At 58.5% G+C, this 57,671-nt stretch carries 49 protein-coding genes (1 of these 49 running past the window's edge); 26 read left to right on the plus strand and 23 right to left on the minus strand.

All coding sequences use genetic code 11. The annotated features are described in order from the left end of the window. Positions 1-501: 501 nt before the first annotated feature. Complete coding sequence (locus tag AC07ED_RS11555; RefSeq protein ID WP_105234363.1) at positions 502-1,680, plus strand: cytochrome b/b6 domain-containing protein; 1,179 nt, start codon at positions 502-504, stop codon at positions 1,678-1,680. 53 nt (positions 1,681-1,733) lie between these two features. Here the strand turns inward: AC07ED_RS11555 and AC07ED_RS11560 are convergent, their stop codons facing one another. Next, on the minus strand, positions 1,734-2,312 hold the full coding sequence (locus AC07ED_RS11560) for a YceI family protein (RefSeq protein WP_105234362.1): 579 nt from the start codon (positions 2,310-2,312) through the stop codon (positions 1,734-1,736). 304 nt (positions 2,313-2,616) lie between these two features. On the opposite strand from AC07ED_RS11560, the gene deoC reads away from it, so the two are divergent. The 3 genes from deoC to rsgA all read left to right on the plus strand — a co-directional run bounded on the left by deoC (position 2,617) and on the right by rsgA (position 7,094). Further along, a complete protein-coding gene (gene deoC / locus AC07ED_RS11565; RefSeq protein WP_105236279.1) occupies positions 2,617-3,612 on the plus strand; it encodes a deoxyribose-phosphate aldolase in 996 nt (331 codons plus the stop codon). 10 nt (positions 3,613-3,622) lie between these two features. Continuing rightward, complete coding sequence (locus tag AC07ED_RS11570) at positions 3,623-5,980, plus strand: aldehyde dehydrogenase family protein (RefSeq protein ID WP_105234361.1); 2,358 nt, start codon at positions 3,623-3,625, stop codon at positions 5,978-5,980. Between the two features lie 79 nt (positions 5,981-6,059). Continuing rightward, complete coding sequence (gene rsgA, locus AC07ED_RS11575; RefSeq protein ID WP_245918113.1) at positions 6,060-7,094, plus strand: ribosome small subunit-dependent GTPase A; 1,035 nt, start codon at positions 6,060-6,062, stop codon at positions 7,092-7,094. A gap of 62 nt (positions 7,095-7,156) precedes the next feature. Here rsgA and AC07ED_RS11580 read toward each other — a convergent pair whose 3' ends face one another. Then, on the minus strand, positions 7,157-9,439 hold the full coding sequence (locus AC07ED_RS11580) for an adenosylcobalamin-dependent ribonucleoside-diphosphate reductase (RefSeq protein WP_105234359.1): 2,283 nt from the start codon (positions 9,437-9,439) through the stop codon (positions 7,157-7,159). Positions 9,440-9,576: 137 nt separating this feature from the next. On the opposite strand from AC07ED_RS11580, the gene AC07ED_RS11585 reads away from it, so the two are divergent. Beyond that, entirely contained in the window at positions 9,577-10,008 is a 432-nt protein-coding gene (locus AC07ED_RS11585; RefSeq protein ID WP_105234358.1) for a DUF1489 family protein, read from the plus strand. A 6-nt stretch (positions 10,009-10,014) separates the two neighbouring features. Here the strand turns inward: AC07ED_RS11585 and hisG are convergent, their stop codons facing one another. The 3 genes from hisG to hisS are packed head-to-tail and all read right to left on the minus strand — an operon-like array spanning position 10,015 to position 13,282. Then, positions 10,015-10,707 carry an ATP phosphoribosyltransferase gene (hisG, locus tag AC07ED_RS11590; RefSeq protein WP_105234357.1) on the minus strand — a complete coding sequence of 231 codons (693 nt, stop codon included), beginning with the start codon at positions 10,705-10,707 and terminating at the stop codon, positions 10,015-10,017. Then, positions 10,704-11,789, minus strand: a complete 1,086-nt coding sequence (locus AC07ED_RS11595; protein WP_105234356.1) for an ATP phosphoribosyltransferase regulatory subunit — start codon at positions 11,787-11,789, stop codon at positions 10,704-10,706. The genes hisG and AC07ED_RS11595 overlap by 4 nt, the downstream gene beginning before the upstream one ends. After that, a complete protein-coding gene (hisS, locus tag AC07ED_RS11600) occupies positions 11,786-13,282 on the minus strand; it encodes a histidine--tRNA ligase (RefSeq protein ID WP_105234355.1) in 1,497 nt (498 codons plus the stop codon). Before hisS ends, AC07ED_RS11595 begins: the two co-directional genes overlap by 4 nt. 114 nt (positions 13,283-13,396) lie before the next feature. Here hisS and AC07ED_RS11605 point away from each other — a divergent pair, with 114 nt between their 5' ends. After that, on the plus strand, positions 13,397-13,600 hold the full coding sequence (locus AC07ED_RS11605) for a SlyX family protein (RefSeq protein ID WP_105234354.1): 204 nt from the start codon (positions 13,397-13,399) through the stop codon (positions 13,598-13,600). On the opposite strand, the gene AC07ED_RS11610 is transcribed toward AC07ED_RS11605, so the two are convergent. Next, positions 13,601-14,455 carry a hypothetical protein gene (locus AC07ED_RS11610; protein ID WP_105234353.1) on the minus strand — a complete coding sequence of 285 codons (855 nt, stop codon included), beginning with the start codon at positions 14,453-14,455 and terminating at the stop codon, positions 13,601-13,603. 85 nt (positions 14,456-14,540) lie between these two features. Further along, on the minus strand, positions 14,541-18,041 hold the full coding sequence (gene dnaE / locus AC07ED_RS11615; RefSeq protein WP_105234352.1) for a DNA polymerase III subunit alpha: 3,501 nt from the start codon (positions 18,039-18,041) through the stop codon (positions 14,541-14,543). Positions 18,042-18,270: 229 nt separating this feature from the next. Here dnaE and xdhA point away from each other — a divergent pair, with 229 nt between their 5' ends. The 8 genes from xdhA (at position 18,271) to AC07ED_RS11655 (ending at position 28,683) form a co-directional block, all read left to right on the plus strand. After that, entirely contained in the window at positions 18,271-19,629 is a 1,359-nt protein-coding gene (gene xdhA / locus AC07ED_RS11620; protein WP_105236278.1) for a xanthine dehydrogenase small subunit, read from the plus strand. Continuing rightward, complete coding sequence (xdhB, locus tag AC07ED_RS11625; RefSeq protein ID WP_105234351.1) at positions 19,626-21,962, plus strand: xanthine dehydrogenase molybdopterin binding subunit; 2,337 nt, start codon at positions 19,626-19,628, stop codon at positions 21,960-21,962. Before xdhA ends, xdhB begins: the two co-directional genes overlap by 4 nt. After that, positions 21,959-22,885: a xanthine dehydrogenase accessory protein XdhC gene (gene xdhC / locus AC07ED_RS11630; protein ID WP_105234350.1), complete on the plus strand. Its 927-nt coding sequence runs from the start codon at positions 21,959-21,961 to the stop codon at positions 22,883-22,885. The genes xdhB and xdhC overlap by 4 nt, the downstream gene beginning before the upstream one ends. Next, positions 22,882-24,399, plus strand: a complete 1,518-nt coding sequence (locus AC07ED_RS11635; protein WP_105234349.1) for an ABC transporter ATP-binding protein — start codon at positions 22,882-22,884, stop codon at positions 24,397-24,399. The genes xdhC and AC07ED_RS11635 overlap by 4 nt, the downstream gene beginning before the upstream one ends. Then, positions 24,386-25,471 (plus strand): ABC transporter permease, encoded by a 1,086-nt coding sequence (locus tag AC07ED_RS11640; protein WP_105234348.1) that lies wholly within the window; start codon positions 24,386-24,388, stop codon positions 25,469-25,471. The genes AC07ED_RS11635 and AC07ED_RS11640 overlap by 14 nt, the downstream gene beginning before the upstream one ends. Next, positions 25,471-26,376, plus strand: a complete 906-nt coding sequence (locus AC07ED_RS11645) for an ABC transporter permease (protein ID WP_105234347.1) — start codon at positions 25,471-25,473, stop codon at positions 26,374-26,376. Before AC07ED_RS11640 ends, AC07ED_RS11645 begins: the two co-directional genes overlap by 1 nt. Before the next feature lie 55 nt (positions 26,377-26,431). Beyond that, a complete protein-coding gene (locus tag AC07ED_RS11650) occupies positions 26,432-27,514 on the plus strand; it encodes a BMP family ABC transporter substrate-binding protein (protein ID WP_105234346.1) in 1,083 nt (360 codons plus the stop codon). Between the two features lie 98 nt (positions 27,515-27,612). Further along, positions 27,613-28,683 carry an NAD(P)/FAD-dependent oxidoreductase gene (locus AC07ED_RS11655; protein ID WP_105234345.1) on the plus strand — a complete coding sequence of 357 codons (1,071 nt, stop codon included), beginning with the start codon at positions 27,613-27,615 and terminating at the stop codon, positions 28,681-28,683. Between the two features lie 57 nt (positions 28,684-28,740). Here AC07ED_RS11655 and AC07ED_RS11660 read toward each other — a convergent pair whose 3' ends face one another. Both AC07ED_RS11660 and AC07ED_RS11665 read right to left on the minus strand, forming a co-directional pair. Further along, positions 28,741-31,245 carry a GcvT family protein gene (locus AC07ED_RS11660; protein WP_067550638.1) on the minus strand — a complete coding sequence of 835 codons (2,505 nt, stop codon included), beginning with the start codon at positions 31,243-31,245 and terminating at the stop codon, positions 28,741-28,743. A 158-nt stretch (positions 31,246-31,403) separates the two neighbouring features. After that, positions 31,404-31,856 (minus strand): EF-hand domain-containing protein, encoded by a 453-nt coding sequence (locus AC07ED_RS11665; protein ID WP_105234344.1) that lies wholly within the window; start codon positions 31,854-31,856, stop codon positions 31,404-31,406. Between the two features lie 200 nt (positions 31,857-32,056). Here AC07ED_RS11665 and panC point away from each other — a divergent pair, with 200 nt between their 5' ends. Continuing rightward, a complete protein-coding gene (gene panC, locus AC07ED_RS11670) occupies positions 32,057-32,914 on the plus strand; it encodes a pantoate--beta-alanine ligase (RefSeq protein ID WP_105234343.1) in 858 nt (285 codons plus the stop codon). Then, positions 32,911-33,723 carry a 3-methyl-2-oxobutanoate hydroxymethyltransferase gene (panB, locus tag AC07ED_RS11675; RefSeq protein ID WP_105234342.1) on the plus strand — a complete coding sequence of 271 codons (813 nt, stop codon included), beginning with the start codon at positions 32,911-32,913 and terminating at the stop codon, positions 33,721-33,723. The genes panC and panB overlap by 4 nt, the downstream gene beginning before the upstream one ends. Here the strand turns inward: panB and AC07ED_RS11680 are convergent. Both AC07ED_RS11680 and AC07ED_RS11685 read right to left on the minus strand, forming a co-directional pair. After that, entirely contained in the window at positions 33,720-34,181 is a 462-nt protein-coding gene (locus tag AC07ED_RS11680; RefSeq protein ID WP_105234341.1) for a pyridoxamine 5'-phosphate oxidase family protein, read from the minus strand. The two genes, panB and AC07ED_RS11680, sit on opposite strands and share 4 nt — an antisense overlap. Positions 34,182-34,248: 67 nt before the next feature. Further along, on the minus strand, positions 34,249-35,235 hold the full coding sequence (locus tag AC07ED_RS11685; protein ID WP_105234340.1) for a 2-hydroxyacid dehydrogenase: 987 nt from the start codon (positions 35,233-35,235) through the stop codon (positions 34,249-34,251). Positions 35,236-35,351: 116 nt separating this feature from the next. Here AC07ED_RS11685 and AC07ED_RS11690 point away from each other — a divergent pair, with 116 nt between their 5' ends. Both AC07ED_RS11690 and AC07ED_RS11695 read left to right on the plus strand, forming a co-directional pair. After that, positions 35,352-35,885: an SH3 domain-containing protein gene (locus tag AC07ED_RS11690; protein ID WP_105234339.1), complete on the plus strand. Its 534-nt coding sequence runs from the start codon at positions 35,352-35,354 to the stop codon at positions 35,883-35,885. A 29-nt stretch (positions 35,886-35,914) separates the two neighbouring features. Beyond that, positions 35,915-36,823: a cation diffusion facilitator family transporter gene (locus AC07ED_RS11695; protein ID WP_105234338.1), complete on the plus strand. Its 909-nt coding sequence runs from the start codon at positions 35,915-35,917 to the stop codon at positions 36,821-36,823. Here the strand turns inward: AC07ED_RS11695 and AC07ED_RS11700 are convergent. The 7 genes from AC07ED_RS11700 to AC07ED_RS11730 form a co-directional block, all read right to left on the minus strand. Then, positions 36,820-37,914 (minus strand): alpha/beta hydrolase, encoded by a 1,095-nt coding sequence (locus tag AC07ED_RS11700; RefSeq protein WP_105234337.1) that lies wholly within the window; start codon positions 37,912-37,914, stop codon positions 36,820-36,822. The genes AC07ED_RS11695 and AC07ED_RS11700 overlap by 4 nt on opposite strands. Beyond that, a complete protein-coding gene (locus AC07ED_RS11705; RefSeq protein ID WP_105234336.1) occupies positions 37,914-39,935 on the minus strand; it encodes a M3 family metallopeptidase in 2,022 nt (673 codons plus the stop codon). Before AC07ED_RS11705 ends, AC07ED_RS11700 begins: the two co-directional genes overlap by 1 nt. 66 nt (positions 39,936-40,001) lie before the next feature. Then, positions 40,002-41,048, minus strand: a complete 1,047-nt coding sequence (locus AC07ED_RS11710; protein WP_105234335.1) for a HesA/MoeB/ThiF family protein — start codon at positions 41,046-41,048, stop codon at positions 40,002-40,004. Then, positions 41,045-41,506, minus strand: a complete 462-nt coding sequence (gene dut, locus AC07ED_RS11715) for a dUTP diphosphatase (protein ID WP_105234334.1) — start codon at positions 41,504-41,506, stop codon at positions 41,045-41,047. The genes AC07ED_RS11710 and dut overlap by 4 nt, the downstream gene beginning before the upstream one ends. A 5-nt stretch (positions 41,507-41,511) precedes the next feature. Continuing rightward, positions 41,512-42,702 (minus strand): bifunctional phosphopantothenoylcysteine decarboxylase/phosphopantothenate--cysteine ligase CoaBC, encoded by a 1,191-nt coding sequence (gene coaBC / locus AC07ED_RS11720; RefSeq protein WP_105234333.1) that lies wholly within the window; start codon positions 42,700-42,702, stop codon positions 41,512-41,514. A 56-nt stretch (positions 42,703-42,758) separates the two neighbouring features. After that, positions 42,759-43,478 carry a ChaN family lipoprotein gene (locus AC07ED_RS11725; protein ID WP_245918112.1) on the minus strand — a complete coding sequence of 240 codons (720 nt, stop codon included), beginning with the start codon at positions 43,476-43,478 and terminating at the stop codon, positions 42,759-42,761. A gap of 26 nt (positions 43,479-43,504) precedes the next feature. Continuing rightward, positions 43,505-44,383, minus strand: coding sequence for an RNA polymerase factor sigma-32 (locus AC07ED_RS11730; protein ID WP_105234331.1), 879 nt, complete (start codon positions 44,381-44,383; stop codon positions 43,505-43,507). 83 nt (positions 44,384-44,466) lie between these two features. On the opposite strand from AC07ED_RS11730, the gene cobU reads away from it, so the two are divergent. Genes cobU through AC07ED_RS11750 form a run of 4 tightly spaced genes read left to right on the plus strand, consistent with a single transcriptional unit; the run spans position 44,467 to position 47,848 of the window. Beyond that, entirely contained in the window at positions 44,467-44,991 is a 525-nt protein-coding gene (gene cobU, locus AC07ED_RS11735; protein ID WP_105234330.1) for a bifunctional adenosylcobinamide kinase/adenosylcobinamide-phosphate guanylyltransferase, read from the plus strand. Further along, entirely contained in the window at positions 44,988-45,539 is a 552-nt protein-coding gene (locus AC07ED_RS11740; protein WP_105234329.1) for a histidine phosphatase family protein, read from the plus strand. Before cobU ends, AC07ED_RS11740 begins: the two co-directional genes overlap by 4 nt. A gap of 58 nt (positions 45,540-45,597) precedes the next feature. Then, positions 45,598-46,278 (plus strand): glutathione S-transferase, encoded by a 681-nt coding sequence (locus tag AC07ED_RS11745; protein WP_105234328.1) that lies wholly within the window; start codon positions 45,598-45,600, stop codon positions 46,276-46,278. 55 nt (positions 46,279-46,333) lie between these two features. Beyond that, positions 46,334-47,848, plus strand: coding sequence for a YifB family Mg chelatase-like AAA ATPase (locus AC07ED_RS11750; RefSeq protein WP_105234327.1), 1,515 nt, complete (start codon positions 46,334-46,336; stop codon positions 47,846-47,848). Here the strand turns inward: AC07ED_RS11750 and AC07ED_RS11755 are convergent. Genes AC07ED_RS11755 through rsmI form a run of 4 tightly spaced genes read right to left on the minus strand, consistent with a single transcriptional unit; the run spans position 47,818 to position 50,970 of the window. Beyond that, positions 47,818-48,726 carry an alpha/beta hydrolase fold domain-containing protein gene (locus AC07ED_RS11755; protein WP_105234326.1) on the minus strand — a complete coding sequence of 303 codons (909 nt, stop codon included), beginning with the start codon at positions 48,724-48,726 and terminating at the stop codon, positions 47,818-47,820. The two genes, AC07ED_RS11750 and AC07ED_RS11755, sit on opposite strands and share 31 nt — an antisense overlap. Before the next feature lies 1 nt (position 48,727). Continuing rightward, positions 48,728-49,669 (minus strand): glutathione synthase, encoded by a 942-nt coding sequence (gshB, locus tag AC07ED_RS11760; RefSeq protein ID WP_105234325.1) that lies wholly within the window; start codon positions 49,667-49,669, stop codon positions 48,728-48,730. Between the two features lie 60 nt (positions 49,670-49,729). Continuing rightward, positions 49,730-50,110: a YraN family protein gene (locus AC07ED_RS11765; protein ID WP_105234324.1), complete on the minus strand. Its 381-nt coding sequence runs from the start codon at positions 50,108-50,110 to the stop codon at positions 49,730-49,732. Further along, positions 50,110-50,970 (minus strand): 16S rRNA (cytidine(1402)-2'-O)-methyltransferase, encoded by an 861-nt coding sequence (gene rsmI, locus AC07ED_RS11770; protein WP_067550656.1) that lies wholly within the window; start codon positions 50,968-50,970, stop codon positions 50,110-50,112. The genes AC07ED_RS11765 and rsmI overlap by 1 nt, the downstream gene beginning before the upstream one ends. Positions 50,971-51,070: 100 nt before the next feature. Here rsmI and AC07ED_RS11775 point away from each other — a divergent pair, with 100 nt between their 5' ends. From AC07ED_RS11775 to murJ, 4 genes are all read left to right on the plus strand, one after another. Next, positions 51,071-52,255: a penicillin-binding protein activator gene (locus AC07ED_RS11775; protein ID WP_105234323.1), complete on the plus strand. Its 1,185-nt coding sequence runs from the start codon at positions 51,071-51,073 to the stop codon at positions 52,253-52,255. After that, entirely contained in the window at positions 52,215-55,040 is a 2,826-nt protein-coding gene (locus AC07ED_RS11780) for a [protein-PII] uridylyltransferase (RefSeq protein WP_478242227.1), read from the plus strand. Before AC07ED_RS11775 ends, AC07ED_RS11780 begins: the two co-directional genes overlap by 41 nt. After that, positions 55,040-55,570, plus strand: coding sequence for a hypothetical protein (locus AC07ED_RS11785; RefSeq protein WP_105234322.1), 531 nt, complete (start codon positions 55,040-55,042; stop codon positions 55,568-55,570). The genes AC07ED_RS11780 and AC07ED_RS11785 overlap by 1 nt, the downstream gene beginning before the upstream one ends. Positions 55,571-55,636: 66 nt before the next feature. Continuing rightward, the gene (murJ, locus tag AC07ED_RS11790; RefSeq protein WP_105234321.1) at positions 55,637-57,178 is read left to right on the plus strand and encodes a murein biosynthesis integral membrane protein MurJ; all 1,542 of its coding nucleotides are present in this window, start codon (positions 55,637-55,639) and stop codon (positions 57,176-57,178) included. On the opposite strand, the gene AC07ED_RS11795 is transcribed toward murJ, so the two are convergent. Continuing rightward, positions 57,175-57,671, minus strand: the 3' portion of a protein-coding gene (locus AC07ED_RS11795; protein WP_158664471.1) for a rhomboid family intramembrane serine protease. It continues 229 nt past the right edge of the window; 497 of the gene's 726 nt are visible here — the last part of the coding sequence; its start codon lies beyond the right edge, outside the window; it ends in the stop codon at positions 57,175-57,177. The two genes, murJ and AC07ED_RS11795, sit on opposite strands and share 4 nt — an antisense overlap.

The raw sequence follows: 57,671 nt of genomic DNA on the forward strand, positions 1-57,671 counted from the left end.
CAGGAAGGCGTACAATCCGATCAAACTGCTCGAAGACATCGATGCGAATGAGAAGATAATAAAAACAAAGAGATACAAAAGATAATAAAGCCCGCTTCGGCGGGCTTTTTGCTGTCTTCTGTTCAATCTCGCGTCCGTATTTTTCGCATGCTTATGGTGAAAAATTGCACGCTTATGGCGTTATTCTAATTTTAAGTATCTGAAAAATAAAGATTTTATTTTAAACGATTCGCACGTTTATGGTAAATCTGCACTAAGTCACTGACACTTATGAGAAATTGGCACTGCGAGTCCGCAGCTATTTTTCGGCCGCACTTAGGCGCGATACATGCGTCAAATACACCGTTTCTTGTGATCAGGATTCTTTGACTGGGGGTTAGCTGTACGGAACCTGCCCCACTTTCGATCATTTTGCACAGACCCTGTGGAAAGCGGTGCGAAGATTTAATCGGGCGAATACGATAACCTGCTCGCATCTTATTCCAACAGATCGTTCACATCATGGTTTCTAACACGTCTAGTAGCTACGGGGCGCTGGCCCGTTTTTTCCATTGGTCTATCGCTCTTTTAATCCTCACCGACATTGGGCTGGGGTTGATCGGGGATGCGACTGAACGCAATGCAGAGACCGCGGGGTTTCTTCAGACCCTTTATTCCACTCATAAAACCATCGGCATTGCAGTTCTGCTCCTCGCAGTCCTGCGCGTAATTTGGGCCCTCACCCAGCCCAAACCCGCACCCTTGCACCCCGAACGCAAAGCCGAAACCTTTGTCGCCGAAGTCGTACATTGGGCGCTCTATGGCGCGATTTTTGTGATGCCGTTGTCTGGTTGGGTGATGCACTCGGCCGAGACGGGCTTTGCGCCAATTTGGTGGCCGTTTGGTCAAGACCTCCCGTTCGTGCCAAAGTCCGAATCCGTCGCCCATATTGCAGGGGCCGTTCACGGGCTGTCCGCGATTGTCATCTACCTCACCGTCGGCGCGCATATCGCTGGTGCGCTGAAACACGCGATTATCGACCGCGATGACACTTTGGCCCGTATGACAAAAGGCAAGGTTTCAGGTTCGCAGGTGTCATCAGGCAGCCATATTGCTCCGATGGTTCCCGCCGCGATCCTCTGGGCCACCATCATTGCGTTGCCTATTCTGACCCAACCTGCTCATGAACACGGCTCGACAACAATTGCTGTCGAACCGGCGTCAGATGCAAATTGGCAGGTAGAGAGCGGGACTCTGACGTTTACGGTCGCGCAAATGGGTGCGCCTGTGACAGGTCAGTTCGGCACTTGGACGGCATCGATCCTGTATGATGACACGGGGTCCGGTGAGGTTGAGGTCATTATTGACACCACATCGCTCACCCTCGGGTCCGTCACAGATCAAGCAAAAGGAGCGGAGTTCTTTAACACCTCCAGCTACGCCACTGCCGTCTTTGCGGCTGAGATCGAACAGATCGAAGGGGCCTCTCATCGTGCGAGCGGGACGCTAACGCTGGTCGGTCAAACCGTCCCTGTGGTTCTGGACTTCACGCTCGACCGCGACGGTGATGCTGCGACAATGACGGGCACAACAACGCTGGATCGTCGCGATTTCGGGATGGGGTCGGGCTACACGGATGAATCGACTGTTGGCTTTGGCGTCACAGTCGATGTGGCCCTCACCGCGACACGAACCCGCTAAACAAAAAAGCCGCCGGATCGCTCCGGCGGCTTTCGCATTCGTTTTGGTTCGGATTATTCAGCTGGAACCATGGCTTCGATCGAAATCTCGATTGCCACTTCGTCGCTGACGTAAGGCGCGAACATTCCCATATCAAAGTCAGAACGCAGAACCGTTGCGGTGGCGTTAAAACCAACCCACGGCAAGTTCGCCATTGGGTGGTCGCCCATCTGAGTCATGGTTGCGTCCAGAACGACCGATTTGGTGATACCGTTCACGGTCAGGTCGCCAGTGATGAGGCCGGTGTTTTCGCCGGTCACTTCGATGCCAGTCGAGGCAAAGGTGATCAGCGGAGCAGCGCTCGCGCCAAAGAAATCGTCAGACAGGAAGTGTGCGTCGCGCTCGTTCCAGCCAGTGATAAGGCTGTCAGCTTTGACTTCTACGGTCACAGACGATGCCGCAGGGTTTTCTGCGTCGAACGAGATCGCGCCGTCAAAGCCAGAGAACATGCCAGTCGTGGTCGAGAAGCCGAGGTGGTTATAGGAGAACACGATCTGGCTGTGCGATGCGTCCAGAACGTAATTTACAGGTTCTGCAGCCACAGCAGTGGCAAGGCCAAAGACCGCAGCAGACGTAAGGAGGAACTTTTTCATAATACACTCTCTTGAGTTGTGTGAGGACTGATCTCGACACTTAACCGAAACATTTGGTTCGGCAATTCACAGTGGCGGAACAGGGTCTGTGTTTTGGCGAACAGCCCGTCGCGCCAAAGTGACTTGATAATGACGTAGGGGCAGGCCAACGACATTTTACTTTTCGATCAAAAAATACTTTTAATTTCGCCTATGGTCTGGTCTGTCCTGTGGATGCATCGCGCAATTCAGGCTACCATCCTGACATTGCCCAGAGGTTTTGGAGCTTTCTATGACTGTAGACGCCCGCCAAGGCGCCACCACCATGCAGGCCGCGCATCAAGTGCCCGCAACGACCGACACAGCCCATGCGTTCGACCGAAACGCGGGCTGCCCTCTTGATGTGTCCATGTTCGACGGACACGCCGTCAACCTGAGCGCCACGGAACGGCGCGCGGCGTCCCTCACGGCGCGCCGGTCGGTCAAGAAAGCGCATCAAGCTGCGTGGCTCGTGAATGCGATCCGCATGATCGACCTGACGACCCTCTCTGGTGACGATACGCGCGAACGTGTGCGCAGGCTTTGTGCCAAGGCCGCGCAGCCCCTTTCCCCTCAGCTTAAGGCCGCCATAGGGATGGAGGGCATGCGCCTCACAACAGGCGCTGTTTGCGTCTACCCCACGATGGTGCATCACGCGGTTGAGGCGCTCGCTGGCACGGGTATCCCTGTTGCCTCCGTCGCCACTGGTTTTCCTGCGGGTCTCACGCCGCTAAACCTCCGCCTAGCTGAAATCCGTTATGCGGTCGAAGAAGGCGCCGCGGAGATCGACATCGTGATTTCCCGCGAACTCGCGCTCAAAGAAAACTGGTCGGAACTCTATGACGAAATCGCCGCGATGCGAGAGGCCTGTGGTCCTGCACATATGAAGGCGATCCTTGCCACGGGCGAATTGCGCACGCTCCGCAATGTCTATGCGGCCTCAATGGTCGCGATGCAGGCGGGTGCCGATTTCATTAAAACCTCCACCGGCAAAGAAGGCGTGAACGCCACCCTGCCCGTCTCACTCACTATGGTGCGCGCGCTTCGCGACTACGGTGCCGAGACTGGGTTCAAAATCGGGTTCAAACCTGCGGGCGGCATCAAATCGGCCAAAGAAGCCATCGCATGGCAAATCCTAATGAAAGAGGAAATGGGCCGCGACTGGCTAAACCCTGATCTGTTCCGCTTTGGCGCGTCCTCTATGCTGGGCGACATTGAACGCCAGATCGAACACTTCGTCACAGGCCGCTATTCCGCCGCAAACCGCCACGCCACCGCGTAAGAGAGTTCAGATGACCGATATTACACCGCTTCTTTCCGACCTCGACTACGGCACGGCACCAGAGGACGCATCCATCGTTCGCAAATGGCTCGACGATCATAAGGCTGGCTTTGGCCATTTCATCGACGGCGCGTTTACGCCCGCAGGCGAAACCTTTGCCGTGACCGACCCCGCAACTGGCGACGTCATTGCCCACGTGACCCAAGGCACCAGTGCCGACGTGGACAAAGCCGTTGCCGCTGCGAACAAGGCCCAACCAAAGTGGGCGAAACTGTCGGGCCATGAACGCGCCAAACACCTCTACGCCTTGGCACGTCACATCCAGCAACACGCACGGTTCCTCTCCGTCTTGGAAACCATCGACAACGGCAAACCGATCCGCGAAAGCCGCGATATCGACATCCCGCTGGTCGCTCGTCATTTCTACCACCATGCGGGCTGGGCTGAAATTCTGGCAGACGAATTCCCGAACATGGATGCCGTTGGCGTTTGCGGTCAGGTGATCCCGTGGAACTTCCCACTGCTGATGCTCGCATGGAAAATCGCGCCTGCCTTGGCTGCGGGTAACACAGTCGTTCTGAAACCGGCTGAATACACACCGCTGACCGCGCTAGCCTTTGCCCAGATCGCGGCGGAGTGTGGCCTGCCCAAAGGTGTGCTGAACATCGTGACAGGCGACGGCGCAACGGGTGCTGCTATCGTCGGCCACAAGGACATCCAAAAGGTTGCCTTTACGGGATCAACCGAAGTTGGCCGCATCATTCGTGACCAGATCGCTGGATCGGGCAAGGCGCTAACCCTCGAGCTTGGCGGTAAATCCCCGTTCATCGTCTTTGCCGATGCCGACCTTGACGCTGCCGTCGAAGGCGTCGTCGATGCCATCTGGTTTAACCAAGGTCAGGTCTGCTGTGCAGGCTCCCGCATCCTCGTGGCAGAGGCCGTTGCCCCACGCTTTACGGCCCTTTTGAAAACCCGCATGGCAAAGCTGCGCGTTGGTGATCCACTCGACAAAAACACGGATGTCGGCGCGATTGTGCACCCCGTTCAGGCCGACCGCATTCGCGATCTAGTCCAAAAGGGTCAAGACGCAGGTGCTGTCCTACACCAGATCTCCGCACCGCAGGGCTGTTTCTACCCCCCGACCCTCGCGACCGATGTCGAACCCGCGTCGATCCTGTGGGAAGAAGAAATCTTTGGCCCCGTGGTCACGCTCACCACCTTCCGCACGGTCGATGATGCCGTCGCATTGGCGAACAACACGCGCTACGGCCTCGCGGCGTCGATCTGGTCAGAGAACATCAATCTCTGCCTCGATATCGCGTCGAAGGTCAAAGCGGGTGTTGTCTGGATCAATGCGACAAACATCTTTGACGCGGCAGCTGGCTTTGGCGGCTACCGCGAAAGCGGGTTTGGCCGCGAAGGGGGCCGCGAGGGGATGCTTTCCTACCTCAAACCTACATCCGTCAAATCTGGCAAAGCAGAACCCGCACCCTCCGCCTTGAACGCCGCCGTTGGCTTATCAACGGCAAACGAAATTGACCGTACGGCCAAACTCTACATCGGTGGGAAACAAGCACGCCCGGACAGCGGCTATTCCTACACGGTATCTGGTCCGAAAGGCCCCGTTGGCCTCGCCCCACTTGGCAGTCGCAAGGACATTCGCAACGCCGTTGAAGCCGCCGCCAAAACCTCTGGCTGGGGCAAGGCGACAGGCCACAACCGCGCGCAGGTCCTCTATTATATCGGTGAAAACCTCTCAGCGCGCGCGGGTGAATTCGCGGAACGCCTGCAGTCGTTCGGTGCCAACAAAGGCACCGCGCAGGATGAAGTTGAGGCCGCAATCCGCCGTTGTTTCTGGTATGCGGCTCAGGCCGACAAATTCGACGGCGCGGTTCACTCAACACAGTCGCGCATGGTCACATTGGCGATGAATGAACCGTTGGGGGTCGTGGGGATCGCTTGCCCCGACCGTCATCCGCTGCTCGGGTTTATCTCAACCGTGCTGCCCACCATCGCAACTGGCAACGCCGTGGTCGCCGTGCCATCGCAGACGCACCCACTTGCCGCGACGGATTTCTACCAGATCCTCGAAACATCTGACGTACCCGCTGGCGTCGTCAACATCGTCACTGGCCCGCGTGAGGAACTCTCCAAAACGCTCGCCCAACACGATGAAGTCGCCGCGATGTGGTATTTCGGAACGGCCGACGGCTGCGCGATGGTGGAAAAGGCCTCGACAGGCAACCTCAAACAAACGTGGACCGAAGTCGCAGGCACCCGTGATTTCGCATCACCTGCAGGGCAAGGGCGCGAATTCCTCGCCCGTGCGACCCAAGTCAAAAACATCTGGGTGCCCTACGGCGAATAACCCCACAGGTGCAGCCCTTTGATCAATGGGGCTGCACCAAACACTTGCAACACTCGGCAATTCTAGCCATGCAGTGCCCGTGACTATTGCATCTGAATCCCAATCTGATCGTTTGGCCGCCCTTGGGTGGACCTCGTTCTATGTCGACCAATTGTCCGACGACGAGGCTAGCCTCGTGCCAATGCGAGTCGCGACTGTCCACCGCAGCCGAATGACCGCGACGACAGGGCGGGAATCCACACGTCTGGTTCTGGGCCACAATGTACGCACCACTGATTTTGCGGTCGGCGATTGGGTCTTGGTCGAACCTGATACCTCGCTTTTGGTGCGTCGCCTTGACCGTCATTCTCTGCTTCAACGCCGCACCGAAGGGGGACGTGATCACCAGTTGATCGCCGCAAACGTGGATACGCTCTTTATCGTCACCTCCTGCAACGACGATTTTAACCCAGCGCGGCTAGAGCGGTATCTGGCCCTTTCGAACGAAGCAGGCACGACTCCCGTCATCGTTCTGACGAAGGCCGACCAAACCACCGAACTCGACCGATACAAGACCGAGGCCGCCGCCATCCAGCGCGACCTGACCGTCGTTACCGTCAACGGTAAATCCCCTGACGCAGCCAAAGTCCTCGCCCCGTGGTGCGGTGCCGGCCAAACAGTTGCTCTGATCGGATCATCTGGCGTTGGCAAATCGACACTCTTGAACACCCTCGCCGACAAAGCCCCCGATGAAGCCCAAGCCACAGGCGGCATCCGCGAATCTGATGCCAAGGGACGCCATACAACGACCTCGCGGTCGCTCCATTCCATTGAGGGCGGTGGCTGGGTGATCGACACCCCCGGCATGCGCACCCTGCATGTCAGCGATCTGTCTGTCGGCCTCGACGTGCTCTTTGCCGAAATCGTAGAGCAAGCCGACAATTGCCGCTTCCGCAATTGCACCCACGCCCACGAACCAGGCTGCGCCGTCCAAGCCGCCGTCGCCCGCGGCGAAATCGACGCGGCGCGCCTAGACCGCTGGCACAAGCTCCAAGATGAAAACCGCAGCAACACGCCTGTCCAAACTGGCCCGCGCGGGAAAAAGGTCACTAAACCGTCGGGGCGCAGGCGGTAGTCAGCACAACGAAAAAGGGCGGCTCTTACAGCCGCCCTTTCGTTATTTCTACATAGCGCAGATCAGCCGCACTTGGAATATCCGCACGACGTGCACGAGGCGCAGCCGCTTTCCATCTTCATGCCGTATTCACCGCAGGATGGGCAGGCTTTGCCGCGCGGGGCTTCGCCGACGACCATAACTTCGGCTTGGGGATCGACCTTGAGGTGCTTGCCTTCGCCTTCGATAAAGCCAATCGCCACCATGTGCTGTTCCAGCACACCACCGATCGCCGCAAGGATCGACGGGACGTATTTGCCCTTCATCCATGCGCCACCACGTGGGTCGAACACTGCTTTCAGCTCTTCGACCACAAAGGACACATCACCACCGCGACGGAACACAGCCGACACCATACGAGTCAGTGCAACGGTCCATGCAAAGTGCTCCATGTTTTTGGAGTTGATGAACACTTCGAACGGACGGCGGTGGCCTGCGATAACAACGTCATTGACGGTGATATAGATCGCATGCTCGCTATCCGGCCATTTGACCTTGTAGGTGTTGCCCTCCAGCGCAGCAGGACGGTCCAGCGGTTCGGACATATAGATGACTTCTGCATCGGTCGAAGTGGTCTCTGGTGCCTCGGACGGGGTTTTGTCCGACGATTCAGACACCGACAGAACCGAACCCGTCACGTCGTTCGGACGGTAGGTGGTGCAGCCCTTACAGCCTGTCTCGTAAGCTTCCATGTAGACTTCTTTGAACGAGTCAAAGTCGATGTCTTCAGGGCAGTTGATGGTTTTCGAAATCGACGAGTCGATCCATTTCTGCGCCGCCGCCTGCATCCGCACGTGTGCCAGAGGCGCGAGCGTCTGAGCGTTCACAAAGTAGCTCGGCAGTTCTGCGTCTGCGCCGAATTTATCGCGGTAGAGTTTGACCGCGTAATCGACGACTTCTTCTTCGGTGCGCGATCCGTCTTTTTGCAGAACTTTGCGAGTGTAAGCGTAAGCAAACACAGGTTCGATGCCCGACGACACGTTGCCAGCATAGAGCGAGATGGTGCCTGTCGGCGCGATCGAGGTCAGCAGCGCGTTGCGGATGCCATGCTCTGCGATGGCGTCTTTCACGTCCTGATCCATGATCTTGAGCGAACCAGACGCGAGGTATTTGTCTTTGTCAAAGAGCGGGAACGCGCCCTTCTCTTTGGCCAGTTCAACAGATGCGAGGTAGGACGCACGAGCGATCTGTTTCATCCATGCTTCGGTTTGCGCGGCGGCTTCTTCGGTGCCGTATTCCAGACCAACCATCAACAGCGCATCAGCCAGACCTGTGACGCCCAGACCAATACGACGCTTTGCCGCCGCTTCTTGGGCCTGCGCCTCAAGCGGGAAGCGCGACGCATCCACAACGTTGTCCATCATGCGCACGGCGGTCGCCACGAGATCGTCGAGCTGCTCAACATTCAAACGAGCGTCTTTCTCAAACGCGTTCTCAACCAGACGCGCCATGTTGATCGAACCGAGGAGACATGCGCCATACGGCGGCAGCGGCTGTTCACCACAGGGGTTCGTCGCTGCGATGGTTTCGCAGTAGGACAGGTTGTTCATCTCATTGATGCGGTCGATAAAGATCACACCGGGTTCAGCGTAATCATAGGTCGACTGCATGATGGTGTTCCAAAGATCACGCGCGTTGACGGTCTTGTAGACCTTACCGTCGTAGATCAGTTCCCACGATTTATCCGCCTTAACCGCTTCCATGAACGGATCGGTGACGAGCACCGACATGTTGAACATGCGCAGACGTGCAGGGTCGGATTTCGCAGTGATGAACTGTTCGATATCGGGGTGGTCACAACGCATCGTCGCCATCATAGCACCACGGCGCGAACCCGCGGACATGATGGTGCGACACATCGCATCCCAAACATCCATGAACGACAGCGGACCAGACGCATCAGCCGCCACACCTTTGACCAGCGCGCCTTTGGGACGAATCGTCGAGAAGTCGTAGCCGATGCCGCCACCCTGCTGCATGGTGAGCGCCGCTTCTTTGAGCATATCGAAAATGCCGCCCATCGAATCTGGCACAGTGCCCATAACAAAGCAGTTGAACAGAGTGACCGAGCGTGCAGTGCCTGCACCAGCGGTGATGCGGCCAGCAGGGAGATATTTGAAATCTTCCAGAGCGCCGTAGAACTTATCTTCCCATTTTTTGGGGTCTTTTTCGACAGCCGCCAAAGCACGCGCAATCCGACGCCACGAATCCTCAACAGTGCCATCCAAAGGTTTGCCGTCGGCATCCTTGAAACGGTACTTCATATCCCAGATTTGTTCGGCAATTGGGGCGGCGAAACGAGTCATTCGATCAATCCTCTGTCGGCATTCATATGTGGCTGGACCGCATAGATATTGTGATGACACCCGTGAGGCAACACAAAATATTGCCTTGCCCACAGGTTTATTTGCTCTATCTAACTATGCTTCGGAGACCATAAGTTATGACCAAATTCACCCACTTAATCAAGCTATCGGTCGGCACAGAAGGCGTTTCAGACCTTGCTGATTGGCAGAAAACCGTTGCTGCACGGACCTCTGACGGATTGCCGCGCCATGTGACTCGCATGTGGCCGAAACGTGAGGACGAGGTTCTGAACGGCGGATCGATCTATTGGGTGATTAAAGGAGTGATCCTCTGCCGCCAAACGATTCTGCGTTTGGATGAGGTCACAGGTCACGACGGCATCCGCCGCTGCGCTATTGTGCTTGATCCCGAACTGGTCCGCGTTGAACCCACCCAGAAACGTGCGTTCCAAGGCTGGCGCTATCTAAAACCCGAGGACGCCCCCGCCGATCTGGGTCGCGCCAAAGAGGGCGAGGCCGATCTGCCCCCATCCCTCTCTGCCGCATTGGCCGAAATTGGTGTTCGGTAAAACCGCTTAGATACCCAGTAGGTCTTCGAGCTGCGTAAGGACCAAGCGATCTTCATTCGACCAATCTGCAGAGCGCGATTTGAACAATGTCGCCTGTGACGAGTGAACCAGCGAATCCGACAGGATCTTCAGGTTATTCGCCCGCAGCGTTTCACCCGTCGACGTAATATCTGCGACCGCTTCGGCGGTTTCATTGCGAACGGTGCCTTCGGTCGCGCCTTGGCTGTCGACCAACTGGTAATCCGCAACGCCGTGTTCACGCAGGAATTCCCGCACGAGGCGGTGATATTTGGTCGCAATCCGCAAACGGTAACCATGGGTCCGACGGAACTGTGCCGCTGCCGCATCGAGATCGTCGAGCGTCTCTACATCGACCCACGAGGTCGGCACCGCGATGATCAGATCAGCGCCACCGAATCCCATGCCTGCCAATTCAGTCACACGGGTTTCCCAGCTCGGCACTTTTTCCCGAACGAGGTCCGATCCCGTGACACCCAAATGAATACGCCCAGTGGTCAATTCACGCGGAATTTCACCCGCCGACAAAAGCACCAGCTCAACACCGTCGATGCCTTCGACCGCACCAGAATATTCGCGCTCTGACCCCGTTTTCTTGAGCGTCAGGCCACGCTCTTCGAACCAGTCAAAGGTCTTATCCATCAACCGCCCTTTGGACGGCACACCGAGCTTGATCGTCATAGCGTATCCCTCAGCGCGAGAACGAGTTCAGGACGGATCACCCCACCGACCGCAGGCACGGCACGGCCACGACCCAAAACATGGGTCAGCGCATCATACCGCCCACCCGACGCCACGGGCGGCAGATCAGGACGTTTATCCGCATAGAACCCAAACACGAACCCGTCGTAATATTCGAGAGTGGTCCGACCAAAGTTGCCTTCGAAATCGAGGGCATCAACGTCGATCCCTGCCTTCGACAGCGCCTCGAGCCGTTGGCTAAACCGCTGAACCGCAGCGCCAATCGACGGCATATCGACCGCGATATCACGCAGGTGGCTCAGAACATTCGGGGATGTTTCCCGCAGGCTCAGGATTTCGTCCAGAAGAGCAATCTGTTCCGACGCAATCGGGGCCGCCGCCGCATCTTCGCGGAGCGCATCAATGCGGGATTCAACCTCGGCACGGGTCCGAACGCCGTGGCTGGTGTCGATCCCTTTGAACGGATCATCGCTCGCCAACAGCGCAGTGCGCGACGCAGGCACGGGGGTTTTCCCACCAAACCGATCCAATAGCGCACGGAACCGACGCGGACGCCAGATATGACGCAAAAGAGCAGCCTTGCGGGCATCCGTCGTCGAAAGCCCACGCACCGCAGCCATCAAAATTCCCAGATCGCCCGTCGCAGCGCGAACAGGCAAACCGTCGAGAGCTTTGGAAATCAGGGTAAAGACCTCAGCATCCGCATGATTGGGCGCCTTGCCGTCAAAGACCTCATAGCCAACCTGAACATATTCGTTTGGCCGCGATGTATCGTCTTCCTGCATACGGAACACTTTGCCCGAATAGGTATAGCGGGCAGGTTCGGCATTGGTTTCCATGTGCCACTGCACCACAGGAACCGTAAAGTCAGGGCGCAGCATCATCTCACCGCGTAACCCGTCGTAAGTCACATAGGCGCGGGCACGGATGTCTTCGCCGTAGAGGTCCAACAGCGTCTCAGCGGGCTGGAGGATATCCGTCTCAACGACCTGCGCGCCCTGCGCCTCAAAAAGCGCACGAATACGGCGCGCTTCGGCGTTTGCTTGGATCAAGCCTGTCATTTCTTCTGGCTTTCCAAAATCTCTCGCACTTTCGCCACCAGATCACCACGCGGCACTTCGTACTGGCTTGGGCGTTCTTTCCATTCGTCAAGCGTCGCGTTCTGCGCGATTTGCGCACCAAGGATCAGGTCCTTGATCTGCACAACGCCGTTCTCTTTTTCAGAACCACCCTCGATCACAGCGATCGGAGAATTGCGTTTGTCCGCGTATTTCAGCTGGTTGCCAAAGTTCTTGGGGTTGCCCAGATAAACTTCGGACCGAATACCCGCGTTGCGCAGTTCCGCGACCATCGCCTGATAATCCGCCATGCGGTCCTTATCCATTACGGTGACAACAACGGGACCAACGGCCTCATTGCTCATCCGCCCTTTGGCGCGCAGAGCAGCCAGCAGACGGTCAACACCGATGGAGACACCCGTTGCAGGGACTTCTTGACCCGTGAACCGTTTCACGAGGTCATCGTAACGACCACCGCCAGATACGGACCCAAACTGACGCGGACGCCCTTTTTCGTCGAGGATTTCGAACGTCAGTTCAGCCTCGAACACAGGGCCAGTGTAGTAGCCAAGGCCACGCACGACAGACGGGTCGATCAGGATACGATCCGATCCATAGCCCTGCGCATCCAAAAGCTCTGCCATATACTCGAGCTCGTTCACACCGTCGTTGCCGACGACGGACGCGCCAACCAATTCGCGCAGACGCGCAGCCGTTGCCGCACCGCTGTCGCGACGTGCATTCATAAAGCCCATGACGATATCGGCCTGTTCGTCCGACAGCCCCGCGCCTTTGGTAAAGTCGCCAGAGTCGTCCATGCGGCCTTTACCGATCAGAAGGCGCACGCCCTCTTCGCCGAATTTGTCGAACTTATCGATGGCGCGCAAAACGATGCCACGTTCATCAACGAACTTATCGGGATCGGTCGGGTCCAGAACGCCAGCAACTTCCATCACGCCGTTCAGAACTTTGCGATTGTTCACGCGCACGATGTAGTCACCACGCGGAATACCCACGGTTTCCAGCGTATCGGACAGCATCGCGCAAATCTCTGCGTCTGCGGCAACGGTCGGCGAACCAACGGTATCCGCATCGCACTGATAAAACTGACGGAACCGGCCGGGACCTGGCTTTTCATTGCGCCAAACGGGACCCATCGCATAACGGCGATAGGGCGACGGCAGGTCATTGCGATATTGCGCGGCCACACGCGCCAACGGCGCGGTCAGGTCATAGCGCAGCGCGACCCAGTCCTTTTCATCCTCTTGCCATGCGAACACACCCTCGTTTGGGCGATCCACGTCAGGCAGGAATTTACCAAGCGCCTCAACGGTCTCAACAGCCGAGGTTTCCAGCGCCTCAAACCCGTAGCGATGATACACTTCGGCAATCTGACCGAGCATATGGCTCCGCTCGGTGACTTCTGCACCGAAGTAATCACGGAAACCTTTGGGCGTTTCTGCCTTGGGGCGGGGCTGTTTCTTTACCTTGGCCATCTTATTCCTCGAGGGTCGGCTATCGGGTCTGCGTTTAACCCGCCAATGGCCTAAGGGCAACGCGAAGGTTGCAGGTTACTGGCGGGGTCACATCAGACGTGCTATCTCGGCGATATGACAAATATTACCGACCTCGAAGAAAAAATCGCTCACCTGACCCGCACCGTCGACGATCTGTCGGATGTTGTGGCCCGTCAGGAACGCGAACTTGCTCTCGTGATGCGCCGCGTTGGCCTGCTGATGGAGCGTGAGGCCGAACGCGAGGCCGCGTCAGGCGACGGCGTCCCACTGGCCGATCAACGCCCGCCGCACTGGTAATCAGTGTTCGTCGATTGCGGCGACATCACCGTTATGTAGCAGGATATTGGTCCATTCGGGATTGGTCCCGAAGGTCTCATACACCGTCATAAACACAGTATTCCGCCCCAGCGCGTCCAGTTGCGCGCCGCAAGGTTCGCCATGCCCAACGCGGCAGACCGATGACTTAATCGCCTCATAAGTGCTGTCGGTGTCCGTATAGGGGAGCGCCGATTCAGGCGTGAGGTAGCGCACCATTTCATGTGTGCCCACGTCGCCGAACATCACAACCGCCGCCGTCACCTGCCGTGCGCAGCCATCCGCAAAACCGGTGATGTAATGCGTGCGCGGAACCGACGTGTCACCGCCCGCGTCATAAACCGTGTAACCCGCGACCGATTCCACCTTCTGCCCCATGTCAGCGGTCGCAATCCCACAGACGGGCGCGATCACACCATATGGAAGGAAGGTCCCAATCGGCACCGCATCGGCTGGCTCTGCTGGTGTTTCAGCCTCATCCGAATTCCGCGCGAACATGCGGCCAAATAAACCGCCACGAGCCGCAGGAGTTTCGGGATCGAGATCATCCACGGGATCAGTCACCTCAACCGCGGCCAATTCGACTTCGGCCTCTGGGGTGTCATCCACCACAACAGCCTCGTCAGGTGCATCAGCATTGCCCGCAAATATCCGCCCGAAAAACCCCCGCTTTTCCTCGATATCTTCGGCGACTGTCACATCAGCTTCAGCCGCAATTGCCGCCTCGGGCGCATCGGTGGCCAGTTCGACCTCATCCAGACGACCCACCTTATCCAGCGGGGACATACAGCCCGCCAACAGCCCGACTGAGGCGATAGCAAAAAGGCGGTTCAACATGGCGGGTCCCTTCCGAGTGGTCCCGCGTTTTAACACGATACCCCCGATGGTCCACCCGCGACCTTAGCCGCGGGCAAAAGAGCGCCTAGGCCTCGACCACATCCATGACCCCATCCAAGGACCGCAAGGCGCCTTTGATCTCTGGGTTGATCGGGAAATCTTCGCTTAGGTCGATGTCAATTTCGGCAAGGTCGCCAGAGGTCATCAACGTCAGGATCACAGGTCCACGGGCACCACGCAGTTTTTGCGTCTTTGCCCCCTCCAGAACCGTGGAAATCGCCGACACCGCCTGCGGTTCGTTCACATAGACCCGCAGTGCCGATGACGTCAGATCAGAAACCACCGTATCAATCGGCACAATCGACCGCGCCAAAAGCTTTAGCTGGTCAGACTCCATCGTCGCCTCGACCGTCAGAACGACCTTATTGCCCGTCTCCAGATGATCGCGGCACACATCCAGCGTATCCGAGAAAATCGTGACCTCATAAGCCCCCGTCGGATCGGACAACTGCGCAAAGGCAAAACGATTGCCCCGCGCGGATTTGCGTTCCTGACGCCCGGCCACGTGACCTGCCATTTTGACAACGCAGGCGCCATGTTCAGCTTTCGCCATCACTTCGTCGAGCGACAGAACCTGATTGCGTTTCAGCGCCGTCATGTAGTCATCCAGCGGGTGACCCGACAGATAAAAACCAATCGCCTTATATTCTTCGGCCAATCGCACCGCAGGCAACCAGTCGGGCGTATTCGCCAATCGTGGCTCTGGCAGATCGTCGCCGGCCTCACCAAAGAGCGAAACTTGGTTCGATGTCTTTTGATCCTGAATAGCCGCCGAATAACCGACCAAGGCCTCTAGACTGTCAAAGACCCGCTTGCGGTTGCTGTCCAACTGATCAAACGCCCCTGCCCGTGCGAGCATCTCGAGCGGACGTTTGCCGATCCGCTTCAGGTCACATCGCCGCGCGAAATCAAACAGCGTCGCAAAAGGTTTCTCACCGCGTCCCTCGACCACCAGCCGCATCGCATCCGCGCCGACGTTTTTCAACGCGCCCAGCGCATAGACGAGTTTTTGATCGACCACGTCAAACGTCGCGAGACTGCGGTTCACGCAGGGCGGGATGTAATCGATCCCAAGCCCCTTTTTCACCTCTTGGAAATAGATCGACAGCTTGTCGGTCAGGTGAATATCGCAGTTCATCACACCGGCCATAAACTCGACCGGATGGTTCGCCTTGAGCCATGCTGTCTGATACGACACCACCGCATAGGCCGCCGCGTGGGATTTGTTAAAGCCGTAGTTCGCGAATTTTTCGAGAAGGTCGAAAACTTCCGATGCCTTCTTTTTATCGACACCGTTCTTCGCCGCGCCCTCTTCGAATTTCGGGCGTTCGGCGTCCATCGCCTCTTTGATCTTTTTACCCATCGCACGGCGAAGCAAGTCCGCGCCGCCAAGCGAGTAACCCGCCATGACCTGCGCGATCTGCATCACCTGTTCCTGATAAACGATGATGCCCTGCGTTTCGGCGAGGATGTGGTCAATGGTCGGGTGGATCGACTCGAGTTCTTTGCGACCGTGTTTCACATCGCAATAAACGGGAATGTTCTCCATCGGACCCGGACGGTAGAGCGCCACAAGCGCAACAATGTCCTCGATACAGGTCGGCTTCATCCGTTTTAGTGCGTCCATCATGCCCGTGGATTCCACCTGGAACACCGCAACCGTTTTCGCCGCCGAATAGAGTTTGTAGGTCTTCTCATCCTCAAGCGGGATGGCGTTGATCTCGTTCTCTGCCCCTTCGGCAGGTTCATAGAGCTGCGTGCCATCCGCCGCGACATGCAGCGGGCGACCCGATTTAAAGATCAAATCCATCGCAGACTGAATGACGGTCAGGGTCTTTAGGCCCAAGAAGTCGAACTTTACGAGCCCCGCCTGTTCCACCCATTTCATGTTGAACTGGGTTGCAGGCATGTCAGAGCGAGGGTCCTGATAGAGCGGCACCAAGGCATCCAACGGACGGTCCCCGATCACGACACCCGCCGCGTGGGTCGATGCGTTCCGCAACAGGCCTTCGATTTTGGTCCCGTAGGTCAAAAGCCGATCAACGACCTCTTCGTTGCGGGCTTCTTCGCGCAGGCGTTCTTCTTGGATCAGGGCCTGTTCAATGCTGACAGGTTTCACACCCTCGACAGGGATCATCTTGGACAGACGATCCACCTGCCCGTAGGGCATCTGCAACACCCGCCCAACGTCGCGCACCGCAGCCTTGGACAACAGCGCACCAAAGGTGATGATCTGCCCAACTTTGTCACGACCGTATTTCTGCTGCACATAGCGGATCGTTTCTTCGCGACGATCCATGCAGAAGTCGATGTCGAAGTCAGGCATCGACACACGTTCGGGGTTCAGGAAGCGTTCGAACAGAAGGCTGTAGCGCAGCGGATCAAGGTCGGTGATCGTCAGCGCATAAGCCACGAGTGAACCCGCACCCGAACCACGGCCCGGACCGACGGGGATGCCGTTATCCTTGGACCACTTGATAAAGTCCGCAACGATCAGGAAGTAGCCAGGGAACCCCATCCCCTCGATGATATCCAACTCGAAATCGAGCCGTGCCTGATACTCCTCAACCGTCACCGCATGAGGAATAACCGCCAGTCGTGCCTGCAAACCCTCATTGGCCTGACGACGCAGTTCAACGACCTCATCATCGGCAAACTTCGGCAAAATCGGGTTGCGTTTGTAGGCCTTGAACGCACAGCGTTTCGCGATCTCGACCGTGTTTTCCAGTGCCTCGGGAAGGTCGGCAAAGAGGGTCGCCATCTCTTCAGGCGATTTGAAATAGTGCTGCGGGGTCAGCCGCCGACGCGGTTCGGCCTGATCGACATAAGCCCCCTGAGCGATACAGATCAGCGCATCGTGTGCCTCATAAATGTCAGGCTTCGGGAAATAGACATCGTTGGTCGCGACGAGCGGCAACTCCATCGCATAGGCCATCTCAATATGACCGCGCTCTGACAATTGCTCTGCCTCAGGCAGACCGTCCTCTTGGGGGTGGCGCTGGAGTTCGACATAGAGACGATCTGGATAAATCCCTTTCATTTGCGACAGCAACGCCTCAGCCTTCCCACGCTGACCTGCCCGCAAAAGACGCCCAATCGGACCATCAGGTCCACCAGACAAACAAATCAACCCTTCGGAATACCGTTCAAGGTCCGCGACCTCGACCTGCGGCAACCGCCCACCAGCATCCACATAAAGAACGCTGTTCAGTTTCATCAGGTTTTCATACCCGCGCTCTGACTGGGCCAGCAGCACAATCGGCGCTGGATCATCGGGACGCTTTCCCGGTTCGGGCGTGGTATAAGCCAGATCGACCTGACAGCCGATAATCGGCTGGATACCCGCACCGCTGGCGTATTCGGAAAACTCCAACGCGCAGAACATGTTATTCGTATCGGTCACAGCGACCGCGGGCATGTTCATATCCGCCGCCATGCCCGACAACTTTTTCACCCGCACCGCCCCTTCAAGGAGCGAATATTCCGTGTGAACGCGAAGATGGATGAATCGTGGCTGGCTGGTCATGTGGCTAGGATATGGCCAGCGTTGGGGATGTAAAAGCATCAAATGCACGCAATTTCACCGCGCAAATTTTGGGCAACTGACGCAAAGGACGGCAGGTTTTGACACAAAATTCTTGCCAACTGAGGAAAGCATCGCTTTGATCAGAGGGATAAAGAGAGTGGGCCTCTACGCCGCATCGATGCCCAATGACATTCTCTGGACCGTTGGTAAGGCGGCAGGTCAAGACCCTATGGAGGTATCGTTTCTTCTCAACGGAGAGACAGTCCTTGTCTCGCAACCCGCGACACGGACCCTACTCGATTGGCTGCGCGAAGATCGCAGTCTCACAGGAACCAAGGAAGGCTGTAACGAAGGCGATTGTGGTGCCTGCACGGTCGTCGTGCAGGATGGCACCTCTGTGCGTGCCCTGAACGCCTGCATCCTGTTCCTGCCCCAACTAAACGGCAAAGCTGTCCGCACGGTCGAAGGCATCGGCAAAGACGGACTACACGCCGTTCAGCAGGCTTTGGTTGATCAACACGGCAGCCAATGCGGGTTCTGCACACCGGGATTTGTGGCCTCCATGGTCGCGGGCCACGCCCAAGGCCGCACCGATCACGACACCGTCCTTGCGGGCAACCTCTGCCGTTGCACGGGCTATGCCCCGATCATCCGCGCCGCACGGTCTGCCGAGGGTGCCGCCCTGCCAGAGTGGTTGAAACAGGACGCCGAATGGGTCGCAGCACAGCAGCCGTCAGGCCCTGCGCCAAAAACCTGCGACGACCTCGCCGCGCTTTACCTCGCCAATCCTGACGCGACGCTCGTGGCGGGGGCAACGGATGTGGGGCTGTGGGTGACCAAACAGCTCCGCAATCTGGATAAGGTGATTTTCCTTAACCAATGCGACGACCTGAAAACCGTTGAGGTCACGGACACCGCGATCCGCATCGGCGCGGGTGTCTCCATGACCGACGTTCGCGCCCTCATGGTCGAACACCACCCCAGCTACGCCGAAATGATCCGCCGCTATGGGTCCGAACAGGTCCGCAACGCCGCCACAATCGGCGGCAACATCGCCAACGGGTCGCCCATCGGTGACAACCCGCCCGCCCTCATCGCGCTGGGCGCAACGCTGCACCTGCGCAAAGGCGACACCCGACGCGACCTCCCTATCGAAGACTTCTTTATCGACTATGGCAAACAGGACCGCGCAGCTGGCGAATTCGTAGAGGCCGTAACGATCCCGAAATCCGCCCCAGACTTGCGGTGTTACAAGCTCTCCAAACGGTTCGACCAAGACATCTCTGCCGTCTGCGGATGCTTCAACATCACCGTAAGCGATGGAAACGTCATAGCCGCACGCATCGCCTTTGGCGGGATGGCGGGAACGCCGAAACTGGCCAGCGCGACGATGTCCGCACTGATCGGGCAACCGTGGACCGAGGCCACATTGGACGCCGCTTGCGAGGCGCTCGGCACCGATTACAGCCCAATGTCCGATATGCGCGCCTCCGCCGCCTACCGACTAGAGGCCGCCAGAGGCATGTTGCGCCGTTATTTCGCGCAGTCCTTTGGCTTGCCCACAAACGTGTTGGAGGTCGAGTTATGACCGTTCGCCAACCCCTCCCTCACGATAGCGGTCCGCTCCATGTAACTGGCTCTGCGCGGTATATCGACGACATCCCAACACCGCGTGATTGCTTGCATATTGCCTTTGGTCAGTCGCCCGTCGCACGCGGAACGATCACCTCGCTCGACCTTTCAGCCGTTAAATCAGCCAAAGGCGTCGTCGCCGTCCTCACCGCCGATGACCTGCCGTTTTCAAATGATGTCAGCCCGTCGATCCATGACGAACCCTTGCTCGCTGTCGATCAGGTCCACTACGTCGGCCAACCGATTTTCATGGTCGTCGCCGACAGCCATCTGAACGCCCGCAAAGCGGCCCGTCTCGCTAAAATCGAGATCGCAGAAGAAAAACCGATTCTCTCGGTTGAGGACGCGATGGTGGCTGGTAGCTTCTTTGAAGGTGGGCCGCGCACGTGGTCCAAAGGCGATGCGAAGGCCGCGATTGAAAATGCCCCCCGCCGCCTGACTGGTCAGTTTGACATAGGCGGTCAGGAACATTTCTACCTTGAGGGTCAAGCGGCCCTCTCTCTCCCCCAAGATAACGGGGACATGGTTGTTCACAGTTCGACCCAGCACCCGACCGAAATCCAACACAAGGTCGCCGACGCGCTGGGCGTGCCGATGCATGCGGTCCGCGTAGAATGTCGTCGTATGGGTGGCGGCTTTGGCGGCAAAGAAAGCCAAGGCAACGCGCTCGCCGTTGCCACAGCCGTTGCAGCCCGACTAACAGGCCGCGCCTGCAAAATGCGCTACGACCGCGACGACGATATGGTGATCACGGGCAAACGCCATGATTTTCGGATCGGCTATGAGGTCGGCTTTGACGACAAGGGTCGGATCAAAGGGATCGCTTTTACCCAAATCACCCGCGGTGGCTGGGCGCAGGATTTAACGGGGCCGGTCGCGGACCGTGCGATGCTCCATTCAGACAACGCCTATCTTCTGCCCCACGCAACCATCACGTCCTATCGCCTGAAAACCAACATGCAGTCCGCCACCGCGTTCCGTGGCTTTGGTGGTCCGCAGGGTGTTCTGGGCATTGAACGGGTGATGGACCACATCGCGCATGACCTCGACATGGACCCCGTTGAGGTGCGCCGCCTGAATTACTACGCCCCAGCCAAAGGCGCCGAGGCCAAAGCGATCGGCACAGGCAAACCCTTTGGGGCCGAGTTTTCACCCGAAACCCATCGGCCAGAGCCGAACACCACGCCCTATGGGATGGAGGTCAAAGATTTTCTCCTCCACTCCATGACGGAACGGCTCCTCGAAACATCGGACTACAAAAACCGCAAGGCACAGATCGCGGCGTGGAATGCGAACTCTCCGATCCTGAAACGGGGGATCGCGTTTAGCCCTGTAAAGTTCGGCATTTCCTTCACCCTCACCCACCTGAACCAAGCGGGCGCATTGGTCCACGTCTACCAAGACGGCTCCATCATGCTGAACCACGGCGGGACAGAGATGGGTCAGGGCCTGTTCCAGAAAATCGCCCAAGTCGCCGCCGCGCGGTTTGGCGTCTCGACTGAGACGGTCAAAATCACCGCGACCGACACGTCGAAGGTGCCGAACACTTCGGCCACCGCTGCCTCCTCTGGGTCCGACCTCAACGGCATGGCGGTCCTCGCCGCCTGCGATGCCATCCGTACCCGCATGGCAGAGTTCTTGGGCCAAGGCGCGTCCGTCACATTCGCGGACGGTATGGTCACGTGGGACGGCCATTCCATCACCTTCGCAGACGCTGCGATGCGGTGCTATCAGGCGCGTGTCGGACTATCCGCCACAGGGTTCTACAAAACCCCCGACCTCTCGTGGGACCGCGAGGCTGGCAAAGGGCGACCGTTCTTTTACTTTGCCCACGGTGCCTCTGTCACCGAAGTCGTCATCGATACGCTCACAGGTGAAAACCGCATCCTGCGGGCGGACGTTCTGCACGATGTCGGCGCATCGCTGAACCCCGCGCTGGACAAGGGCCAAGTCGAAGGCGGCTATGTCCAAGGCGCAGGCTGGCTCACCACCGAAGAACTGGTTTGGGACGACCACGGTCGGCTGCGCACGCACGCGCCCTCGACCTACAAAATCCCTGCCTGTTCCGACCGCCCGCCTGTGTTCAACGTAGATCTCGTCGACGGCGAAAACCCCGAAGCCACGATCTACAGGTCCAAAGCCGTGGGCGAGCCGCCGTTCATGCTGGGCATCTCGGCCTTCCTTGCGCTCTCGGATGCTGTCGCCGCTTGCGGGGATCGCTATCCCGACCTCGACGCCCCCGCCACGCCAGAGCGTATCCTCATGGCCGTGAAACGGGTGCAGGCATGACGTTCGACCTGACATATCTGCGCAAATGCGCAGAGCGTGGCCCCTTTGCCCGCGTTCTTGTGACGCGCACGGCAGGATCGGTGCCGCGTGAGGCGGGAACCTCGATGGTCGTTTGGCAAGATGGGCAAGACGGCACCATCGGCGGTGGTCGGCTGGAATGGGACGCGGTGCGCGATGCCCGCGCGATGATTGGGCGCGGTGGGATCAGCGAACGGACTTACCCGCTTGGCCCTGAACTGGGGCAATGCTGCGGGGGTTCCGTGACCTTGGTGACTGAAGTCTTTGACGCGCAGTCGCTGCCCAGCGAATTGCCCTATGCGCGGCCCCTTCGCCCCGCATCCACACTGCCCGCAAAAATCGCCAATCGACTGGCCACCATGCCACCGCAATTGGTACCCCTGATCATCGACGGCTGGCTGATCGAAACCGCACCTGTCCAAACTCGTCACCTCTGGGTCTGGGGCGCTGGCCATGTTGGGCGCGCGCTGGTCAATGTCCTCGCGCCGCTGCCCGCCCTTTCGATCACGTGGATCGACATTGCGCGTGATCGGTTCCCCGACACAATCCCCGCAGGCGTGACAGAGGTCATCGCATCCGATCCGCCCCTCTTGGCCGCCCATGCGCCGAAATCGGCAGAGCACATCATCCTGACCCATAGTCACCAAATCGACCTCGACCTATGCCATGCGCTTTTGTCGCGCGGATTTTCTGCCCTTGGGCTCATCGGGTCGGCCACAAAATGGGCACGCTTCCGTAACAGACTGACATCATTGGGTCATTCACCTGCACAAATTTCACGCATTGCCTGCCCAATAGGCGATCCGACGTTAGGAAAACACCCACAGGCGATTGCCTTGGGGGTTGCCACACGCCTGCTTGCGCGGGCAGATAGCGACCAAGACAAAGAAACGGGGACAACGTGACGCTTCTCGACCTACAGGGATTGACCAAGGCCTATCCAGGCGTCGTCGCCAACAGCGACATCAGTTTTGCCATTGGCAAAGGCCAAATCCACGCGCTCCTCGGTGAGAATGGCGCGGGCAAATCGACGCTCGTCAAAACGATCTACGGCCTCGTTCGCCCCGATGCTGGCACCATGACGCTAGAGGGTGCGCCCTTTACCCCAACTGATCCCCGCGCCGCACGCGCCGCTGGTATCGCTATGGTTTTCCAGCACTTTTCCCTATTCGACGCCCTAACCGTCGCCGAAAACATCGCCCTCGGGATGGAGAACCCGCCGAAACAACGCGAGCTCGCTCAGCGCATCCGCGAGGTATCGGAAAACTACGGCCTGCCCCTGTCGCCTGACCGCATCGTCGGTGATCTCTCGGCGGGTGAACGTCAGCGGGTCGAGATCATTCGCTGCCTGCTCCAAGACCCGAAACTCCTGATCATGGACGAACCGACCAGCGTTCTGACCCCTCAGGAGGTAGAGATTCTCTTTGGCACCCTCCGCCTTTTGGCGTCCGAGGGAACGTCGATCCTCTATATCTCGCACAAGCTCGAAGAAATCCGGGCGCTCTGCGAACACGCGACCGTTCTGCGTCTGGGCAAGGTCGTCGGCACCTGTGATCCCCGCGAAACCACCAGCCGCGACATGGCGGAACTGATGGTCGGCACAACGCTAATGACGCCGAAACGCGATGGCGAAGCACTGGGCGACGATGTTCTGGTGATCGAGGGCCTTACCGCCCCCGCTCCGCATCAATTCGGCACCGCCCTGAAAAACGTCAGCGTTTCAGTCAAATCTGGTGAAGTCCTGGGCATCGGCGGTGTTGCAGGCAATGGTCAGGACGAACTCGTCGCGGCGCTTTCTGGTGAAATGCCTGTCGACGCTGCGATGGTGGCGCTCGACGGTCAGGCCATTGGCGACCTCGACCCGAACACACGCCGCAAAATCGGCCTCTGCGCCGCGCCCGAGGAACGCAACGGTCACGCCGCCGCCCCAGACATGACGCTCACAGAAAACGCGCTCATGACCGCGAAAACGCGGTTGGGCCTTTCGAAAAACGGCTTCCTTGATTGGCCAAGCGCCCGCGACTTTGCCCTCTCTGTAATCGAAGGCTTTGATGTGCGGACCCCTGGTCCAGAAACCGCGGCCCGCGCACTCTCTGGCGGCAACCTCCAGAAATTCGTGATCGGACGGGAAATCCTACAAAAGCCGCGCGTTTTGGTCGTGAACCAGCCGACATGGGGCGTTGATGCCTCTGCCGCCGCTGCGATCCGTCAGGCGCTCTTGGACCTCGCGGGCGAAGGCTCTGCCGTTGTTGTTATCTCCCAAGACCTCGATGAGATTTTGGAAATCGCCGACCGTTTTGCTGCCCTGAACGAAGGCACCCTGTCCCCCGCCGTACCTACCGCTGGCCTCACGATGGAGAGGATCGGTCTGATGCTTGGTGGCGCACATGATATGGAGGCCGCTCATGTTGAGGCTTGAGAAACGGCCACAGCCGTCGAAAAACTGGTCTTATGGCGCACCACTCCTCGCTGTGGTGCTGACGATTATCCTCGGCATGGGGCTTTTCGCGATCTTGGGCAAAGACCCTGTCATCGCAATCAAAACCATCTTCTGGGACCCAGTCTTTGGCCAGTTCGCGCATTTCTACCGCCCCGAGGTGGTGAAAAAGGCGGCCCCCCTTGTGCTGATCGCCGTGGGCCTATCGTTCGGATTCCGTGCAGGTATCTGGAACATCGGTGCCGAAGGACAATACATCATCGGTGCGATCTGCGGCGCTGGCGTGGCGCTGGCGGTCTACCCTTATGACACCCGCTGGGTTCTGTTCCCGCTGATGATTGTCGCGGGGGCCTTGGGTGGGTTCCTCTGGGCGATGATCCCCGCGCTCCTCCGCGTGTTTTTCAAAACCAACGAAATCCTTGTATCGCTCATGCTGGTCTATGTGGCCGAAGTGTTGATCAAGGCCTTCTCAATTGGCCTTTTGCGCAACCCCGAAGGCTACGGCATGCCGGGCAGCCGCAACCTGCGCCAATATCCCGCCGCCGCAAACCTCGACCTGATCAGCGGCACGGGGTTCCATTGGGGCGCATTGACCGCCGTTTTTGCCGTGGTCGTGGCCTACGTCATGTTCACCCGTCACCAGTTCGGCTTTAACGTCCGCCTCGCAGGGCAAAGCCCCCGTGCGGCTGGCTTTGCTGGTGTGAACGCAAATAAGCTGATCATTGTCTGCCTCGGCCTTTCTGGCGCGATGGCTGGCCTTGCAGGTTTGTTCGAGGTCGCTGGCCCCTCAGGTCAAATCCTCGGGTCGTTCCCGTCCTACTATGGCTTTACCGCGATTATCGTGGCCTTCCTCGGTCGTCTGAACCCCATCGGCATCCTGCTCGCAGGGCTGCTGATGGCGCTGACCTATATCGGGGGCCAAGCCGCCGAAGCCCAACTGAACCTCCCCTCAGCCGCGATCCTGACGTTCCAAGGGATGCTGCTGTTCTGCCTCTTGGCCGTGGACGTTCTGACCAACTACCGTTTCAAAATCGGCAAGGCAGAGGTGCGCTAATGGATATCAACCCGATCCTCCTACTTGCGGCGCTGATGGTTGCGTCGACACCGATCCTCTTGGCCGCAATTGGCGAATTGGTCGTGGAACGCTCTGGCGTCCTGAACCTCGGCGTTGAGGGCATGATGATCGTTGGCGCGGTCTGCGGCTATATCGCGGGCCATTCCAGCGGGAACCCCTACCTCGGTTTCGTCGGCGCTGCAGCGGCGGGCGCGGCTTTGTCGCTGATCTTTGCCGTGTTGACCCAGTTCCTGCTGACCAATCAGGTGGCAACGGGACTTGGCCTGACGATGTTTGGTCTGGGCCTGTCATCGCTTATCGGTCAAGGCGCGAAAGGGTCGCCAGACCTGACCGTTTCCAAACTCCACATCCCGCTGCTCGCCGACATTCCTGTCATCGGCCCGATCCTGTTCCAGCACGATGTGATGGTCTACCTCAGCGTCGCCATCGTCGCGGGCGTCTGGGCTTTTCTCAAATACTCTCGCGCAGGTCTGATCTTGCGGGCCGTTGGCGAAAACCACGATGCCGCCCACGCGCTGGGATATAACGTCCGTGCCGTCCGCGTCCTTGCCATCATGTTCGGTGGCGCCTGTGCGGGTCTCGCGGGGGCCTACATCAGCCTCGTGCGCGTGCCCCAGTGGATCGACGGTATCACCGCTGGCGCTGGCTGGATCGCGCTCGCCATCGTCGTCTTTGCCAGCTGGAAGCCGTGGCGTTTGATCGCAGGTGCCTATCTTTTTGGCGGTGTGACTGTCCTTCAGCTTAACTTGCAGGCTGAGGGCTTGAAAATTCCTGTAGAATATTTGTCGATGGCACCATACCTCGCGACTATCGTCGTCCTCGTGATGATCCGCGCAGGACGTGCGCCTGCATCGCTGGGCAAATCTTTCCACCCCTCGACCTGAGGGACGAAAACTAACCGCCAGAGTCTGCTCTCTGGTCCAATTGGGAGAATACAATATGAAACGCAGAACGCTCCTTGCTACTGGTGCTGGCGCAGCAATGGCTGCAGCACTCGGCCTTCCGGCTCGCGCGCAGGACAAAACCAAAGTTGGCTTTATCTACGTCGGCCCGATCAATGACGGCGGCTGGACACAGCACCACCACCACTCCGCTATGGAAATGGTTCATCACTTCGGCGACGCGGTAGACTTCGTTTACCAAGAGAACGTCCCAGAAGGCCCCGACGCAGAGCGCGCTATCACGCAGATGGCCCTCGGCGGTGCGGACATCATCTTTACCACCTCGTTCGGCTTCATGGACCCGACCATCAACGTCGCCGCGAACTTCCCTGACGTGAAATTCGAACACGCAACTGGCTACAAACAAGCTGACAACGTGTCCGTTTACTCGGCTCGTTTCTACGAAGGCCGCGCGATCCAAGGCACCCTCGCTGGTCGCGTCACCAAGTCGAACAAAATCGGCTACATCGCGTCGGTTCCGATTCCAGAAGTTATCCGCGGTATCAACTCGGCTTACCTGCACGCGAAAAAGGTTAACCCTGACGTCGAATTCAAAGTCATCTGGATCTTCGAATGGCTGAACCCTGCGAAAGAAGCAGACGCTGCAAAAGCTCTGATCGAACAGGGCTGTGACGTTGTTCTTCAGCACACCGACTCCACCGCACCGCATCAGGCTGCAAAAGAAGCTGGCGGCGTTTACACCTTCGGTCAGGCTGCTGACATGGCAGAATACGGCCCGATGCCACGCATCTCGTCGATCATCGACAACTGGTCGCCCTACTACATCGAGCGCGTTCAGGCTGTGATCGACGGCACATGGTCGTCCGTGAATACTTGGGACGGTATCGGCGCTGGCATGGTCGGCATCGGTGAAATCTCTGACGCTGTTCCGGCAGACGCCAAAGCAGAAGCAGAAGCCATGCGCGACGCGATCGCAGCGGGCACCTACCACCCGTTCACTGGCCCGATCAACAAACAAGACGGTTCGGCTTGGCTCGCTGAAGGCGAGATCGCCAATGACGGCGATTTGGCTGGTATGTTCTTCTTCGTCGAAGGAATCGAAGGCGATATCCCGTCCTAATCAGGCGATTTTCCTGAATTGGAGGGGGCGCTCAGGCGCCCCCTTTTTCGTTCCCGCACTCCGTGGCAGGGTCGCACCCGACACTGAAGGAGGGTGAGATGATCGACTATCTGGTTATTGGCGGCGGCATTGCAGGACTATCTGCGGGCGCAGGTTTAGCGCCTCACGGATCGGTCGTTCTGGTGGAGGCCGAAGACACATTAGGCCATCACACCTCTGGCCGCTCTGCCGCGCTCTATGAACCGAGCTACGGCAAACCTGCCGTTCAAGCCTTAGGTCGTGCGTCTTATGACGGCTTGCAGGCCGCGGGCACTTTGTCCCCCCGCGGAGTGATGGTCGTGGGCCTCGCAGGGCAAGAAGCCGCCTTCGAAGAGGACGTCGCCCACATGGGGCTCACTGAGGTCACATTGGACGGGGCCAAGGCCCTCTGCCCAATCCTCGACACTGATGCGATCACGCGGGCTGCATACCTCGAGGCCGTCTATGACATCGACACCGACCTGTTGATGCAAACCTACGCAAAGGACATCCGCGCCCACGGTGGCCAAGTCCTCACCCGTCATCCTGTCACCGCGATCACCCGCACCGCTGACGGCTGGACCGTAACCGCAGGCGGCACAGAGTTCACCGCGAAACACATCGTCAACGCCGCTGGCGCTTGGGTCGATAAGATCGCGGAAATGGCGGGCATTGCCACTATTGGTTTCACCCCTCTTCGCCGTTCGATGGCCCGCATTCCTGCCCCCGATGGCATGGACCCAGCGACATGGCCGATGGTCTTTGGCGCGGGCGAAGAATGGTATATGAAACCCGACGCGGGTGCCCTGATCGTGTCACCTGCCGAAGAAGACCCGACTGAACCCCATGACGCATGGGCCGACGATATGGTCCTCGCCGAAGGGCTCGCGCGGTTCGAAGAAAACGTCACGATGGAAGTCACGCGCCTGATCGCCAACTGGGCGGGTCTGCGGACCTTCTCGCCCGACCGCGTGTTGGTCGTGGGGCCTGACCCTCTGGACGAGACGTTCTTTTGGTGCGGCGGGCAAGGTGGCTATGGGTTCATCACCGCCCCTGCCGTCCGTGATCTGGTCGAAGCCCTCGTGACAGGTCGCGATCCAATCATCGGGGCGGAACACATCCCTGCCCTGTCACCGGTAAGATTCCGTTAACTAGTTGACAACTGTCAACAAATTGAAAGGGCGGCCACTTGGACCGCCCTTTTTTCGTTATCCGTCGATGCGGATATTTGCGTTTGTCGGATCGTAGGGGCTGTCCTCGACGATTGTCGCATCCCACAGCTCGCCCATGATCTTAACCTTGAGCTTCGTGCCAACTTCGGCCAGCGCAGGCTTCACGTAGCCCATGCCGATTTGTTTGCCGAAGGCCACCGAATAACCGCCCGAGGTCAGACGACCAGCGTAGTTGCCGTCCAGATCGCGCAGTGCTTCTTTGCCCCACGGATCAGCATCAGCCGGACCGTCGATCAGCAGAGTAACACATTTCGAGCGAACGCCGATTTTCTCCATCGCAGCTTTGCCGTTGAACTCTTTGCCGAGGTCAACAAAGCGGGGCAGGTCAGCTTCGATCGGGGTCGCATCACGGCCCAGTTCGGTGCCGAATGCGCGGTAGGATTTCTCCTGACGGAGCCAGTTCTGTGCACGGGCACCAACCAATTTACCGCCATGCTTCTCCATTGCGGGCATCAGAAGATCCCACAGATAGTTCTGCATTTCGATCGGGTGGTGAAGTTCCCAACCCAGCTCACCCGTGTACGCCACGCGGATCGCGTTCACAGGGCACATGCCCAGTTCGATCTGACGAGCCGACAGCCAAGGGAATCGTTTGTTCGACAGCGCGGTTTCTGGATCGACGTCTTTGATGACCTCTTTCAGGATGTCGCGCGACTTCGGACCTGCGATTGCGAACACGCCCCACTGAGTGGTCACGTTCTGCATTTCGATACGGCCAAACTCGGCTTCTTTGTCTTCAATGCATTTCTTCAGGTAGTCCGCATCGTAGTCGGTCCATGCACCTGCGGACACCAGATAGTATTCGTCCTCAGACAGACGAACGATGGTGTATTCGGTGCGGGTGGTGCCAGCTTCGGTTAGTGCGTAGGTCAGGTTGATACGACCAACCTTCGGTAGTTTGTTGGTGGTGAACCAATCGAGGAACGCCGTCGCACCTGGGCCTTTGACGATGTGTTTAGTGAAGGCAGTTGCGTCGATCAGACCAGCGGTTTCGCGAACGGCCTTGGCTTCGGCAACTGCGTATTCCCACCATGCGCCACGGCGGAAGCTGCGGCTGTCGTGGTCAAACGACGACGGTGCATCAACAGGGCCGTAATAGTTCGGGCGTTCCCAGCCGTTGACTTGGCCAAACTGCGCGCCGAGCTTTTTCTGGCGGTCGTAAACAGGCGAGGTGCGCAGCGGACGTGCAGCTTCGCGCTCTTCGTCTGGGTGGTGAAGAATAAAGACGTGCTCGTAGCATTCTTCGTTCTTTTTCACCGCGTAATCGGTGGTCATCCACGAGCCGTAGCGTTTCGGGTCGAGCGACGCCATGTCGATCTCGGCTTCGCCGTTTACCATCATCTGAGCAAGGTAGTAGCCCGTGCCGCCTGCAGCGGTAATACCGAAGGAGAAACCTTCAGCCAGCCACATGTTGCGCAGACCCGGAGCTGGACCAACGAGCGGGTTGCCATCCGGCGTGTAGCAGATCGGACCGTTGAAGTCGTCTTTGAGACCAACAGTCTCGGAGGTCGGAATACGGTGGATCATCGCCATGTATTCTTCTTCGATCCGCTCGAGGTCGAGCGGGAAGAGGTCCGCACGGAAGCTATCTGGAACGCCGTATTGGAAACGTGCAGGTGCGCCGCGCTCGTACGGGCCGAGGATCCAGCCGCCGCGCTCTTCGCGGACATACCATTTCGCGTCAGCGTCACGCAGAACTGGGTGCTCTGCACCACCGTTTGCACGGTATTCAACCAGCGCCGGATCGGGCTCGGTCACAATGAACTGGTGTTCAACAGGGATCGCAGGGATTTTGATGCCCAAGAGTTTCGCAGTGCGCTGTGCGTGGTTACCCGTTGCGGTCACAACGTGGTCTGCATGGATCACTGTGGTTTCTTCGGTCGCAACGAGGTTGCCGCCGCGCTCACCCATTTTGGTGACGGTGACTTCCCAGTGGTCGCCGGTCCATTTGTAGCCGTCAACCTGCCATTTACGTTCGATGATCACGCCACGCTGACGCGCACCCTTTGCCATCGCCATGGTGACGTCAGCAGGGTTGATGTAACCGTCTTGCGGGTGGAACAGTGCGCCCTTGAGGTCGTCGGTGCGGACCAGCGGCCAGCGCTCTTTGATCTCGTTCGGGGTGAGGAATTCGTGGTAAACGTCTGCGGTTTCCGCAACAGACGAATAGAGCATATATTCGTCCATACGCTCTTGGGTCTGGGCCATACGCAGGTTGCCGCAGATCGAGAAACCAGCGTTCAGGCCCGTTTCCGCCTCAAGCGATTTATAGAAATCTACCGAGTATTTGTGGATGTGAGTCGTCGCAAATGACATGTTGAACAGCGGCAGCAGACCGGCAGCGTGCCATGTCGAGCCTGAGGTCAGTTCGTCACGCTCCAAGAGCATGACATCTTCCCAGCCAGCTTTGGCAAGGTGGTAAGCGATCGAGGTACCGACGGCACCACCGCCGACGACTAGGGCACGAACATGGGTTTTCATTTGGCGACTCCATTTGGACTTGGCGTCACTTTTGCCCGAAACTCGCAGGCCATAACGGAACCAGACGACATACGACTGTCCAAAACCGACAGCCCGAAAACAAAGCGCCGCTCCTGATCACAGGAACGGCGCGTCGATCACTGACAAAGGGAAGTAACTCAGTGACCAAAATCTGCGGGTGAAAGTTCGCCGTCACCCGTGGTGTCGAGTTCTGCAAAGAGACGTTCCGTCGCAGCGGTCCACTCATCTGCGCTGATCGCGCCATCGCCGTTGGTATCGGCATATTCGGCTGTCATCGTTGCGTGAATTTTCGCACCCGGACCACCCGCGCCATGACCACCACCGTTGCCATTACCACCACCGTGGTTGGCTTCCATCGCAGAGGCGACGGTGGCGTCCATGTTGGCTTGTTCTTCGGCGTCGATGCTGCCGTCTTCGTTCAGGTCGAACATGTAAAACTGATCACCGCGACGGGCATGGAAATCTTCGATGGTGACAGCGCCAGATGCGTCCACATCCCATTCGTTCATGAACTCTGCCATCGGCCCTTGGGCGAATGCGGCGGTTGCTGTTCCAGCGAAAAGGACAAATCCAAGGGTTGCGACTTTCATATTATCATATCCTAATTTTGTTATGTTTTATATTTGGAGTTTTTAATTCAGGATTGCTAGCCCCCAAACACGGACAGGTTGTCGCAGGTAAAATGAAAACTGTCCGACCTTGGGTCACCGTTAGCGTTATTCCCCCTCTCCGCCGCTTGCCGCAGTTCGGCAGGGGGGCTACACATTCGCAGCACACCTTGGGAGGGGACATGATTATCTGTCGAACCATTGCAGAGGTCCGCGCTGTCGTTCGTGATTTGCGCCTATCTGGGCAGACCGTTGGCTTTGTTCCGACGATGGGTGCGCTGCACGCGGGACACATGTCATTGGTCGCTGCGGCGAAGGCAGAAAACGACGCCGTGATTACGTCGATTTTCGTGAACCCGACGCAGTTCGGACAGCAGGCCGACCTCGACAAATACCCCCGTACCGAAGAGGCCGATTGCGCGATGCTAGAGGCTGCGGGCGTGGCTGCCGTCTTTATGCCGTCGGTTGAAATCATGTATCCCGACGGGGCCGAAACCATCGTTGAGACGACAAAGCTCGCCAATATGCTGCACGGGCTGGTGCGCCCTGGTCACTATCGCGGGGTCTGCACGGTGGTGACAAAACTGTTCAATATCGTCGGCGCAGATCGGGCCTATTTTGGCGAAAAGGACTACCAGCAATTACAAGTGATCCGCCGCATGGCGCGTGATCTGGATGTCCCGACAGAGGTCGTCGGCGTTCCAACCGTGCGCGAGGCAGATGGGCTGGCCATGTCGTCCCGCAACGTCCGCCTCACGCCAGAGGATCGCAGCGCCGCCGTTGTCCTGAACCGTTCGCTGATCGCCGCTGAAACCGCTGCCCGAACTGGCGCGACGGTAGAGGCGATTGCCCAGACGATCCGTGATACCATCGAAACCGAACCTCGGGCCCGCGATCCTCATGTGGACATCGTGCAGGCCCTCACGCTCGCCCCCGTTTCCGGTCGCCCATCGGGCACCATCGGGATCATGATTACAGCCGCTTTTGGCCCCGTAGACGACCCTGTCCTGCTTATTGACCAGAGGGAGATCACCCTATGAGCACCCAAACCGAAACCATCCGCCGTATAACCGTGCCGCAAATCGCACGTCGCAAAGGCGGTGAGCCGATTGTGTCGCTGACCTCTTATCACGCGCATACGGCGGCGATCGTCGATAAGTTCGCGGATTTCATTCTGGTGGGCGATAGCCTTGGCATGGTGATGCATGGGATGGAATCGACGGTGGGCGTGCCTCTTGATCTGATGATCATGCACGGCAAGGCCGTTGTGCGCGGCACCAAACGGGCGCTGATCGTCGTGGATATGCCCTTTGGCACCTACGAGGAAAGCCCGAACATGGCCTTCCGCAATGCGGCCAAAATCATGAAAGAAACTGGCTGTGGCGCGGTGAAACTTGAGGGCGGCAAACGGATGGCAGAGACCATTCGGTTCCTTGTTGAACGCGGCATCCCTGTGATGGCGCATATCGGCCTCACACCACAGTCGTCGCATGTCATGGGCGGGTTCAAAACCCAAGGCCGTGAGGAAGACAGCTGGCCACTCCACGAAGAGGACGCCCGCGCTGTGACCGAGGCTGGTGCATTTGCCGTCGTACTGGAAGGCATGGTCGAGCCGCTCGCCGCGAAGATCACCAAACAGATCGACATTCCGACCATCGGGATTGGTGCGTCGGCTGATTGCGACGGGCAGATCCTCGTACTCGAAGATATGTTGGGTCTGAACCCTTGGACGCCGAAGTTCGTCAAGGTTTACGGCCAGCTCGGCCCGATGATCGAAGATTCGGTGCGTCGCTATGCAGAGGACGTGAAATCCCGTGCCTTCCCGACCGAGGATGAGGTTTACCGTTAATCCACGGCCCTCACGCCATAGGTCTTGAACGCCTGCCGCATCTGCTCTGCCTCAGTTCTATCGGGGTAGTGCTGGTAGCTAGGCGCGACGATGGGCGACACTCGCACGGCATCCACACGGATCAACCCGCGCAATGGGAACGCGGTTCCGATCATGGCTTTGATCGGGCCGCCGATGGCGTCAAACTCTGGCTCCTCGGGCAGGATCAACCGCGCGTCGCCGATGACCTTGTAGCCCTTTTGGCGGAACACATCGATAAAGCTGACGCAGACCTTTGAATTTTTAGCGATATTTCGGCGTGATATCGGACTTGCGATCTCTGCGATCAGCAGTGTCACGTCATCAATGGCGCAGAATATCTCTTTGGGGCTGACGTTGGGCTGGCCGTCCGCATCGACGGTGGCGAGCCAACATAGGACCGACCGATCGACGGCCTGACGCACTTCTCCTGTGAACATCGCGCTCCTCCTCCCAAAGGACCATGTTCATCGAAGCTAATTCAAATTCAAAATAGGTAAAGGGAGGTTACACCATCCACGGCAGAACTTGATCTGGCGGGCGGTGCCCATCGGCAAAGGTATGTGCGTTAAGGATCACCCGCTCGCCCATCTCGATCCGTCCCTCAACCGTGGCCGACCCCATATGCGGCAAAAGAACAACATTGGGCAGTGCACGCAATCGCGGGTTCACTTCGGTTCCGTGTTCAAACACATCGAGGCCCGCGCCTGCGATTTCGCCCGTGCGCAGCATCCGTGTCAGCGCGTTTTCGTCGATTACTTCACCGCGCGACGTGTTCACGATCACCGCAGTCGGCTTCATCAGTTTCAGACGGCGGGCGTTCATCAAATGGAACGTCCCCGGCGTATGCGGACAGTTGATCGATATGATGTCCATCCGCGCGACCATCTGGTCGAGGCTATCCCACCACGTCGCATTCAGCGCCTGTTCCGTTTCCGGCCGCAGACGGCGACGGTTGTGGTAATGAACCGACATGCCAAAGGCCGCAGCGCGGCGGGCTACCGCCTGACCGATCCGCCCCATTCCGAGGATGCCGAGTTTCCGTCCCGCAATCCGACCGCCGAGCATGGCCGTCGGTGACCAGCCCGTCCAATCCCCTTCTTGCATTTTAGTCATGCCTTCGGGGATGCGGCGCACGACCGAGAGGATCAGCGCCATTGTCATATCTGCCGTATCTTCGGTCATCACGCCCGGCGTATTCGTGACCATGATCCCGCGATCACGGGCCGCCTCGACGTCGATGTGATCGACCCCTGCCCCGTAGTTCGCAATCAAACGCAGCCTACCGTTAGAAGCATCCATGACGTCTGCGTCGATCTTATCGGTCAATGTGGGGACCAAAACATCCGCCTGAGGGACCAAGGCCAAGAGCTCTTCGCGGGTCATGCGGGTATCATCATCCCGCAGACGCGCATCGAATAGCTCTTTCATGCGGGTCTCAACGACATCGGGCAACCGTCGCGTGACGACAACACTCAGTTGTTTACCGGCCATTTGCCCCCTCCGTGACTTTCCTTCAGGCGTTCTTAATGGCAGATTGCCCGTATGATCGACGCGATACAAGAGCGGCCAAACGCCCATCGCGTCTAAACAGGCAAACAGGTGGTAAGATGCGTTCTTTTCTGCGGTCCCTTACGGTGGTTATCGCACTCATCGGTGGTGTTTTGCCTGCCATGGCAGAAGAAAACGAAACCGCAGAGGATCAGATAGAGCTTCGCACGGGTCCTGTTACGGGTTTGCCCTTACCGCGTTTTGTGTCGCTCAAGGCGAATGAGGCCAACGTGCGTCGTGGGCCATCAACCTCTCACCGCATCGATTGGGTCTTTGCGCGCCGCGATATGCCGCTGCAGGTGACTGCTGAGTATGAAAACTGGCGTCGTGTGGTCGATCGTGACGGATTGGGCGGTTGGGTCCACTATATCATGCTGTCTGGCGTGCGGACGGTGATCATCGACACCGACATGCAGCCGCTCTACGCACGCCAAGACGAATCCAGCCCCCAAGAAGCGATCCTCGAAGCGGGCGTCGTCGCGCGGATCGAAGAATGCACCCTGAACTGGTGCCAGTTGAGCACCGGAGGTTATAAAGGCTGGGCACCGAAATCGGCGATTTGGGGTGTTGGCGCGGACGAAGTGCTCGACTAAACAGGACGGCCTAACGCAAGGGGGCCCGCATGACGACTTCTGGTAACAAGCTGAACTTCTCTGCGGGTGTGTTTTCGGTCTTTGTAGCGATCACGCTGGTGCTGGCAAAGATGTGGGCGCTCTGGGCGACGGGGTCTTTGTCAATTGCAGCAACGCTGGCGGACAGTGCGTTGGATTTGCTGATGTCGATGGGTGGATTGGCGGCTATCGCCTATGCAGCAAAGCCCGCAGACGACGATCACACCTTTGGGCATACCTCTGCCGAAGACCTCGCTGCGCTGGGTCAGTCCCTTTTCATCATCGTCTCTGCCGCCGCCATTTTGGGCGCTGCGGTGTTGCGATTGTCACAACCTGAATCGGCTCATATCAGCTCGGAAACCGCTGGCGTTGCCGTGATGGCGCTGTCGATTGTGCTGACCCTGATGCTGGTCGCATGGCAGCGCTACGTCGCCCGCAAAACAGGGAGCCGCGTGGTCGCCGCCGATAGCCTCCATTACATTGGCGATTTGATCCCTGGGATTGGCGCGATTGTGGCACTTTGGCTTAATGCGAAATTCGGTTGGGGCTGGGTGGATAGCGCTGTGGCGATCGTCGCGGCGCTGATCATGTTCCACGGCGCGCTCAAGATCGGCAAAGGTGCGTGGGACGCCCTGATGGACCGTGCGGCAGATGACGAAATCATCGCCTCTATCGCTGACATTGCTGGGAACTTCGACGGGGTTCACGGGTTTCACGACCTCAAAACCCGCCAAGCAGGGAGCCGCGTTTTCGTGAACCTTCATATCGAGTTGGACGGATCACAGACGCTGGAAGAGGCGCATAGCATCGGAGCCGCGCTTCGTCGTGCCATTGTTGCAAAGCACACCAATGCAGACGTTCTGATCCACAAGGATCCCGTCGGGGTCGAACCCCACCCCGACGACGCGCGCTATTCCTAATTCCGCGTTAGCACGTTTACGGGCAGCAAAAGCCCCTGACCAATCGCATCGAACACGAATGTCCCTGCCGTCGCGAGGTCGGTGCGTCCGCTCGCTTGCCCTTCTAGGGCGGTATAGAGCGTGGCGAGGTTGATGTAGCGGCTATGGCGCAACGGATCAGATTCCACGGAACTCACGTCGATAATCCGAATGTTAAAATCCTCAGCGACCGAGGCCACCTCTGGATCGCTCACGTCCAATGCCCCCAACCGAGGCCGACCGCCGCCAACGCGTGACGACAGCAATAAGGCGCGATCATCGGGCGACACCAGGACTGACAAGGGTTCGCGCATTTCGCCGATGACCTCCATCTGGCGACGGAAGAGGAACAGATCGACATCGGGCGCAGCGAGAACCACCGACAACTTATCCAATGTCGATTGCTTGCCTTCAAGTTTTAGCGTCCGCATCGCCTCCATCGTGAGGAAGCCACCCATTGAGTGCGCAAAGATCAGCGTTTTACCGTTCCGTTTAACGATATCGTCCATCAGTTCAGCCAATGGCTCGCGCGAGAAAATCGCGGCCTGACGGTCGCCGATATATTCGAGCGGTCGCCCGTTCGACGGCCATGCAAAGAGGATCGGTGCGTTGTTACCGCCCGCATCCGCAGTCAATTGGGCTAATCGAAACAGCGCCTCTTGATACCGCTGGTTAAAGCCGTGGACAAAAATGCCGACCTCGCCCGACCCATTGAATCGGTTGCGGGCGATGACTTCGTTCAGGAAATCGGGCCGCTCCATAATTCCGCTGTCGACCACAACGAATTGCTTGGACGGATCGGGCGTGCGGCTGGGCCATGTCACCTGCCCCGCCCGACGGTACTGCGGCACCGAAATATCGTAATAGCGATAGGCCAGTTCAAAGCTCGGCGTGTTGTCGAACCCTAGCAGCGGCGCCTCGTCCGCGGTGCGTGTGGTGACCGCGTAGATACGTATCACCTTGGCCCCGTCCGCAACGTCGGGGATCGGGGTCAGCACCTCTGGCCCCGGGCGACCTGAACAGGCCGCGACGAGGCAGAGCATCATAAAACTAAGCCAAATCCGGCGCAGCATCACGCGACGTCGAGCAAACCACGGCCTTGAAGCAGCGCTTCAACACCCGGAAGCCGTCCACGGAAGCGGGTGTAGAGTTCTGCCGCATCCACAGTTCCCCCAACCGAGAGAATATGCGCCTCAAGCGCTTTAGCGGTTTCAGGGTCAAAGGCATCGCCTTTTTCCTCAAACGCGGCAAAGGCATCGGCATCCATGACCTCGGACCACATGTAGCTATAGTAGCCGCTGGAATAGCCGTCGCCGCTGAACACATGGGCGAAATGCGGGGTCGCGTGGCGCATACGGATCGCGCGGGGCATCCCGATGGCCTCTAGCACTTCGGCCTGTTTCTGCATCGGATCAGCGGGCGGTGTGCCGAGGTGGAATTCGAGGTCCACAATGGCCGAGGCCACATATTCGACCGTCTGGAACCCCATGTCATAGGTCGCAGCGCCCAGCACCTTTTGCAGAAGTTCCGCAGGCATCGACTCTCCTGCCGCGTTGACCGCAAATTCGGCCAGCACTTCTGGCACGTCGAGCCAGTGTTCATAGAGCTGGCTCGGCAGTTCGACGAAATCGCGGGCCACGGATGTGCCCGACATGGAATCGTAGGTCACATTCGACAGCATTTGGTGCAGCGCGTGGCCGAATTCGTGGAACAACGTGCGGGCATCGTCATAGGACAACAGCGCGGGCTGCCCCTCGGCTGGTTTGGCAAAGTTACAGACGTTGATCACAATCGGGCGCACGTCGCCGTCGAGTTTATTCTGGCTGCGCATCGCAGAACACCACGCGCCAGAGCGTTTGGACCCCCGGGCAAAGTAGTCGCCCATAAAGAGCGCGATATGTTCGCCGTTGCGCGTTACCTCGAACAGACGCACGTCGGGATGATATTGCGGCCCTTCGGTCGGTTTGAACTCTAACCCGAACAGGCGATTGGCGCAGGCAAAGGCGGCTTCAATCATGCGGTCGAGTTGGAAATACGGTTTGACCTCGGCCTCATCCAGATCATGCTCGGCCTTGCGGCGGATGGCGGAATAATAATGCCAGTCCCATGCCTCGAGCGGGCCTTGGTGACCGTCATTGTGGAGCATATTTTCGAGAATTTGCGCATCCGCTTCGGCGCGGGATTTCGCGGGGCCCCAGACATCCATCAACAAACCGCGCACCGCGTCAGGCGTGCCCGCCATTTCGGTTTCGAGCTTGTAATGGGCGAAGTCCTCGTAGCCTAGCAGTTTGGCGCGTTCAGACCGGAGGGCCAGAATTTCGGCCGCAATCGCGCGGTTATCCGTTTCGCCGCCATTTGCGCCACGGGCGGTCCATGCCTCATAGGATTTGCGGCGCAGATCGCGGTTCGGGCAGGTTTGCAAGAACGGCACGATGACAGAGCGGGACAGGGTAACAACCGGGCCGTTCTGGCCCTTGTCTTTTCCTGCCGCGCGCAGGGCCGACACCACATAGTCAGGCAGTCCGTTCAAGTCGGTTTCAGCCAGCGGCATGAACCACGACCGTTCGTCGGCCAAAAGGTTCTGGGTGAACTGCGTGCCCAAAACAGAGAGACGCGATTTCACTTCGGTCAGACGGTCGGCCTCTGCGCCCTTGAGCTTGGAACCTGCGCGGACAAACCCACGATACGACAGATAGAGCAGACGCGCCTGTTCGTCGTTCAGACCCAAATCGTCCCGCTGCTCCCATAGGGTTTCCACGCGGGCAAAGAGCGCCTCGTTGGTGGTGACTTCGGACCAGAAGGCCGACATTTTCGGCGCAAATTCCCGCATCAATGCCTCGCGCGCGGGGTTCGCATCGGCACCAGCGAGCGCGTAAAACGCCCCCATCACACGGTCGAGCGTGGCTGTCGTACGCTCCATCGCCTCAACCGTATTGGCAAAGGTGATCTCTGGCTCAGCAACAATCGCTGCATAATTCGCCCGCGCCTCGGCCAAAGCAGCATCAACCGCTGGCGCGAAATCATCGTCGGAAATCGCATCAAAGGGTGGCAAGCCAAAAGGGGTGGACCAATCGTTCAGCAGCGGGTTTGTCATCGGGTTCTCCTATACTTGGGAAGAGTCTAGGTCCGTCCAAGGGGAACCGCCAGAGCCATTCACACGCTAGTCGTGGGATGTTCCGCAAACGAGGCAATCTGCCCGCGATTTGATCTTCATCATGCGGCTATCGGCGTAAAGTGCATCATACATCATCAACCGACCGCGCAGGGTTTCGCCCGCGCCTGTGATCAGCTTGACCGCCTCTGCCGCCATCAACGACCCTATCACCCCAGGGAGAGGGCCGAGGACACCTGCCTCTGCGCAAGACGGAACCAACCCTGCGGCTGGGGCCTCTGGAAAGACGCATTGGAAACAGGGGCCACCATTGGCGGGATCGTAGACCGAAATTTGACCTTCCCATTGCGTCATCGCGGCGGCGATCAGCGGTTTCCCCAGTTTAACCGCAATGCGGTTCACCATGTAGCGCGTGGCAAAGTTATCGGTTCCGTCGAGGATCAGATCATAGTCGGCGAACAGAGCCTCTGCCGTGTCATCGTCCAACCGCCGCGCATAGGGACGCACCTCAATCCACGGGTTCAGCGCGGTCATCGCCGTCGCGGCAGAATGCACCTTGGGCTGGCCGATACGGGCATCGGTGTGGATCACTTGGCGCTGGAGATTGGAGTTATCAACGGTGTCATCATCCACGACGCCGATTGTGCCGACCCCCGCCGCAGCGAGATACATCAACGCGGGCGACCCGAGGCCCCCTGCGCCGATCACCAGCACTTTGGCTTGCTTCAACCGTTTCTGCCCCATCCCACCGATTTCACGCAGCATCATGTGGCGGGCGTAGCGATCGAGTTCGCTGTCCGAGAATGTCTTGGTCGGGGTGGTGACAATTGGTTCCTTAGCGGCGACCTTGGTTTTGATCCAACCGAGACCGAGGCGGTAAATATAGATCACAACACCCGCGCCGATGATCAGCGCCCAAAGACGCGCATCGCCACCAGTCGCTTGGCGCAATGGATTGCCAGCGGGCAAAGCGATGTTCGCCAAAAGCACCGCCGCCATCAGAACACCCGTCATGCCCCAACGCACACGGTGGGGAACTTTCATCGCCCAACCAATGCCCCACATGACCGAAATCATCGCAAAAACGGTGATCATTTACGCCCCGTCGAGCCAAAGCCACCTTCGCCACGTGCCGTTGTGGACAAACCAGAGCCGAGCGTGAAATGCCCCTGAACCACAGGCGCGACCACAAACTGCGCGATGCGGTCGCCGTGGGCGATGTGGAACGGTTCGGACCCCGCGTTGAGGATGATCACCCCGACAGGCCCGCGATAATCGCTGTCGATGGTGCCCGGCGTATTCGGCAAGGTGATGCCGTGTTTGAGCGCGAGGCCAGAACGTGGACGGACCTGCACCTCATATCCTGCAGGGATTTCCATCCTAAACCCGCAGGGGATGAGCGCTCGAGCGCCCGCCTCGATGTTGACGCCTTCGCGCCCGTTGGGGGCAAAGTTGGCCCGCACATCCGCACCCGCCGCCCCCGCAGTTTCGTAGGATGGCAACGCGATGTCGGTATCAGCCCCGTCGAGCCATTCGATCACGATATTCGGCATGGTGATTACAGCGCCTCCGCGATCCGCTGAGCGAGCCGTTGCGCAACGGCATCCTTGCCCATGCGCGGCCAGTCTTCGGCAGAAGTTTCAGTGATTAGCGTCACGGCGTTCTCGGTGCCCCCCATGATCCCCGTTTCAGGCGACACATCATTGGCAACGATCCAATCGCACCCTTTGCGGGCCCGCTTGGCCGTCGCGTGGGCGATCACGTCGTCGGTTTCAGCGGCAAACCCAACGACCAAAGGCGGGCGGCCATCGGTCATCTGGCTCACGGTTGCGAGGATATCGGGGTTCTCTGCGAACTCCAAAACGGGCAGTGCGCCGTTCACTTTTTTGATCTTCGACCCATAGGCTGAGGCAACCCGCCAATCCGCTACAGCCGCCGCAAAGACCGCCGCATCGACGGGCAAAGCGGCCTGAACCGCCTCTAGCATTTGCGCGGCGGTTTGCACTTTCACGACATTTACGCCCGCCGGCGGCGGCACATCGGCTGGACCTGTCACAAATACAACATCCGCGCCCATTTGCGCCAAAGCTCGCGCCACAGCCGTGCCTTGTGCACCCGACGACCGATTGGCGATGTAGCGCACGGGGTCGATGGGTTCGTGCGTCGGGCCAGAGGTCACGAGAATGCGCTTGCCCTTGAGTGGCCCGTCAGAGAGAGCAGCGTCAATGGCGGCGATGATCTCTGGCACCTCGGACAGACGGCCAAAGCCGAACTCACCGCACGCCATGTTACCTTCGGTCGGGCCGACGAAAAGGATGCCGTCGCCTTTGAGCGTCGCGACATTGCGCTGGGTGGCGGCGTGTTCCCACATCCGCACGTTCATTGAGGGCGCGACCAGTACAGGCTTGTCCGTCGCCATCAAAAGCGTCGACGCCAGATCATTGGCATGACCGCTCGCCATTTTCGCCAAAAGGTCCGCCGTCGCAGGGGCCACAACAACCAGGTCCGCCGCGCGGGACAATTCGATATGGCCCATCTCGGCCTCATCGGTCAGATCAAACAAATCCTGATAGACTTTGCGAGCCGCGAGGCCAGAGACGGAGAGCGGGGTCACGAACTCTGCCCCTGCTTTGGTCAGCACGGGCGTGACCTCTGCCCCTTGTTCGCGCAGACGCCGGATCAGATCGAGCGACTTAAAGGCTGCAATGCCGCCGCCGATGATCAGTAGGATATGTTTGCCAGCCAGCATCACGGCCCCCTTTGAACGATTGCTGGAACCCTAACCAGCGGCAACGAAAAGAACAATCACTGGAACGCCGCACATGGGTCGTCGCGTTCTGCGGGGGCAGTGACGATCACGGTGTCAAAGGGCGCGTCATCTTCGGCGGCTTCCAGCAAGCCCAGCGCATGAACCGACAACTCTGGTCGAACGCGGGCGATGTAGGATGGCACCGCGCGGTCGGTACGAGCGTGGCCGTTGCCCGTGATCAGAACCACAGGTCCACCAGTTTCGTCATAGGCCGTTAAGGTCACACGCGCGAAATGGGCGTCACGAAGCCGCTGCGCCTCTACCATCCCAGGAAGCATTTCCGCGGGTAGAGCATCGCAATGGGCCTCTGCCTGTTCGGCCTCCATCACGGCACGCAGATCGTCGGACAGCATGGTAAGGCCATAGCGTTCCGCGCCCTCGCCAAAGATCTCAGCGGCTGACGAAGTTATCGCAGCGATCACCGTGTCCCGAGGCAGCGCCGCGCCATAAACAGGCGCATCGCTCGCCGCAAAGATGGGCGCGTAGATCGCGAAGTCGGGCCAGCCCGCCTCTTCCCACCCGATGATCGCGCCTAGGTTGGGATCGTGGCGAACGCTGGAGTTCACCAAGGCCGCCTGATCTGGCGTCAGCATTTCGAACACGATCGCAGAGGGCGCGATGGCTGCGATCTGGCGGGCTTGTTCGATATGATGCAGGGGATTGTCATGCACCTCGCCCAAGATATGGATGTCTTGCGCCACGGCGGGCGCAGCCATCCATAACATCAGGGCAAGGGCAGTTCTCATGCGAGGAAGTTCAACACTTCCTTTGATTGACCTTCAAGGCTCTTGCGCATTTTGTTGAACGCCGCGGCCTCGAGCTGGCGAATACGCTCTTTGGACAGGCCTAGCTCGTCACCGAGGCTCTCCAACGTGCGCGGCTCGTCCCGCAGTTTGCGTTCGCGCACGATGAACCGTTCACGATCGTTCAGCGCCATCAGCGCAGTCGTCAGCCATTGACGCAGGGTTTCCTGATCATGAGATGCCTCGACCCGTTCCGCCGCCTGCTCGCTGTCATCGACGAGCGTATCTACCCATGACCGCCCCTCGTCTTCGGACGATTGCGTCGCATCGAGCGAGAAGTCAGACCCCGAAAGACGGCCATCCATCATCTCGACGTCATGCACAGGCACGCCAAGCTCGGTCGCAATCGCAAGGTGCAGATCGCCTTTGCTGAGGGTGATCCCTTCGGCGGTGGCTTCGCGTTCGAGACGAGCCTGAACGCGGCGCATGTTAAAGAACAGGGATTTCTGGCTGCTGGTCGATCCTGTGCGAACCATCGACCAGTTGCGCATCACAAAATCTTGGATTGAAGCTTTGATCCACCAAACAGCATAAGTCGAAAAACGAACACCACGGTCGGGATCAAATTTTTCAGCGGCTTTCATCAGGCCGAGGCTGGCCTCTTGGATCAGGTCGGGCATCGGGGCACCGTAACGACGGAATTTCCCCGCCATCGAGATCGCCAACCGCATGTAGGCGGTCGTCAAACGGTGGAGCGCTTCTTCATCGCGGTGATCGCGCCACGCGTAGGCCAGTTGAGCTTCGGTTTCAGCATCCAAAAGCTCCGCCTTCATCGCGCGGCGTGTCATGTTAAAGTTAGACGTGGTATCCAGAGCCATAATCTCATCTCCCGCCGGCTGTTGTGTGTGACTTCTGTCATCGTTACCAATGCTTACGCACAACACTGCGAAATGGATCACAGATGCCTGCACAACTCACCTTGCAAAAACTAACACTTGTGTTCGGTGGCGCGGCCTCGGGTAAGTCCAAATACGCGGAAAAGTTGATTTTTGAATCTGGCTTAGAACGCTTCTACATTGCGACTTCGCAGGTTTATGACGACGAAATGCGCGCCAAGGTGGAGCAACACAAAGTGCAGCGCGGAGACGGCTGGACGACCATCGAAGAACCAATAAACATGTCAAAGGCTCTCGATAATGTGAGCGCGAGCGGCGTGGTTCTGATCGATTGCGCGACGCTTTGGCTGACGAATCTGATGCTGGGGGAGGCCGATATCGACGCCATGATCCCCGAATTTATCGAAGCCTGCCGCCGTTGCCCTGCCCCTGTTGTGGTGGTGTCAAACGAGCTGGGTCTTGGCATTGTGCCAGAGACGAGCATGGGGCGGCGGTTCCGCAATCTCCACGGCGCAATGAACCAGCAGATCGCTGCGGCGGCGGATCATGTGATGTTTGTGGCGGCTGGGTTGCCGATGGTTCTGAAATGACGCGCCTCTGGCTCGTTCGGCATGGCCCCACCCATGCCAAGGCGATGGTGGGCTGGACAGACCTACCCGCTGATCTGTCCGATGTTGATGCGATTGCCCGCCTGTCGGATCACCTGCCCGATGCGCCCGTTGTATCGTCTGACCTATCCCGCGCGGTCAGCACCGCGGATGCGATCCAAGCCCATCGCCCTCGGTTGCCCCACGACGCGGCCCTGCGGGAAATTCATTTTGGCGATTGGGAAATGGCGACGTTTTCGGATGATCCGCTGATGCGCGCCTATTGGGAAACGCCTGGTGATATTGCGCCCCCGAATGGGGAAAGCTGGAACGCGGTCGCTGCGCGGGTTAGCACAGCCATCGATGGTTATCTCGCGCTCGGCCTGCCTGATCTGATCGTGGTGGGTCATTTCGGGATGATCCTGACCCAAGTCCAACGCGCCTTGTCGATCACCCCATACGAGGCATTTGGCCATCGGATCGACAACCTCTCTGTGACCGAGATCACGACCGCTCCGTGGTCGGCAGAACGGATCAATCACAAACCGTGATGATGGCACGCACAAAACAACGATAGCGTTGTCACGCGACCCGACTTAGCATCCACTTATGATGTATGATCTTTATATTGGCGATCGCCTTTTTAGCAGCTGGTCCCTCCGTGGCTGGCTTATGTTTGAAAAATTCGGACTGCCCTATCGTGAACATATGATGGGGCTGTACGCGGGCACATTGGCCCAAGACATGGCCGAACTGGCCCCAGCACGTACCGTGCCTGCCGCGAAAACGCCCGAGGGCTATATCCTGTCCGACAGCCTATCGATGGCAGAGACGCTGGCCGAACGGCACCCCGATGCGGGGCTATGGCCAACCGCTCCTGCGGCACGCGCATTGGCCCGCAACTTGGTCTGCGAAATGCATTCGGGATTTGGCGCGTTGCGCGATGTCTGTAACATGCAGATCAGCCACGTGTGGGACGGCTTTGTCGCGCCCGAACCCGTTCTGAAGAACCTTGAACGCATTGAATACCTTTGGGCCATGGCCCGCGAACGTCATGGGGCAAAGGGGCCTTGGCTGTTCGGTGAATATTCGCTCGCCGATGTGTTCTACGCCCCTGTTGCGATGCGGATTACGGGATATGGATTGCCTGTGTCGGACACCGCCAAGGCTTATGTGGAAAATCACCTCAACGATCCCGCGTTCCTGCGCTGGCGGGCTGAAGCGTTGAAGGAAAATCACGAGACCTTCCCCTATGAAATGAACCTTCCGCGCAAAGACTGGCCGTTTTAACCAAACTTAAACGCCTGCCCCGTTAACCAGAATGAGTTGGTTAACGGGGTTTTTCATGGTCGCATCGACCTACACAGTTGCGTTCGAAGGGATCGAGGCCCGCATGGTCGAGGTGCAATGCGCCACCATGGCAGGCTTGCCGTCGTTTTCCATCGTGGGTCTGCCAGACAAGGCCGTGTCAGAGGCCCGCGAACGTATTCGCGCGGCACTAGAGGCCATGTCGATCGCCCTGCCGTCGTGCAAAATCACCGTCAATATGTCCCCCGCCGACATGCCGAAAGAGGGGTCACACTTCGACCTGCCCATCGCGCTGGCATTGCTCGCCGCGCTCGAGATCGTTCCAAAAGACAAGGCCTTAGAAACGGTCGCGCTGGGGGAATTGTCGCTCGACGGGACGCTGGTGCCTGTGATCGGCACGCTGCCAGCCGCTCTTGCCGCTGCCGAAGAGGACCGTGTTCTGCTATGCCCGACGGCATCAGCCGCAGAGGCCGCATGGGTCGGCGCGACACCTGTGTTCGGGGCCAAATCTCTGCTCGATGTGATCCGTCACTACACGGGCAAGGCGGTTTTGCCTCCTGCTCTCCCCGGTGAAGTCAGTCACGCCCCAACCGCCCGCGATCTGCGCGATGTGAAGGGCCAAGAACGCGCCAAGCGGGCATTGGAAATCGCTGCGGCAGGACGGCACCACCTATTTCTTCTCGGCCCTCCGGGGTCAGGGAAATCCATGCTCTCGGCGCGTATTCCGGGGATACTGCCGCCCCTCACGGCTGCCGAAGCGTTAGAGACATCGATGATCCATTCGCTCTCTGGCCTCTTGGACGAAGGTGGGATCAGCCGCACGCGACCGTTCCGCGAACCGCACCACACGGCCTCCATGCCCGCGATTGTTGGCGGGGGAAAAGGAGCCAAACCCGGCGAAATCAGCCTCGCCCATAATGGCGTTTTGTTCATGGATGAGTTTCCAGAGTTTAATCGCCAAGTACTCGAAACGCTCCGCCAGCCCATTGAGACGGGCGAGGTCGTCGTGGCCCGTGCCAACGCCCATATCCGGTATCCCTGTCGGTTCATGCTGGTCGCGGCGGCCAACCCGTGCAAATGCGGATTTATGTCGGATCCCGCCCGCGCCTGTTCACGGGCACCTGCTTGCGGGGCCGACTACCTCGCCCGTATTTCTGGCCCGCTGATGGATCGGTTCGACCTGCGCGTCGAAGTGCCACCTGTATCCTTTACCGACCTCGACCTGCCCGCGACGGGCGAAAGTTCGGCCAGCGTCGCGGCACGCGTGCAATCGGCGCGAAACCTACAAACCCAAAGGTATCAAGGGATTGATGGAATACGCACCAACGCTGAGGCCGAAGGCGCGATCCTCGAAGAGGTAGCTACACCCGATGCAGAGGGGCGCGACCTTCTAACCCGAGTGGCGGAAAAATTCGGACTAACCGCGCGAGGCTACCACCGCGTCCTAAGGGTTGCGCGGACGATTGCAGATCTCGACGGATCGTCCTCCGTGCGACACCCGCATATCGCCGAAGCGGTCAGCTATCGGCTCGCCCTCTCGAAAGAGGTCTGAACAAAATTGGCGATATCACGAAGGGCGGCACGCGCCTCTGGCACCCAATATTCCCCCAGATGCCAAACATGCGGCGCGTCATGCCATGTCTGAACCTCAACCTCACCGCCCGCAGCCCGTAACACCTGTGCCATCCGATATGTGTCATCGGCGAGAACTTCAGGACTGCCGACTTGGAAGAACGCAGGTGGCGGGGCATCGAAATTCGCGAAAAGCGGCGAAATCCGTGGATCATCGGCGGGCGTTTCGGCGTGATACATCCGCGCAGCCTCGCCCATCCAATCGGCTGGTATAATCGCATCAGCCGCTGCGTTTTGGGCCACGGACGCTCCCGAAAGGGTCAAATCGGTCCAAGGCGACATGGTAAAGATCCCCGCGGGGCGTTCGCCTCTCTCGCAGAGCACCGACAAAAGAGCCAAGGCTAGCCCACCGCCTGCGCTGTCCCCGCCAATGACGATTTTGCTGGGGTCATAGCCACGCGCCACGAGGTCATCCCAAGCGGCGATTGCGTCGTCGAATGCCGCTGGGAACGGAGCCGCAGAGGAAAGTCGGTAATTGGGCATGACAACCGGCACGCCCGCATAGTGTGACAACCGCGCCATGATGGGGCCGTGTGTGTCCGCCGATCCCGCGAAATACCCGCCGCCATGAAAATAGAGGATCAGGCGTTCACCGTCAGCACCGCGCCCCGACACCCAATTTGCCGATCGCCCACCGAGATGGCGCTCTAACCGAAGGGAATATGGCACATATTGCCCTGCCAAAGCGCCCAAACGGTCGAGCTTTGCTGCGTCGCGAATGGGGTCGGCGGATAGACGGAACAGCGGCTTTACGATCCGGCGGCTGATCGCCGTGTAAAGCCACAGTCGAACCGACATATCAGGCTCTCCGCGCCTCGATCGCCTGCCAAACTTTCTCTGCGATGTTCACGCCATCGAACCGTTCAAGCTCTTGAATGCCCGTCGGCGAGGTCACGTTAATCTCGGTCAACCAATCGCCGATCACGTCGATACCGACAAAGATCTGACCCTTTTCTTTTAGAAGCGGACCGATGGCGGCGCAAATCTCGCGATCACGGTCGGTCAGTTCAACCTTCTCAGCGCGTCCGCCGACATGCATGTTCGACCGTGTCTCTCCTTTTTGCGGAACGCGGTTGATTGCGCCGACAGGTTTCCCATCGACAAGGATTACGCGCTTATCACCCTTGGACACGGCGGGTAGGAATTTCTGCACGATCAAAGGCTCATTGTTGATGCCCGTGAACATTTCCCAAAGCGACGCAAGGTTGCCGTCACCTGCTGAGAGCTTGAATACGCCCGCACCGCCATTCCCGTAGAGCGGCTTGAGAATGATATCGCCGTGCTTTTCACGGAAATTACGTAGCGTTTGCAGGTCACGCGCAATCGCGGTCGGCGGTGTCAGTTCTGGGAACTGCAGGACCAAGAGCTTCTCGGGGTAATTGCGCACCCAAAACGGATCATTCACGACCAGTGTTTTCGGATGGATCATGTCCAGAAGATGAGTCGTGGTGATGTAGCCCATATCGAACGGAGGGTCCTGACGCAGCCAGACCACGTCGAAGTCCGACAAATCGACCTCTTGCTCTTCGCCCAAGGTAAAATGATCGCCCTTCACCCGTTGAACCGTCAACGGCCAACCACGCGCTGTTACCCGCCCCTCTTGCCAAGCGAGTTTGTCGGGCGTGTAGTAAAATAACGAATGTCCCCGCGCCTGTGCCTCTTCTGCGAGACGGAAGGTGCTGTCCCCATCGATATTGATCGCACCAATTGGGTCCATTTGAATGGCAACTTTAAGAGACATGGTTAAGCCTTTCGTATCTGTTACCACATACATGGCGCAGACCGTCCCGCCCTTCAATGGCTACCACATCATTGATGCGTTCTCGATCACCTTTATCGCACCAGTTCCATCAACCAACGCCACATCAATCCGCATCGGTGTCAGCTGCCCCTTGGGTTCGCCCGTCACATAGTCCGTGGCACTGGCGCATATCCGCTGCATTTGCCGACGCGTAATATGCGACACCGCCTGATCGTGGGATTTGCTCTGTTTGACTTCAACAAAAACGATCCGATCCCCGTCACGACAAATCAGGTCAATTTCACCATACCGACCGCGCCACCGCCGAGCTGCAATGGTCTGCCCGCGACGCAAATAGTCCCGTTCGACGATCCCTTCGGCGGCAAGGCCCGCATGATACGCTCGTTGACCACGTTCAGATTTTCGCAGAGCCACGCCCATTAGTCCTCCTTCGAAAGGCCCAGCGCAATTTGGTAAACCTGCCGTTTCGGTAGGCCCAGCGCGCCCGCCACCGCTGTAGCGGCATCTTTAACGCGCATGGTTTCCATTGCCTGACGCAAAGCCGTTTCCACATCCATCTCTTCAACATCGGTGGCACCAGCCCGTCCGACCAGAACCACCAGTTCACCTTTGACGCTGCGCCCTTCGTAGGCGTCGATCACCTCATCAAGCGTGCCGCGCGTCACTTCTTCAAACTTTTTGGTCAGTTCCCGACAGACCGCGACATCCCGCGATCCCCCCAGAATCTCCCTCAAATCTTCTAACATTTCTTGAATCCGTTTCGGACTCTCATAAAAAATCATGGTTAACGGCATGTCCCGCAACGCGGCGATTTCGGTTTGGCGTTGGGCTCGGGCGGCGGGCAAGAACCCTGCAAACATGAACCGATCGGTCGGCAGACCAGAGACAGTCAGCGCTGCCAATACGGCCGAGGCACCGGGGGCTGCGGTCACGGTTAGGCCTTGGGCGATGACTTCGCGGCCCAGTTCGAACCCTGGGTCAGCAACAAGTGGCGTTCCTGCCTCGGACACATAGGCCACCGATTTTCCTTCGGCGATGAGCTTTACGATGCCTTGGACAGAGTTGTCACCAGAGTGGTCATGATAGGCGATCATGCGCCGACCGTTCAGCGGCACACCATGGATATCGAGCAATTTACGGGCGGTTCGGGTATCCTCGGCCACGATCAGGTCACAGGAGGCCAAAATATCGAGCGATCGCAGGGTGATATCGCGGGCGGAGCCAATCGGTGTTGCCACCAGATACAGACCTGCGGTTAACGGCGTGTTGCGGTGATTCATCGCTGGACCCTCTGGTTGTGGGGCCTATGATACGCCCAGGAGATTTGTCCTATCGGTCTGCCGTATCCATGGCGCCCGATGCAAGAGGAGTAAGATATTCATGTTCGCATTTGCTCGCACCGCCAAACAGGTGGCCGCACGGATTTTCGTTTTGTTTTCCATCGCTTGGGTTGCTGCCTGTGAGCCGATCCCCGTCTCGAACGGAGTGGGTGGTGGAATGCGTGTCGATCCGACAAAACCTGTCACAGTGGCGCTTTTGGTGCCCGGTGGGTCGGGCGTCGAATCGGATAGCTTCCTTGCATCGAACCTCGAGAATGCGGCGCGGATGGCCATTGCGGACCTTCAGGGCGTGCAAATTGACCTGCGCGTCTACAACACGGGCGCGTCACCTGAACAGGCGGCGACTGTTGCGACGCAGGCCGTGAATGATGGCGCGAAGATCATCCTCGGGCCCCTTTACGCCGAAGCGGCGAACGCAGCGGGTATCGCGGTTGCCGATCGTGGTGTGAACGTTCTGGCGTTTTCGAACAACTCGTCCATCGCAGGCAACAACGTATTCGTTCTCGGGCCGACCTTTGACAACACCGCAAACCGTCTCGTGTCCTATGCGGGCACAAAAGGTATCCAGAATTTCAGCATCGTGCACGGCGACGACCTTCAAGGCGCCGTTGGCCGTGATGCGATTGCCAATGCTGTGCGCAGCGGTGGCAAAACAGTTGGCAGCGTGCAGAGTTACCCGATGACCCAGCAGGGCATTATTTCGGCGGCTGGCCCGATTGCCAATTCGATCCGCAGCTCGGGATCACAGGCGGTCTTTTTGACAGGCGGCGTTAATGCTGACCTACCGCTGATCGCAACTGCACTGCCAGAACAAGGGATTGATCCAACTGTCACCCAATACATCGGCCTGACCCGTTGGGATGTGACCCCTCAGGCGCTTGCACTGCCGGGTCTTCAGGGTGGTATTTTCGCGATGCCTGACACGCAGATGATTTCCCTCTTTGAATCGCGTTACGCCGCGGCCTATGGGCAAAATCCACATCCGCTAGCAGGTCTGGCCTTTGACGGGATCGCCGCCATCGGCGCGCTCCTTGCCCAAGGCAACCCCGAAGCCCTTTCGGTTGCTGGCCTCACTCAATCGCAAGGGTTCCAAGGCACACAGGGCGTGTTCCGCCTGCTGCCCAACGGCACAAACCAGCGTGCGCTTGCGATCGCTCAAATTCAGAATAATCAGGTGGTAATCCTTGAACCTGCCCCAAGAAGCTTTGCGGGACTCGGCTTCTGAGCCGACCCTCCTCACTCAAGCCCCCGATGAAACCTCTGCCATAGGGCTGATTTGCGCTGCGGTAGACATCTTTGACGAACCTGCCGTTCAGGCAGAGATCGTCGCGAAATTGGCTGACCTTACGGACGCGATGGCGATCCGTAAGGCGGTGGTTGAAGTCCTGATCGCGGCCCGCAAAAAAGGTGTGGCTGCGATTGAGGCTGCATTCGTGGAACGACCGTTTGACGCCCGCCCCGTGACGCGGTCCTACACGATGCTCACCGACTATCTGGTGAAGACCGTCTATGACGTCGCGCGCACTCGGCTGCATAAGCTGAACTCTCCCACCGATGGGGAACGGCTCGCTATTGTGGCTGTGGGTGGCTACGGGCGGGGTGAAATGGCGCCTCATTCGGACGTCGATCTGCTGTTCGTCACGCCCTACAAGATCACCCCTTGGGCCGAAAGCTTGATTGAGTCCATGCTCTACATGCTGTGGGATTTGCGGCTCAAGGTCGGCCACGCGAGCCGCACGATCAAGGACTGTCTCAGGCTTGCCCGCGAGGATTACACCATCCGCACCTCGCTGGTGGAGTTTCGGTTCCTCGACGGCGACGAAGATCTCGCAAAGTCGCTCAACGACAAACTTTGGAGCGAACTGTTTTCCACCACGGCCACCGATTTCGTTGAAGCCAAGCTAGAAGAACGCGCTGAACGCCACCGCAAACAAGGCGGGCAGCGATATGTGGTTGAGCCAAACGTCAAAGAGGGCAAAGGCGGCCTTCGCGATTTGCAGTCTTTGTTCTGGATCGCGAAATACGTGAACAAGGTGCAGACCACGGCAGAATTGGTGGATCGCGGCGTATTTACTCCTGAGGAATACACGACCTTCCTTCAGGCCGAGGAATTCCTCTGGGCCGTTCGCTGCCACCTGCATTTGATTTCCGCGCGGGCGATGGATCAGTTAACCTTTGACCTGCAGGTCGAAGTGGCGTCACGCATGGGATACCACGACAGCGCAGGTCGGCGCGGCGTTGAACACTTTATGCAGGACTATTTCCGCCACGCGACGCGTGTGGGCGAATTGACCCGCATCTTCTTGACCGCGCTAGAGGCTCAGCACGCAAAACCAGAGCCGATGTTGCAGCGGCTGCTGACCCGTCGTCGCAAGGCACGTCCGCCTTATGCGATCAAACAGAACCGCCTGACGGTCGCCGATGAAAAGGCGTTTTTTGCCGATAAGGTGAACATGCTGCGCATCTTTGAAGAAGCGCTCCGCACCGGCACCTTGCTGCACCCAGAGGCCATGCGCCTTTTGGCGGCGAACCTTGATTTGATCGACGACAGCGTGCGCGACGACAAAGAGGCGATCCGCATCTTCCTCGACCTTATGCTCAAACACGGGAACCCCGAACGGGCGCTACGTCGGATGAACGAATTGGGCGTTCTGGCCGCGTTCCTACCCGAGTTCGCACCGATCGTGGCGATGATGCAGTTCAACATGTATCACAGCTACACCGTGGACGAGCACATCATCCAATGTATCAGCCACCTCGCACAGATCGAACGCGGGGAACTGGTCGAAGAACTGCCCGTCGCCTCTGGCATCCTGAAGGAAGGCGTGAACCGCAAGGTGATCTATGTCGCGCTTTTGCTCCATGACATCGGCAAGGGTCGTCCCGAAGATCACTCTATCCTCGGGGCACAGATGGCCCGCAAGATCTGTCCGCGTCTGGGTTTGACCAAAGAAGAGTCCGAAACAGTCGAATGGCTCGTTCGGTATCACCTCTTGATGTCCGACACCGCGCAAAAGCGTGACCTGTCAGAGCCGCGCACCGTGCGTGATTTCGCAAAAGCGGTGAAGTCGGTCAAACGGCTCGACCTGCTGACCGTTCTGACCGTTTGCGATATTCGCGGCGTTGGTCCGGGCACATGGAACAACTGGAAGGCCATGCTTCTGCGTGACCTGCACCAGTTGACCAAAATCGCGCTGGAAAGCGGAATGGAAGAGATCAACCGCGACGCCCGTGAAAACGAAGCCAAGAAAGCGCTGCGCGAGGCATTGTCTGATTGGGATGCCAAGGATGTTCGCACGGAACTCGGGCGTCACTACGGTCCCTATTGGCAGGGTCTGCCCGCCTCGGCTCAGGTTATCTTTGCGAAACTGCTGCACGATATTTCGGACGTGGAAATCCGCATCGATATGGAGCTGGACCACGACCGCGACGCGACGCGCGCCTGTTTCGCAATGGCCGACCATCCGGGTCTGTTCAGCCGCATGACGGGTGCGCTGGCTCTTGTTGGGGCGAACGTTGTGGATGCGCGCACCTATACGTCCAAAGACGGCTACGCGACCGCGATTTTCTGGATTCAGGATGCCGAAGGGCACCCCTATGAAAAGGCTCGTATGCCGCGCCTGCGCCAGATGATCGAACGCACCCTCAAAGGTGAGGTTATCACCCGCGAGGCGCTGAAGGACAAAGACAAGATCAAGAAGCGCGAGCAAGCCTTCCGCGTTCAGACCCATATCACCTTTGATAACGAAGGATCGGACCTCTACACCATCATCGAGGTGGATACCCGTGACCGCGCTGGCCTCTTACACGACCTCACACGCACGCTTGCTGCGAACAACGTCTACATCGCTTCTGCCGTGATCGCGACCTATGGCGAACAGGTTGTCGATACCTTCTACGTCAAAGACATGTTCGGCCTGAAATTCCACCAAGAGAGCCGTAGGCAAGCGCTTGAGAAGAAATTGCGCGAAGCAATCGTTCAGGGCGTGGAGCGGGCGAAGGTAAACTGATGCGATATGCGAAAACCCTCGCGGTAATCGCCGTAGGGCTAGCGATCGGGATGGTGGCGCGATCTGCGTATCAAAGCGCACATCGCGTCGAGGCCATGATCGCGCATTTTGATCGTGTCTGCCGATCCGCATATGATGGGAATTTCGTATCCGAGGCTGCACGAGAGGCGTTCGAAGGTAAAGTACCGCCTGAGATGATCTGGGACGGTGCGTCGAAAACCTTTGCAGAGGTTCAGTACTCGCGCTGCGCTGTGTTCGAGGGTGAAAACCTTTTGAATAATGAGGACCGAGAACAATTCGAATTGGCAGTTGCGGACTATCTGGCAAAGGCGTTTCCGCAACTGACGTTCGACCCGAAAGCGGAACTAGATAGCTTCGATCTTTTCAAATTTTGGGCGCAATACGACGTTAACGACCCGAGGCGTTGGGGCATTTCACTAAGCCGTATTCAACGCCCTACCGACCTCACCGCTATTGTCGAAAACTGGTCGCTCGTGCGCACCGAGATTGAGATTGTCATTCCTCACTAAGATTGGCCTGACATTCCAATCGGCATTCATGCTAGAAGGCGGGGAATTTTACTTTTGGACTTCTAAATGAAACCCATTCGCCTTGTTTCTGGCTTTCTGACGGTTGGACTGTGGACTCTGCTCTCTCGTGTTTTGGGGTTCGCGCGAGATATTATGATCGCGGCCTATCTGGGCACGGGCCCCGTGGCAGAAGCGTTTCTGATCGCGTTTTCCCTGCCCAACGTGTTCCGTCGGTTCTTTGCCGAAGGGGCGTTCAACATGGCCTTTGTGCCGATGTTTTCCAAAAAGGTCGAAGGCGATGAGGACGCAGCGAAATTTGCCAATGACGCGTTTACAGGTCTGGCGAGCGTTCTGATCGTCTTTACCGTGGTTGCGATGGTCGCGATGCCGTGGCTCGTGCTCGCTATGGCCTCTGGATTTCAAGGGGACGAGCGGTTTGACCTCGCGGTTCTTTATGGTCGGATCGCGTTCCCTTATATCCTGTTCATCTCCCTCGCCGCACTGTTGTCAGGTGTTCTGAACTCTATCGGTCGGTTCACGGCTGCCGCCGCCGCGCCCGTATTCCTGAACATTTTTTTCGTCAGTGCGATGATCCTCGCGACCATCATGGGGTGGCCGATTGGGGACACATTGGCGTGGACCGTTCCCTTTGCGGGGATCGGGCAAATGGCGCTGGTTTGGGTTGCTGCAAAGAAGGCGGGATTTACGCTGACATTCAGCCGCCCAAAGATGACGCCAGACCTAAAGCGGCTCGCGATTATCGCGGCCCCTGCGGCGCTGGCGGGCGGGGTGGTGCAGATCAACCTGCTGGTCGGTCGTCAGGTGGCGAGTTTCTACGACGGCGCTGTGGCGTGGCTGTCTTACGCGGACCGCCTGTATCAGCTGCCATTGGGTGTCGTCGGCATCGCGATCGGTGTGGTTCTCTTGCCCGACCTATCCCGTCGTTTGCGCGCTGGTGACACGGAAGGCGGGCGTGATGCGTTCAACCGTGCGTGCGAGATGTCTCTGGCGCTGACGATCCCTGCGGCGGTCGCTCTGATGGTGATCCCGATCCCGCTGGTTCAAGTGCTCTACCAACGCGGCGCATTTGGCACCGATGACACGATGGCAACGGCAATCGCAGTGGCGGTCTATGGCCTCGGCCTGCCCGGGTTCGTGATGCAAAAGGCGCTGCAACCGTTGTTCTTTGCACGCGAAGACACCCGCCGTCCGTTCTATATCGCGCTGGTGTCCCTGATCGTGAATGCCACAGTCGCCATTGGCCTGATGCCCTACATTGGCTTTATCGCAGCGGCCATCGGCACCACATTGTCTGGCTGGGCGACTGTCGTTTTCCTCTGGGTAAAGTCCCGCAACATGGGCGAAGCCGCCACCTTTGACGATCGGTTCAAGAGCCGTTTTTGGCGGATTTGCACAGCATCTGTGATGATGGGCGTTGTGCTTTGGGGCGCTGCCGTGGTGCTGACGCCTGCGCTTGGCCTGCCGCTCTGGCGGTATCTCGCGCTCTTTGTGCTAATCGGGATCGGCATGACCGCCTATTTCATCAGCGGCCAAATGATCGGCGCGTTCAAACTGTCAGAGTTCAAACGCGCGATGAAACGTGGTTAATCGCTGCGCTGGCGGATGCGGTTGACGAATGCTGCCCATCCGCCCGGCCCGACGAGCGGCGACAACAAAAGCCCCGCAAAGAACCCAGCCATATCGGCGACACCAACGTAGAACACCATCGGCGTGGCATCCCCACCCATGCCCAAAACCGCAAATATCTTGAGCATCAGGCCCCACATGACCTGAATGATCAAAAGCATGCCGATCATGGAAAACGCCCGCCAACGGTTTTGCCCCGTTTGACCGAGCCGCATCCACATCATGTAGGAAAACGCGCCGATCAACCCGTAGATCGGAGGATAGGCGCCATAGAGTGGCCAGTTTTCAGGAGCCACAGTGCCAAAGACCATCGCAGCCACGATGCTGGGAACGACGAACACCGCCAACATCGACGCCCAGTGCCAGCGTTCGCCCACGAATTTGCCCAAGGCCAATACGATCGCCATCGCGAAAAACGCATGGGTGAAGCCCGAATGGATGAAGGGATAGGTCA

Source organism: Aestuarium zhoushanense (genome assembly GCF_056431045.1).

Coding starts and splice junctions, on each gene's coding strand:
- AC07ED_RS11680 (WP_105234341.1), bottom strand. CDS start 34,181: ATGTTCACAGGAGAAGTGCGTCAGGCCGTCGATCGGTCGGTCCTATGT.
- coaBC (WP_105234333.1), bottom strand. CDS start 42,702: ATGCTGGCTGGCAAACATATCCTACTGATCATCGGCGGCGGCATTGCA.
- AC07ED_RS11585 (WP_105234358.1), top strand. CDS start 9,577: ATGACCAAATTCACCCACTTAATCAAGCTATCGGTCGGCACAGAAGGC.
- AC07ED_RS11605 (WP_105234354.1), top strand. CDS start 13,397: ATGACAAATATTACCGACCTCGAAGAAAAAATCGCTCACCTGACCCGC.
- xdhB (WP_105234351.1), top strand. CDS start 19,626: ATGACCGTTCGCCAACCCCTCCCTCACGATAGCGGTCCGCTCCATGTA.
- AC07ED_RS11755 (WP_105234326.1), bottom strand. CDS start 48,726: ATGTCGGTTCGACTGTGGCTTTACACGGCGATCAGCCGCCGGATCGTA.
- AC07ED_RS11740 (WP_105234329.1), top strand. CDS start 44,988: ATGACGCGCCTCTGGCTCGTTCGGCATGGCCCCACCCATGCCAAGGCG.
- xdhA (WP_105236278.1), top strand. CDS start 18,271: ATGGAGGTATCGTTTCTTCTCAACGGAGAGACAGTCCTTGTCTCGCAA.
- xdhC (WP_105234350.1), top strand. CDS start 21,959: ATGACGTTCGACCTGACATATCTGCGCAAATGCGCAGAGCGTGGCCCC.
- AC07ED_RS11570 (WP_105234361.1), top strand. CDS start 3,623: ATGACCGATATTACACCGCTTCTTTCCGACCTCGACTACGGCACGGCA.
- AC07ED_RS11560 (WP_105234362.1), bottom strand. CDS start 2,312: ATGAAAAAGTTCCTCCTTACGTCTGCTGCGGTCTTTGGCCTTGCCACT.
- dut (WP_105234334.1), bottom strand. CDS start 41,506: ATGCCGAATATCGTGATCGAATGGCTCGACGGGGCTGATACCGACATC.
- AC07ED_RS11750 (WP_105234327.1), top strand. CDS start 46,334: ATGGTCGCATCGACCTACACAGTTGCGTTCGAAGGGATCGAGGCCCGC.
- AC07ED_RS11710 (WP_105234335.1), bottom strand. CDS start 41,048: ATGATCACCGTTTTTGCGATGATTTCGGTCATGTGGGGCATTGGTTGG.
- AC07ED_RS11725 (WP_245918112.1), bottom strand. CDS start 43,478: ATGGCTGCGCCCGCCGTGGCGCAAGACATCCATATCTTGGGCGAGGTG.
- deoC (WP_105236279.1), top strand. CDS start 2,617: ATGCAGGCCGCGCATCAAGTGCCCGCAACGACCGACACAGCCCATGCG.
- AC07ED_RS11700 (WP_105234337.1), bottom strand. CDS start 37,914: ATGCTGCGCCGGATTTGGCTTAGTTTTATGATGCTCTGCCTCGTCGCG.
- rsmI (WP_067550656.1), bottom strand. CDS start 50,970: ATGAATCACCGCAACACGCCGTTAACCGCAGGTCTGTATCTGGTGGCA.
- AC07ED_RS11610 (WP_105234353.1), bottom strand. CDS start 14,455: ATGTTGAACCGCCTTTTTGCTATCGCCTCAGTCGGGCTGTTGGCGGGC.
- AC07ED_RS11650 (WP_105234346.1), top strand. CDS start 26,432: ATGAAACGCAGAACGCTCCTTGCTACTGGTGCTGGCGCAGCAATGGCT.
- dnaE (WP_105234352.1), bottom strand. CDS start 18,041: ATGACCAGCCAGCCACGATTCATCCATCTTCGCGTTCACACGGAATAT.
- AC07ED_RS11730 (WP_105234331.1), bottom strand. CDS start 44,383: ATGGCTCTGGATACCACGTCTAACTTTAACATGACACGCCGCGCGATG.
- AC07ED_RS11685 (WP_105234340.1), bottom strand. CDS start 35,235: ATGGCCGGTAAACAACTGAGTGTTGTCGTCACGCGACGGTTGCCCGAT.
- AC07ED_RS11695 (WP_105234338.1), top strand. CDS start 35,915: ATGACGACTTCTGGTAACAAGCTGAACTTCTCTGCGGGTGTGTTTTCG.
- murJ (WP_105234321.1), top strand. CDS start 55,637: ATGAAACCCATTCGCCTTGTTTCTGGCTTTCTGACGGTTGGACTGTGG.
- panB (WP_105234342.1), top strand. CDS start 32,911: ATGAGCACCCAAACCGAAACCATCCGCCGTATAACCGTGCCGCAAATC.
- AC07ED_RS11785 (WP_105234322.1), top strand. CDS start 55,040: ATGCGATATGCGAAAACCCTCGCGGTAATCGCCGTAGGGCTAGCGATC.
- AC07ED_RS11645 (WP_105234347.1), top strand. CDS start 25,471: ATGGATATCAACCCGATCCTCCTACTTGCGGCGCTGATGGTTGCGTCG.
- AC07ED_RS11765 (WP_105234324.1), bottom strand. CDS start 50,110: ATGGGCGTGGCTCTGCGAAAATCTGAACGTGGTCAACGAGCGTATCAT.
- AC07ED_RS11745 (WP_105234328.1), top strand. CDS start 45,598: ATGATGTATGATCTTTATATTGGCGATCGCCTTTTTAGCAGCTGGTCC.
- AC07ED_RS11665 (WP_105234344.1), bottom strand. CDS start 31,856: ATGAAAGTCGCAACCCTTGGATTTGTCCTTTTCGCTGGAACAGCAACC.
- AC07ED_RS11705 (WP_105234336.1), bottom strand. CDS start 39,935: ATGACAAACCCGCTGCTGAACGATTGGTCCACCCCTTTTGGCTTGCCA.
- gshB (WP_105234325.1), bottom strand. CDS start 49,669: ATGTCTCTTAAAGTTGCCATTCAAATGGACCCAATTGGTGCGATCAAT.
- hisG (WP_105234357.1), bottom strand. CDS start 10,707: ATGACGATCAAGCTCGGTGTGCCGTCCAAAGGGCGGTTGATGGATAAG.
- AC07ED_RS11580 (WP_105234359.1), bottom strand. CDS start 9,439: ATGACTCGTTTCGCCGCCCCAATTGCCGAACAAATCTGGGATATGAAG.
- AC07ED_RS11595 (WP_105234356.1), bottom strand. CDS start 11,789: ATGACAGGCTTGATCCAAGCAAACGCCGAAGCGCGCCGTATTCGTGCG.
- panC (WP_105234343.1), top strand. CDS start 32,057: ATGATTATCTGTCGAACCATTGCAGAGGTCCGCGCTGTCGTTCGTGAT.
- cobU (WP_105234330.1), top strand. CDS start 44,467: ATGCCTGCACAACTCACCTTGCAAAAACTAACACTTGTGTTCGGTGGC.
- AC07ED_RS11775 (WP_105234323.1), top strand. CDS start 51,071: ATGTTCGCATTTGCTCGCACCGCCAAACAGGTGGCCGCACGGATTTTC.
- AC07ED_RS11655 (WP_105234345.1), top strand. CDS start 27,613: ATGATCGACTATCTGGTTATTGGCGGCGGCATTGCAGGACTATCTGCG.
- AC07ED_RS11555 (WP_105234363.1), top strand. CDS start 502: ATGGTTTCTAACACGTCTAGTAGCTACGGGGCGCTGGCCCGTTTTTTC.
- AC07ED_RS11690 (WP_105234339.1), top strand. CDS start 35,352: ATGCGTTCTTTTCTGCGGTCCCTTACGGTGGTTATCGCACTCATCGGT.
- AC07ED_RS11660 (WP_067550638.1), bottom strand. CDS start 31,245: ATGAAAACCCATGTTCGTGCCCTAGTCGTCGGCGGTGGTGCCGTCGGT.
- AC07ED_RS11640 (WP_105234348.1), top strand. CDS start 24,386: ATGTTGAGGCTTGAGAAACGGCCACAGCCGTCGAAAAACTGGTCTTAT.
- hisS (WP_105234355.1), bottom strand. CDS start 13,282: ATGGCCAAGGTAAAGAAACAGCCCCGCCCCAAGGCAGAAACGCCCAAA.